The following is a 57,671-nucleotide window of genomic DNA, read 5'->3' on the forward strand; positions in this document are numbered from 1 at the left end:
ATCGCACGGCGGTTTCGCCACGCCAGATTGTGAACGTGGCGGGTTGGTCGAGGACCTTGCTGAAATCGACAGCGGGATCGGTACTCGATAGCTCAACGGTCAGATTGAAGGGACTGCTGATGCCCTCATCCAGCTGAAAGCTAATTACGTCGAAATCCAGGCCATTGCTTGTTTGAAACGTAAATCGTACTTCGCTCTGATATGGCATAGGCATTTCCCTTTCGGCTATTTTTTAGGAAAACGAATTTACATAAAGACACATGGCTACTGGAAAAAATAATCCGGTAGCGATGATAAAACTCCACCAAATTTGCATACTGATGCGCATCAAAGAAGACATCGAAATCAGGGCACGGGACGTGAGAAAAATCCGTAGAAGAGAAAGCGAATACCTCGCACCGACGCCTCTCGATGATCAAGTGGACCGGTAATCCCGATAGCGCTCGGTGAGAACAACTTGAGCCTTCAGTATCACAGGTCAAACACGCCTATCAGCACGCGTCGATATAACAACTGGCTGGCGTACGCAGATATCCAGCGTGCACCACGCCACACCCCATGCCACCACCAGCAACGTTGCGGACACAACCAGCGACTGCGCCAGTCCATGCATAAACAGCGCTGTTTGCGGATGCCGCACGAAAAAGCCAAACAAGGCCACGCCCATCACGCCGCCCACCTGACGCGCGGCATTCAAAAGCCCCGACGCGATGCCCGCCTGCTCGCGCCTCACCGCCGCCAGCATCGCATTGGTGATCGTGGGCACCGCCAGCGCGATGCCGCCGCCTGCCAGCAACATCGGTGCGATCAGCCCGGCATAGGATTGCGCGGCCAGCGCGGGCAACATCGACAGATAACCAACCACGGCAATCGATAAACCCGCCAGCGTCAGCCGCCGCGCCCCGATGCGATTCACAAGCCGTCCCGCGGCAATATTCATCACGACCAGCACCGCCATCATCGGCAGGAACGCCAGACCCGTGCGCTCAGGCGTGAAATGCCAGATCGACTGGAACAACAGACTGAACGTGAAAACAACACCATAAAACACGAGATTCGCGATCAGGCCGATCAACGTCGTGCCGCTCACCGTGCGATTCGCAAACAAGTCGAGCGGCAGCATGCCGCAAGGATGGCGCGCTTCGATACGCACAAACACCGCGCCCGACACCACGCTCAGCGCAAACGCACCCCAGATCAGCGGGCTTTGCCACGACAGGCTACTGGCCTGCGTCAACGCGAACGCGAGTGAGGCGAGCGCCAGCGCACCGCTCACCTGTCCGAGCGGATCGAGACTGCGCCCGGCATGTCCACGCGTAGGCGGCGCATGACGCCACGTCATCCAGACGCCGATCAAACCCACCGGCACATTGACGAGAAAAATGCTGCGCCAGCCGAACGCGGCAATCAGCAGCCCGCCGATCACCGGGCCGGCCGCGAGCGCCGTGCCACCGCCCGCCGCCCACCAACCGACCGCGCGGCTGCGCGCCCCGGCGTCGTGAAATGCCTCGCGCAGCACCGAAAGCGAATTAGGCACGAGCAGCGCCGCCCCCAACCCCTGCACAAGCCGCCAGCCGATCAGCGCCGCCAGCGAATGCGCCAGCCCGCAACCCACCGAAGCACAAGTAAACAGCACATAACCCGCCGCGAACACGCGCTTCGCACCGCAGCGGTCGCCCAACGCGCCCGCCAGCAGCAACGCCGATGCGAACACGAGCGCATACGCATTGACGACCCATTGCAGCCCGGTGACATCGGCGTGGAAGGCATCGCGTAACGTGTCGAGCGCCACGTTCACCACGCTCACGTCGATCGACACCACGACAAACCCTAGGCACGCCGCAACTTGCACAAAGCCAGCACGCGACGGCGCCGACGCTGGACGAATAGATGACATCGCTCTTTCCCCAAATCGTAAAACGTCAGCCTAAGCCACCGCGTTCTGTGCGAATATTCCCCAAACCTGCACAGTCAATGAGAGAAACTGCACCGATGTTCGACTGGGAAAATCTCCGCTATTTCGTGGCCGTCGCGCAGACCGGCAGTCTTTCGGCGGCCGCGCGTCGCCTGAAGGTCGATCACGCCACCGTCGGCCGCCGCCTGAGCGCGCTGGAAGCGGAACTGGAGATTCGTCTGGTCGACCGCCTGCCGCGCGCGTGCCAGTTGACCTCGGCAGGCCGCCAGATCGCCGAACTCGCGCAGCGCATGGAAACCGAAGCGTTCGCCATCGAGCGCCTTGCGCGGGCGGATCAATCGCCGATGCACGGCAAGGTCACGATCAGCGTGCCGCCGGTGCTGGCGAGCAACTTCTTCGCCACCACGCTGGGCGCGTTTGCGCAGCGGCATCCGGGCATCCAGTTGTCGCTGGCCAGCGAGGCGCAGCGCGTGTCGCTCGGGCGGCGCGAAGCGGATATCGCCGTGCGTCTCGCGCGCCCGGACGAGCCGCGCAACGTCACGCGCAAGCTCGGCACCATGGTCTTCGCGCTCTATGCGAGCCGCGCTTACGCGCAGGCCGCGCAGCCCGCCGACTGGGCCTTTATCGCCTACGAGGCGCGTCTGGCCGACATGCCGCACGAGCAATGGCTGCGCGCCGTGGCAGGCGGGCGCCCGATCGTCTGCGAAGTCAGCGACATCACCACGCAGCAGGCGGCGGCGCGCACCGGCATTGGCGTTGCGGGTCTGCCCGTGTTCATGGGCGATGCCGACCCGGCGCTGCAGCGCCTGCCCGATGCGGGCGAAGCGTTCTCGCGCGATATCTGGCTGGTCGTGCACGACGATCTGCGCCACGCTCCGCCGATTCGCGCGGTGATCGATTTCATCGCCGAGGTGGTGGGCAAGACATTCAAGGCGCAAAAAACTTAAGTACGGCATTCATTTAATACGCATTCCGAAGCATTATTTTTACGCCGCATCGACTTCTTACCGACCATGACGAGATTGTCGTCCACACGACAATCTCGCCGTCAATCCACGCGCCCGTTAATAATTAGAGTGTCGCCCCCACGTTTCCCCCAGGGTGACGTTTACGTACGACCGTACAAAAATAATCCCCGTCTGACAGACATTCCGGACAATCTTGCGAGCCCTACCTGGTGTGTGGAGAGGCAATCGGTGAACGAGCAACAGCCTGAACTTGCGATCCGAATCCGTTCTGCGGCGCGCCGCCGTTTCCCTTGCGCGCCCGCCTGGCCTCACCGGCAAGACGTCCTTCCCGTGTTACCGCAGCAATCCCCGTAACGACGTCCGCATGACGCGTCGACGCCGGCCTCGCGCAGTATCACAAGGCCGGCACCCCGCACGGAAGGCGCAAACGCGCCGCTTCCGCGCCCCCTGACGCGCCGCGACAAGAGAAGTGCACGAATCCAATTACATTCAAGCCATTCCAGTCGATCAGGATTCCAAAATGTCAAAACGCAATACGCTACGCAAGAAACTGCTTGCCACCGGGGTCGCAGCGACGGGGCTGATGGGCATGGCGAGTACCGCGCATGCGCAAAGCAGCGTGACGCTGTACGGTATCGTCGATGCCTCGCTGCTCTATACCAGCCACACGATGAACACCACGACCGGCCAGAACGCAGGCCATCAGTTCTCGTTCACGGACAGCGGCATGACGGGTTCGAGCTTCGGCCTGCGCGGCGCCGAAGATCTGGGCGGCGGCCTGCGCGCGATCTTCACACTGGAAAGCGGGATCAGCGTCGCCAGCGGCGCCTTCAACAACTCGAACGGCAATATGTTCGGACGCCAGGCCTGGGTGGGTATCGACAGCCCATACGGCACGATGAAGGCCGGTCTGCAATATTCGCCGTTCTTCCTCTCGCTCTACGACACCGACCCGCGCGGCATGTCGTATTTCGGCAGCGGCCTTGTGAGCTACGTGAATAACGTCTATGTCACGGGGCTTTTCAACAGCAATTCGTTGACCTATACCTCGCCGGAAATCGCCGGCATCCAGGCATCGGCGATGATGGCGCTCGGTGGATCGGCGGGCGACTTCCAGGCCGGCCGCCAGTACTCCGCGAGCCTGCGCTATCACCTGGGCGGCCTCACGCTGACCGGCGCGCTCTACAACGGCAATTCGGGCGGCAGCGCGGCCAGCACGCCGGTGCCGAGCACGGTCGAACTCGTCGGCCGCACGCTGGGCGCGACGTATCGCTTCGAAAACAGCCTGACGGTCTCCGCTTCCTACGCGCTCTACAAGGTCGCGGGTTCGTTCGACAACAGCGTCTATTCGGGCGGCCTGAGCTACTTCGTCACGCCGTACCTCAACGTGAACGCGGGCGCGTGGTACACACGCGACGGCAACAACGGCGCGAATCACTCGATCATGACCTCGGCGGGCGTGCAATTCTTCCTCTCGAAGCGCACGACGCTTTACGGGCAGGTGGGCTACGTGAACAACCACGGCCGCATGGACACGGGTCTGTCGATCAACAACGCGCTCTATGAAGTCAATGGCTCGACCGTGGGCGCAAGCCTCGGTATCCGCCATATGTTCTGATCGCGGCTCAGGCAACGCACGGCCCGAGTAACAACGGGCCGCGGTGTTGCCTGGGCGTTGCCTGCGTGTTGCCAGGGTGTTATCGATTCGTTGCGCTCACACCTTCATGCCGGGCAGGTTGAGCGAGGCAGTGTTGCCGCCGTCCACGGGCAGCGCCTGACCGGTGATATAGCTGGCGTCGTCGCTGGCGAGAAACGCGATGGCTGCGGCCACCTCTTCCGCGCGGCCAGGGCGGCGCAATTCGCAGCGATAACCGAGCCGGTCGGTCTTGTTCAGTTCGCGCGCGCGTTCGAATACGGGCGCCGTCATGCCGGTTTCGATCAGACCGGGACACACGGCATTCACGCGAATCTGCGCAGTCGCGAGATCGCAGGCGCTCGTCATCGTCAGATTGATGACGGCCGCCTTTGACGCGCTGTACGCATTGCCGCCCGCGCCCGAGCGCACGCCCGCCACGGAGGCCACGTTGACGATCGCTCCTTGTCCGCGCGCGATCATCGCCTGCGCGGCCCATTTGGTGAAGTGCACGACGCCCATCAGATTGACCGCGAGGATCTGCTGCCAGACCGCCGTATCCGTTTCCGCGACGATCGAGTAGTCGCCGCCCGCAATGCCCGCGACATTGCACAGCACGTCGATCTCGCCAAAGCGCGCGCGCACGTCGGCGACGCAGCGCGCCACGTCGTCCTCGCGCGAAACATCGACTGCACCGTGCCAGACGCGTGCGGCGTCGAAGCCCGCGGCCACATCGGCGAGCGCACCGGCTTGCCGGTCCACCAGCGCGAGCGTCGCGCCCTCGTCATAGAGCCGCCGCGCCGTCGCGCGGCCGATACCGCTGGCCGCGCCCGTCACGATGGCGACCTTGTTGGTGAAACGCATCGTCCCTGCCCTCCGATTCGAGTTCATGATGAAAGCACGAATTCCGATTAGCAGAATCTTTGTCTGCATTGCAGAATCTATCGACGTGAATTGAACCCGTCAAGGCGATACAGCGCCCCCGAAAATTGCTCGCTGCACTGCGCAAATCATGTGTTGTGGGTAAAAAATCACGTCATGCCAGATTTGCGAACGATCGTTTGGTATTTTCCCCAGGCTGACTGCACTGCAGAATTCATTGCCCAATTGACCCTGGCCGCACTTCGATGTTTCAGGCCCGTTCCAGCAGCAACCGCATGATCGAAACGCCTGCCGCTACACCGGAATCCCGTCATCACCCGGGCGCGCGGCAGTTCAATCTCCGGCCTTGCCATCGGATGTCACGCAAGGCCCGTGTTCGGGAGGTCACGGTGGATCTGTTTTTGCAGCAGGTGCTCAACGGCTTGACGCTCGGAGGCATTTACAGCCTCGTGGCGCTCGGCCTCACGCTCGTCTACGGCATCATGGCCGTGCCGAATTTCGCGCACGGCGCGTTCTACATGGTCGGCGCATTCGCCGCGTTCTATCTCACTTCGCGCTTTGGCCTCGGCTACTGGACGGGGATGGCCGCCGCCGCCGTGTGCGTGGCCGTACTCGCCATGCTGGCCGAGCGCCTCGTGTTCCACCCGCTGCGCAACGCCCCCGAACTCGCGCCGATGATCGCCGCCATCGGCCTGATGCTGTTTCTCGAAGCCGCCGCGCAGGCGCTCTGGGGCACCGACTTTCATCGCATGTCGCCGCCGTGGAGCGGCGTGCTCGAATGGAACGGCGTGATTGCGCCGATCCAGCGGCTGCTGATCATCGCCGGTGCATTCGGGCTCGTGCTGGCGCTGCAACTGTTCCTGCATCACACCGTTGCGGGCTCCACCATCCTCGCAGTCGCACAGAATCGCGAAGGCGCAGCGCTCATGGGCATCGATCCGCGCAAGGTCGGCATGGCCACATTCGCGCTCTCGGGCGTGCTGGCCGCCGTCGCCGCAGCGCTCTATGCGCCGATCAATCTCGTCTATCCCGCCATGGGTCAGTTAGTGATCCTGAAGGCCTTCGTCATCATCATTCTGGGCGGCATGGGCAGCGTGCCCGGCGCGGTGGTGGGTGGTCTCATCATCGGTCTGGCGGAAAGCTTCGGCGCTTTCTATGTCTCGCCCGATTACCAGGACCTGATTGCCTTCGTGCTGCTCGTGGCGATCCTGTCGCTGCGTCCGCAAGGGCTCTTTTCGCGGGAGATGCGCGCATCATGACGAACACGCCCAACCCTTCCATGACGCGCCATCTCGGCTGGATTGCGCTCTTTGCCGCCGGTCTGGTGCTGCCCTTTCTCGTGCGCAACGATTATTCGCTGACGGTCATGTCCACGGCGTATATCTTCGCGCTCGCGACCATCGGCCTGAATCTGCTGACGGGCTACACCGGGCAGTTCAATCTCGCGCACGGCGGTTTTATGGCCGTTGGCGCCTATACCGTGGGGATCCTCACCGTCGATTATCAGGTGCCGTTCTGGCTGGCCTTTGCACTTGCAGGCGCGCTGAGCGTGGTGCTGGGCTTCTTCGTCGGCATCGTGTCCTTAAGGCTCAAAGGCAATTACTTCGCGATCTTCACGCTCTGCGTGGGCTACATCATCTTTCTCGTGATCGAGAAGTGGGACAGTGTCACGCATGGCGTGGTGGGCATTATCGGCATTGCCGCGCCGCCCGATATCGGACCGATCTCGTTCGAAAGCCCGCGTGCGCTGTATTACCTCACCTTCGCGTTTCTCGCCGCGGGCCTGTGGATCATGCATCGCATCGTGCATTCGCTGCTCGGCCATACCTTCGTGGCGATCCGCAACAGCGAGCATCTCGCGCAGGCGCTGGGCATCGATCTCATGCGCAACAAGATGCTGGCGTTTCTGATCTCCACGTTCTACGCCGGCATCGCAGGCGGTCTATATGCGGGCTTCGTGCGCTTTCTCGGCCCCGATCTCGCCAATATCAGCCATACCTTCGACATGACGATGTATGCGGTCGTGGGCGGCATCGGCACGCTCGCCGGCCCGCTGCTCGGCGCGATTGCCTTGCCCTGGCTCACGCAGTCGCTGCAATTCATGCAGGACTATCGCTTCCTCGTGTTCGGTCCTTTGCTGATCGTGCTGCTGATCTTCCTGCCGCGCGGCCTTGTGGGTCTGTATCAGAGCGCACGCAGCCGCTTCGCGCTGCGCGACGTGGCCGCGCCCACCGCGCGCCGTGCGACTTCCAGCGGAGACGGCCATGCTTGAAATCACCGCCCTGTCAAAACAGTTCGGAGGCCTTAAGGCCGTCACGAACGTCACTACGCGAATCGACGAAGGACGCGTGAACGCCATCATCGGGCCCAATGGCGCGGGCAAGACGACGTTTTTCAATCTGATCAGCGGCATGTACCGGCCAAGCGCGGGGTCGATCCGTCTGCGCGACAAGGACGTGAGCGGTCTGCGTGCCGACCAGATGGCGCGGCTCGGCGTGGCGCGCACGTTCCAGGCGACGGCGTTGTTCGAAACGGCATCGGTGCTGGAGAACCTGATCGTCGGGCATCGACTGCGCACGCGCTCGAATCTCTGGGACGCGCTGCTGCGCACCGCGCGCTGCAAAAACGAGGAGCGCATCTGTCGCGACAAGGCGCGCGAAGCGCTCGATTTCGTCGGCCTCGCGCATCTGGAGGCGAAGCCCGCAGGCGGCATCACGCAGGAGGAACGCAAGCGCGTGGCCATTGCGCTCGCGCTCGCCACCGATCCCACCCTGCTGCTGCTCGACGAACCCGCCGGCGGCGTGAATCCCGAGGAAACCGATGGCCTTGCCGCCTTGATCCGCAAGATCGCGCGGCGCGGCATGACGGTGTGCCTCGTCGAACACAAGATGAGCATGATCATGAATCTCGCCGACAAGATCATGGTGCTCGACCACGGCGAAAAAATCGCCGAGGGCACGCCCGATGAAATCCGTAAAAACCAGGCGGTGATCGACGCCTATCTCGGGAGCGAACATGCTGACATTTAATGACGTAAGCCTCGATTACGGCAGCTTCCGCGCCCTGCACGGCATCAATCTGCGCGCCGACGAAGGCGAGCTGGTGGTGCTGCTCGGCGCGAATGGTGCGGGCAAAAGCTCGATCTTTCGCGCGGCCAGTGCGCTTGGCAAAGCGAGCACGGGTCGCATCCGCCTGAAGGATGTCGATCTGGTCGGCAAACGTCCCGCCGATGTCGTGCGCGCCGGCGTGATTCATTGCCCCGAAGGCCGCAAGCTGTTTCCTGCAATGTCGGTGCTCAAGAACCTGATGCTGGGGGCGTATCCGCATCGCCGCGATCGTGCGGGCAACCGTCAGCGCCTGGACGAAGTGCTCGCCCTCTTTCCCGATCTGGTGAGCCGCAAGGACGATCCCGCCGGCTCGCTCAGCGGCGGCCAGCAGCAGATGGTCGCGATTGGCCGCGCACTCATGAGCCGCCCGCGTGTACTGCTGCTCGACGAACCTTCACTTGGGCTTGCGCCGCTCGTCGTCAAGCAGACTTTCGAGGTGATCCAGCGCATCAATCGCGCGGGCACGACGGTGCTGCTCGCCGAACAGAACGCGCACGCCGCGCTCAAGATCGCGCATCGTGCGTATGTCGTGGAATCGGGCCGCATCGTGCTGGAAGGCACTTACGAAACGCTCGCCGGTAACGAAGCCGTGCGGCGCGCCTATGTGGGCGGCTGACGCCCCTCATTTCTCCATTTCGATTCAGCGGTACTTCATCGTCACTCCTTCGAGGATACGTTCATGATCGTCAGGAAGCTGTCTCTCGCGCTCGCTGGTACATTCGCCGTTTCGCTGATGCTTGCCGCGCCGACCATGGCGCAGGAAACCGCAGTCCATATCGGCTTCTCCGGGCCGCTGAGCGGCGGCGCCGCGAAATACGGCCAGGAAGTGCTCGAAGGCATGCAGATGGCTGTGGCTGAAATCAATCAGGCCGGTCTCGTTGTGGGCGGCAAGAAGATCAAGCTCGATGTGGTCGCGCTCGACGACCAGTACAACCCGAGCGAAACGGCCATCAATGCGCGCCGTCTTTCTCAGGAATACAACGCCAGCGTGCTACTGGTGCCGCACTCGGGCGGATGCTACGCAGTCCAGACTATCAATCAGCAGCAGAAATTATTACTGCTCGCCTACACCAGCGTGCCGCAACTGGCCGCGCGCAACAATCCGCTCACTATCCGCATTCCGCCTGAATTCACCTCGTATACACCTGCCTTTGTGAAGTACGAGATGGACAAGTTCGGCAAGGACGCCGCGATTGCGAACACCGATACCGATTACGGCAAGGCCTGGACGGCCGCATTCAAACCGGCATGGCAGGCAGCGGGCGGCACCATCGTCGCGGACAATCCCATGTCGTATAACCGCGCAACCGACTTCTATAGCGGTGTGAGCCGCGTGCTGGCCAGCAAGCCCAAGGTCATCTTCGTGGGCGGACCTTCGGAGCCCACCGGCCTCATCATCCGCCAGGCGCGCGAACTGGGCTTCAAGGGCGGCTTCGTGGTGATGGACCAGGCCAAGCTCGACGAAGTCGCGAAGATCGCGGGCGGCTATGGTGCGCTCGACGGATCGATCGGCGTGATGCCGATTGGCGACGATCCCTCGCCCGACGCGAAGTCCTTCGTCGCGCGCTTCACGAAGACGCATGGCGGGCGCATGCCGACCCAGGAAGCCTCGCTCAACTACACGGCCGTGTGGGCGACGGTGCAGGCGATGAAAGTTGCAGGCACAACCACCGACGCCACCGCCATCCGCAAGGCCTACGATCAGGCGCTGAAGTCGCTCTCCGCGCAGAACAATCCGCATGGTCTTTCGGGCGTGGATGCGCGTGGCGGCATCACCATGGGCCGCGCGGTCGTGGCCGTGGTGGAAGGCGGCAATATCAAGGCATTGCCCGATACGGCGCTGGCCGCCGCGAAGTAAGCGTTTCGATCCTGTTCATGTTTGTGAGGTTTGCGGGCCGCCCAAGCCGCCCGCGTTGCACTTGCGAGGTCACATGACGACATCTGCCGCTACGCTCGACGACTTTGTCGTCGGACTGTGCTTTCCCGAAGCGCCGCGCTGGCATGCCGGCCAACTCTGGTTCTCCGACTTCTATCGCCACGAAATTCTGTGCGCCGACGCGCAAGGCCAGCTCACGACCATCGCACATGTCAATGCATGCCCAAGCGGTCTGGGCTGGCGACCCGACGGCACGATGCTGGCCGTTTCCATGCACGATTGCCGCCTGCTGAACGTGTCGAACGGCGAAACCCACACGCTCGCCGATCTATCGGCTTACGTGCCTGGCCCCTGCAACGACATGCTGGTCGACGAAGCGGGCCGCGCCTATATCGGCAATTTCGGCTTCAATCTCTATGCGGGGGAAACGCCGCGCGGCACCGATCTGCTTTGCGTTTCGCCCGATGGCAAGGTGCACGTGGCTGCGCGCGATCTGGCATTTCCCAATGGCATGGCGCTCACGCCCGATGGCCGCACGCTGATCGTCGCGGAAACGTTCGGTCAACGGCTGAGCGCATTCGACGTCGCGCACGACGGTACGCTGTCGCGCCGCCGCGTCTTTGCAGACCTCGAAGGCAGTTATCCCGATGGCCTGTGCCTCGACGCCGAAGGTGCGATCTGGGTGGCGGATGCGCGCGGCAATCGCGTGCTGCGCGTGATGGAAGGCCGCGGAATCATCGAGTCGATTTCGATCGAAGACCAGCAATGTTACGCATGCATGCTGGGCGGCGGCGATGGCCGCACGCTTTTCCTCTGCACCGCGCCTGGGACGGGGCCTGAAAATGGCGCGCGTCGTGAAGGCCGAATTCGCACGGCGCGTGTGGATGTGCCGCGCGCGGGTTTGCCTTGATTCGATAAACGAGGCGCGCCATGCGTTTGAACAAGCAGGCGCGCGTCTCAATCCGCGTTTCTATCAATACGCGCGGGACGGTTTGAAGCTCTCGCGCAATTCCCGCTTGAGCACTTTGCCGATGGCGCTACGCGGCAAGGAATCGGCGATAACCACTTCAGCCAGACGCTGCATCTTGCCCAGCCGCTCGTTTGCCCAACCTGCCAGTTCCGAGGCGTCCACCGTCGCTTCGGCATGCAAGGTCACAAACGCCACCGGCGTTTCCCCCCAACGCTCCGACGTCACGCCCACCACGGCAGCTTCAGCAATCTGCGGATGTTGCAGCAGCACCTGCTCGAGATCGCTCGGATAAACATTGAAACCACCCGAGATGATCATGTCCTTCTTGCGGTCCATCAGCACGAGAAAACCGTCTTCGTCGAAACGGCCAATATCGCCGGTTCGAATAAAACGCTGGCCGTCGCGGTCGTACCATTCGGCTTCGGCGGTCTTTTCGGGCTGGCGATAATAGCCAGTCATCATCGTCGGCGAACGGCCCACGATTTCGCCGATGCTGTCGCGCGGCAACTCATTGCCCGCCGGGTCGATCAATCGCATTTCGTGACCCGTCATCACACGGCCCACCGTATGAAGCTTGTCAGGGTGTAGTTCCACGCAGAGCTCGCACGACGCGCCGCCTTCGGTCATGCCGTAAAACTCGGTGAGACTGCCCGGCCAGCGGCGCACTACGTCGGCTTTCACGCGCGCGCTGAACGGCGCACTCGTGCAGGACTTCGAAACAAAATTCGACAGATCATAGCGATCGAAATCCGGCTCGGCCATCAGGCGTTGATACTGTACCGGCACGAGCATCGTATGCGTCGCGCGATATTGCTGCGCGAGCGCCAGATAACCCTTCGTGTCGAATTTCGGCATCAGCACGACCGTGCCGCCCAGCGCGAGCGTGGGAAAGAAACTCACGAGCGTGGTGTTCGAGTAAAGCGGCGTCGAGATCAGCGTCACGGCTTGCGGACCGTAGCCACGATCCACGCTGCGCTGCGCATAGGCAAAGCGCATCGCATGCGATTGCACGATGCCTTTGGGCAATCCCGTCGTGCCCGACGAATAGATGATATTGAACGCCCATTCGGGCCGCACATCGACATGACGTGGCACCGCGCCGCGCGGCGCAAGCCAGGCGTCGATGCCGGTGGTGTCTTCGGCGTCGCCTTGTGCATCCAGTCTCACGCTGCGCACGGTGGGCGGTTTTTCGGCGCGTTTCAGCGCCGTACGCACATCGGCGTCGAGAAACAGCACGCGCGCGCCGGCGTTTTCGATCATGCCCGCGAGGCTGTCCGGGTGCGAAGACGGGGCAAGCGGCGCCACGGCCGCGCCCGCACGCAGCGCGCCCAGAAACACCGCGACATACCAGGGCGATGCCTCGGCGCAAATCGCCACCACGTCTTCAGGCGCGATGCCATCGCGTTGCAGCGCGCTCGCGCATCGATCGATCATTGCGTCGAGATCGGCGTAGCAATAAGTCTTGCCTTCGCAGATCAGCGCCGCATGCTCGCCCTGCTCCACGGCCAGCCGCCGGATCTGGTCGCCGATGCTCGCAAACGCAACATCGGCGGAATTGGAAATCGCGGTCATAGGTTCGCGCTCCGCGGCTTAAAGATAAGCCGCCAGTTCCATCTTGGCGATGGCATTGCGATGGACTTCATCAGGGCCGTCCGCGAGGCGGATCGTGCGTGCGTTCGCATAGGCACGCGCGAGGCCGAAGTCGTCGCTCACGCCCCCGCCGCCATGCGCCTGAATCGCCCAGTCGATCACCTGGCAGGCCATCGCGGGCGCGGCCACCTTGATCATGGCGATTTCCTTGCGCGCCGCCTTGTTGCCGACCGAATCCATTTTCCAGGCCGCGTGCAGCACGAGGAAACGCGCCTGATCGATCAGGATGCGCGCATTGGCGATGCGTTCGCGCGTCACGCCTTGATCGGCAATCGCGCGGCCGAATGCGGTACGCGTGGTCGTGCGTTTGCACATCGCTTCCAGTGCGCGTTCTGCGCGGCCAATCAAACGCATGCAATGATGAATACGGCCCGGTCCAAGACGCCCTTGCGCGATTTCAAAACCACGGCCCTCGCCCAGCAGCACATTCGTTACGGGCACACGCACGTTTTCGAACAGGACTTCGGCATGACCGTGCGGCGCGTCGTCGTAGCCGAACACCGGCAGATGGCGCAGCACCGTGACGCCTGGCGTGTCGCGCGGCACCAGCACCATCGACTGGCGTTGATGTCGATTCGCGCCCTCGGGATCGGTTTTACCCATGAAAATAAGGATCTTGCAGCGCGGATCATTCGCGCCCGAAGTCCACCATTTACGCGCGTTGATGATGTAGTGATCGCCGTCGCGCTCGATACGCGCTTCGATATTCGTTGCATCCGACGATGCCACGGCCGGTTCCGTCATCGCGAACGCCGAACGGATCGTGCCATCCAGCAGCGGTGCGAGCCATTCGCGCTTCTGCGCTTCGTTGCCATAGCGCAGCAGCGTTTCCATATTGCCCGTGTCCGGCGCCGAACAATTGAACGGCTCCGCGCCAATGGCGGAGCGTCCCATGATTTCGCACAGCGGCGCGTATTCCAGATTCGTCAGGCCATCCTGCCCATCGTGAGGCGGCAAAAACAGATTCCACAGACCCGCGGAGCGCGCCTTGTCCTTCAAACTTTCCATCACCGGCGCGAGCTGCCAGGGATTGCCCGCGCGCCGTGCTGCGTCCATTTCGGCGGCGAATGCCTGCTCTGCCGGATACACATGTTGATCCATGAATGCCGTGAGACGCGCCTGCAATTCCTTGACCTTGTCCGAGTGTTCGAAGTTCATAAGCCTTTTCCGCGTGAATTGTCAGCCTGAATAAATACGGGAATGCGCGCGCCTTACTAGCGCATGGCATCGACCGCGCGTGCGAGTGCCCACGCCTGTTCCGCGAGCGGGCGCGTGCGCCGCCCGGTTTCGAGCGCGAGCGCATTCGATGCGTTGCCTTGCAGTGCGCGCGCCATCACGCCCTGCAGAATGCCCACCAGTCTGAACATGTTGAAAACGAGGTAGTAGCCCCAGTCCGCTTCCGGGACGGCAGCATTCGATGCGCGCGCAACGGTTGCCAGATAGCGCTGCAAATAGGTCTCTTCGTCGGGAATGCCGAGCGCAACGAGATCGAGGCCGACGAGCCCGCGCCGCGCACCGGCCTGCATATGCCAGATCATGCAGTGATAGGCGAAGTCGACCAGCGGATTGCCGATCGTCGATAACTCCCAGTCGAGCACGGCAAGAACGCGCGGTTCGCGCGCATGAAAGATGACGTTATCGAGCCGGTAATCGCCGTGCACGATGCGGCGCTCGTCGCCTGCGGGAACGTGTTTGGGCAGCCAGTCGATCAGGCGATCGGCGGCATCGATACGCTCGGTTTCCGAAGCGCGATACTGGCGCGTCCAGCGCGCCACCTGCCGCTCGATATAGTTGCCCGCGCGGCCGTAGTCGCTCAGCCCCACTGCGTCGGGATCGACGGAATGCAGCGCGGCAATCACGCGATTCATCTCGCCAAAGATCGCGCCGCGCGCTTCGCGCGTCATATCGGGCAGCGCCGCGTCCCAAAAGATGCGGCCCTCTACATACTCCATCAGATAGAACGGCGTGCCGATCACCGCGGCGTCCTCGCAAAGCGCATAGGCTTTGGCGACGGGCACCTCAGTGTGTTCGAGCGCGCGAATCACGCGATATTCACGCTCCACAGCATGCGCGGAAGGCAGCAGCGTACCGGGCGGCTTGCGTCGCAACACATAGCGCGCGCCCGTCGCTTCGAGCAGAAAGGTGGGATTGGACTGACCGCCTTTGAACTGCTCGACGCGGATTTCGCCGCTAAAACCGTCAACGTGTTCGCGCATCCATTGCCCCAGACGCGCGACGTCGAAAGCGTGCGCGGGCGCGACAGGACGCGTCCCGCTAAAGCTCGACTGAAGATCGATACTCATGAAATCGACAGGCCTCCGTGGACGGTTCAGCCGCTGATTCGCGGTATTGCGCCGTCGTTAGATGATTCTGCAAAGCGATCATGAATTCTGCACTGCAGAAATGCTAACGCGGAGGCCAAGGTGCTGTAAAGCACCGATGTGGCTTGAAAGATTGGGAAAAACCCCACTGGCAGCGATGCGAAATGAGCGCCAGTGTTCTCGGATGAAGCGGTGTTGCGCGACTCATCGCGCATGCGACATAGCCTGCGAATTCCGCCATGCGGAAATCACGTATGTTTAGGCACCACGCTGCTTTAGTCGCAAGTACACCGCATTTAATACGGATGACTAATCATATTGAGCAAAAAAAGCGCGAGCATGCAGCCCGCGCCCTCTACGCTTATTGACCCGCGATGGCCGCCTCAAGCCGGGCGATCATCTGCAACAGACGCGGTTTCACTTCGTCGAGCAGGAATTGTTGTGTAAGCGAAAAGGAAGGTCCGCCCACGTTGATTGCCATCACCGGCAGGCCGCCGCCCGGTTCGAACGCACGCGCAATGCCATTGACATCCTTCTGCCATTCGCCGAACGAACAGGTCACGCCCAGTTCCGCGTGATCGCTCACGCCCTGCTCGATGCCGCGGCGCACGGCCGGCCACGCCACATCGTCGAGTTCGCGAATCTGCTCCATCACGTCCTCGCGTTCACGCGCGGGCACGGCGGCGAGCCACGCGCGCCCAATCGCCGAAGTCGCCAGCGGAATGCGCGAACCCACGTCGAGCGTCAGCGCCAGCGCCGCCGTGCTGCGGCAGCTCTCGATATACAGCATCGAAAGGCGGTCGCGCACGCCCAGCGAAACGGTGCCGCCCGAGAACTCCGAAAGCTCCTGCATCATGGGCCGCGCCAGCTTGCGCACGTCCAGGCGCGCGAGCATCGAACTACCGAGCGCAAGACAGGCCGTGCCCAGACGATAGCGCCCGGTGTCGTCCAGATGAATCAGATAGCCCAGTTTCGTGAGCGTCATCGTCAGCCGCGAGACGGTGGATCGGGGCAGCTTGCAGCGCTGGGCGATTTCCTGGTTGGTCAGCGCCGTATCGCCGCCACGAAAACAGGCGAGGACGTCGAGCCCGCGTGCAAGTGCGGTGACGAAGTGGCGATCTTCCTTGTGAGCGCTTGCTCGGGCCGGCTTCTGCGCGGTGTCGGACATTGCAATAGTGGGAAATAATGGTCGCGGTGGGATCGCGAAATTATATTCTGTATCGCAAAATCGACTGGCGGCGTCAATGGGTGGGCCACCCTAATCGCGGGCTCACCCCTAGAACAATTGCCGCAAGCCGATACGCGCCACTACTTGCCGCCCATTCGCCGACAACGCCCCATTCGACACATCGCCCAGCGATGCGGTCGCCGCCACCGGATTGCCCCACGCGTCGAGCGTGGCGCCGCTCGCCAGTTGATAGCCCGCGAGCGCATAGAGCCAGGTGCGCTTGCTCAGCGCATAGAACGCCGAGAGATTGAACTCGTGATACTGCGCGCGCCCGGCTGCGCCCACCGAACTGCGATGCGTATAACCATAGCCGCCCGCCACGCGTAGCGCCGCCGTAGCCTGCCAGCTCAACGTTGCCTGTGCGGTGTCGAAGATCGCGCTGCCGGCGAATAGCGAACCCGCGCCACCGTTGTAGCGCGCATTGCTCCAGTTGAGTCCGGCCGTCAACGCCTCATAGCGATACGACGCTGCGGCGGCGAACACATCGAGCCGCGCCGCGGACGCAAACCCTTCGTTGATCGACGAAGAATAGAAGCCGTCATAGCTCCCATTCCACGTGCCTTGTGACGGATCGCTACTGGCATGCAAATACGCTGCGCCAAGATTGAACGGACCATTGCGATACGCCAGCCCGACGCTCCACGCATTGCGCGCTGCAATGCTGCCCGCTTCGCCGCCAAAACCGTAGACCGCTTCGAATTGCAGGCCGTATCGGCGCGGGCTCGCGTATTTGATCGAGCTGTTGATGCGCGCGTTGTTATCGACATTGTCGATATCGCCGGGATGCGCAGCCATGCCAGTCAGAAAACTGGTTGGCCCGATCGCGCCGACCATATCGACGATTGCATCGTATTGGCGGCCCAGCGTGATCGTGCCGAGACGTTCGCCAGCGATTCCCATGTAGGACTGCCGACCAAATAGCCTGCCACTCTGTCCCGCTGCGCCCGTGCCCAGATTGAAGCCGTTTTCGAAGTAGAACAGCGCCTTGCGGCCCGCGCCCAGGTCTTCGAAACCGATCAGGCGCCAGCGGTCGCCGTTCCACGTCCCGCTCTGGAAACCATAGACCGGACGGCCGGCGTACGCGACCGGCGCCCCCGCCGCGCCCGCCGTCTGCGCCACGCGCACATTGCTGCTATAGCCGAAGCCGCCATCGACGATACCCGAAAGCGTGATGCTGCCCTGTGCGGCTGCAGCGCCCGAAAACGCTGCCGCGCCACCACACATCGCGAACATCGCCAGCCTGCGCGTGCCCGTTTCGAACACCGTCATACCTTCTCGACCTGCGATGCTTCAGCCGATGCAGTGACACGGCGTCGCCCACGCCGCACGACGCTGATCAGCAGGCCGATCACCAGCAACGCCACGAGAATGCCGCCCGGCACCATCACCGGTTGCAGGCGCGCGAGCAGCGGACGCGGGCCGCCGTTGCGCGCGATCGCCACGTCTTCGACCGACACGTGCACATCGGCGTTGCCGTATTGTGCGAGCACGTAATTGGCAATCGATGCAATCTGTTCGTCGGTCAGCGGCTGCACGTACGACTCTTCGCCGAAGTTCGGCATCAGCACATGCTGGCCGCCGGTTTCCCGGTCCACGCCGTAAAGCATCGTCGCCACCAGATTCGACGGATTGAGCGAGCCCGTAGCCGTATTGGCAGACAGCGACGGATACGCCTGGCTCGGGCTGCCCTTGCCGTCCACGCGATGGCAACTCGCGCAATAGCCGCTAAAGAGTGCAGCGCCCGTCGTGAGCGTGCCGTTGGCGTTATACGGCTGCATGCCGCGCAAGCCGGTTTCGACGCTCGCCGACGCGCCATGGGCGAACGCCGGCTTCGTCTCGTGCGGATCGCGAATTGGCGTGGTGCTGCGCAGATACACGACGATGGCGGCAAGATCGTCATCGGAGAGATATTGCAGGCTGTTCTGCACCGCCTCCGCCATCGGCCCCGCTGCTTGATTCTTGCCCGGCGCGCGACCGGTTTTCAGGTAGCTCACGAGTTCCGCGTCGCTCCATGCGCCGATCCCGCTCACCACATCCGAGGTGATGTTCGGCGCGTACCATGCGCCCAGTTGTGCACCGCCCAGATCCTGCTTCGCGTCCTCGGCCATCATGAAGTTGCGCGGCGTGTGGCAGGCACTGCAATGCGCCAGCACGTTGGCGAGATACGCGCCGTGGTTCCATTGCGCGTCGTGCTGCGGGTCCGGCGCGAAGCGTCGATCGTGCAGATACAGCGTATTCCACGCCGCCATGGAAGCCCGCACGCTGAACGGGAACGGCAGTTTCGTTTGCGGCGCGGCTTGATCCACAGGCTCGACGCCATGCATGAAGTAGGCGTAAAGCGCGTGCACATCGTCATCGGTCAGCCCCGTGTACGACGTATAGGGCATGGCCGGATAGAGATGCGCGCCGTCCGCGCGCACGCCTTCGCGCAAGGCCCGTGCAAACTGCACTTCCGTATAGCGGCCGATTCCCGCCGTTTTCGACGGCGTGATATTGCTCGAATAGATCGTGCCCATTGGCGATGCAATACCGTAACCGCCCGCGAACGGCTTGCCGCCATTCACCGAGGTATGGCACGCCATACAGTCCGCCGCGACCGCAAGCTGATGACCTTTCGCGATCAACGCGGGATCGGCGTCGTTGGTATCGGGCGTTTGCGCGCTGGCGAATTGCATCGCGCCCATCAATCCCGCTGCTGCGAGCACGACTACAGCGGCGCGCTTCACGCGCGCGCCAATTTGATCAGCAATCCTCATGGCTTACCCCTTCAAGCTGGCCGAGATCGAATCGGCCGCCTTGATGGCGAGTGCGGCCATCGAGAGCGTCGTATTTACGACCGAAGCGGAAGGCATGGCGCCGCCGCCCGGCAGCCAGAGATTGTCGTGATCGTGCGCGCGGCAGTTGCCATCGACGACCGAATCCTTCGCGCTCGCACCCATGATGGTGCCGCCCATGATGTGATTGTTCGCGTTGAGCGCGGTCGTGATATTGAATTCCACGGCATTAAACAGGCTGCCGATATGCTCGAGCTGCTTGTGCGCCGCTTCCGCGCCCTTGCGTACGTAATCGCCCACATCGTAGTGAATATCCGGGCAGGCGAGGCCGAGCGGGTCCACGCGCGTCTTGCTCAATGTGAGGCGGTTGTCCGGATCGGGCAGCGGTTCCAGGCTGATCGAAAGATCGACGCCATAGATCGCGCGGCGGCGAATCTCATCGTCGAGTTCCTTGCCGACCAGGCCGAGCTTGAGCGCCTGTTGCGTCGCCGGACCGACGCGCGAGATGTTATTCAGAATCATCTTGTTCGCCGAATACTGCCCGCGGAAATCGCCATCGCGCGGCCCGACGATACAACTGCTCTGCGCAGGACCACGGCCAAGCCACATCGGCTCGTTCGCGAGGAACGTGCAGTGAAAACCCGAGTGATCCATCATGTTGCGGCCCACATGATCCGACGAATTCGCAATGCCGTTCGGATTGCGCTCGTTGGCGGCGAGCAGCAGCAGACGCGGCGTTTCGATACCGTTGCAGGCGAGCACGAAACGCTTGCCGCTGGCCTTGTGCGATTTACGCGCCTTGTCGTACCAATGCACGGCGGTGATGCGGTTATTGGCATCGGTGTCGATGCGATACACCACCGATTCGGCGAGCACATGCGCGCCCTTGTGCTCCGCGCGCTGCACATGATGAATGCCGTTATACATCGCGCCGATCGGGCAGATCGGCTGGCAATTGTTGTTGCCGCAACAAGTTGGGCGACCGTTCCACGGTCGCGTGCTGCGCGCCTGCGGAATGGGAATCGAGTGATAGCCGTGCGCGTTGACGATCTCCGCGAAACGCTTGTCGCCGTGGCCCCAGGGCACCATGTCCATCGGATACGGGCGGCTGCGCTCGGTGGGCGACTGCATCGCGGGATCGTTGGGACCGGCCACGCCCAGTTGCTCTTCGGCGCGGCAGTAGTACGGCTCCAGTTCGTCGTACGGAATCGGCCAGTCGCGGCCCACGCCGTAAGTCGACTGCATGCGGAAGTCCACCGGCAGATGGCGCCAGCACGAAGCGGCCCAGTGCCAGGTCGTGCCGCCCACGGTGCGCAGATAACCCTGCTGGAAGCTCTTGCCGTCCGGGCCGCTCAGGCCCACGTAATCGTTCTTCGGGAAGTACAGCGGCGCGGGCGCGTGTTCGGCCTGCGGATAAAGGCCCTGAAAATCGGAGCCAACGCGATTGTCGAACGGCATGTTGCGCCAGTTCTCCACGGCCTGCGCGCGTTCGATGCGCAGACCGGCTTCGAGCATCAGCACGGAATGGCCTTCGCTGACGAGTTGATCGGCGATCAGGGCGCCGACCACGCCGGAACCGACGATCACGATATCGGCCGTGACATCGCCATTCGCTTCAAATACGGGTGTTTGCATGGGGTATGCGGGTTGGGTGCGCGAAGGCTTAGGCGGATCGGTGGGCGGTGGCGTGCTGGGCCGCCTGGGCGCGGCGCGCGGCGGCAACCGCAGGCGGCGCGACATCGGCGGGCGGCGGCGCGGCGGTCCACCAGAGCGGGCCGTTTGCGCAGTACGTGGGCGGGCTCATGCCGTCACCGACCGTGCCGTACATCAGCGCATTCGCGTAAGTCACCATCACGGCTTTCGTGCCGTGGCCGACCGTGCCCGTGTACCAGGCCGTGACGATGGCGAGCGCCGTGTCGCGCAGATGCGCTTCGTCGGCGCTGTCGAGCAGTTGCTGCGGCGTCTGACCGGCGTGCATGCGCTGCGCGAGCGCGGCGGCGCGCGCGGCGAAACCGCGGTCGGCATCGCTTAGTGCGGTAAAGAGTCGTGCGCCGATGTCCGCGTCCAGATTCCGGTGACCGGTGAGCGCCTGCGAAACGGCGACGAAATCCGCAGCGGCAAACGGCGCGCCCGCGAAGGCGCGCGGCGCGACGGCGAGAAAGCCTGCGTGCGTCAGCGCGGCCACGAGGGTCTTGAGCACGGTGCGGCGGCGAGCGTTATGACGCGCGCCTGGCGTGACGTCACCGGCAAACGACGAGGTGATCTTTTGCATTTTCCTGAATGGTTACGCGGCGCTGCCCGCACGACCCGACGCCGCGCGGCACTGCCCCAACGATGCCCGCGACCGCGCGTAAAACTGCGCCACCCGCCTGTTGCGAGCGCGCAGGGGTGCGACGATCTGAAGCGGCGCGAATTATGGAACCGGTTCCATAACTTCGTCAAGCAGAGAACCGTTGCGAAATTTGCAATAAATCTCCACGTGAAGATTTTTTAGGGGATCGATCGCAGGGAGAAACGCAGGAAGTCGCACACAGAACCGGCTGCGGCAAAAGCAAAACGGCGGCCAATCTGGCCGCCGTTTTCGCGTATGCAAATCAGGAAAAGGTGATCAGGCGTCGTTCAAATCGTCGAGATTGCGGCCGCGCGTTTCGGGAATATGGAAGGTCGTCAGCACGCCGATCAAGCTCAGGACTGCGACATAACTGGCGAGCGGAATCCACGCGAGCACCGTGCCGTGCCCCGCGCCCCAATGCGTCGTGGCCCACGCGATGATCGACGCGCCCACCAGCGGCGCAATACCGCCCGCCACCACCGCCGATAATTCGCGCCCCACCGCCACGCCCGCATAGCGATGCTGCGCGCCGAACAATTCGGGCAGCAGCGCGCCTTGCGTCGCGAACATGCCCCAGACGCCCGCGAGCGACACACAAAGCATGGCGATGCTGGCCGTGGCGTTGCCCAGACTCAGCACCCACCAGGTCGGAAACGCCAGAACAAGCTGATAAACCGCGAAGATACGGTAGCTTCGCACGCGCCCGATACGATCGCTAAGGAGTCCTGCCAGCGGAATCACGATAGCGCCGGACGCCCCCGCCAACAGCAGCGCAAGCGGCCCGATCTGCCCTTTCAGGCCGGTTGCCGTAGCGATATAGCTGATCGCCAGCGATTGATAAATCGACGATCCGCCGTTCTCGGCCATGCGCAGGCCGATCACCTTGAGCACGGTGGGCTTCGAATTGCGCATCAAGTGGCGCAGCGGGCTCTCCTTTACCTGCTGGCGCGCTTCGAGCCGCGCGAACGAGGGCGATTCACGTAGACGCAGCCGAATCCACACCGCCACGGCAATGATCACCGCGCTCAGCAGGAACGGCACGCGCCAGAGCGGCGTTTGCGAAATATCCTCGACACGCACCAGCGCGAAATAGATCGCCGCCGCCATGACCGTGCCGAGCAGCACGCCCATGAACGGCAGCGCCGCGAAGTAACCACGCCGTTGCGGCGGCGCGAATTCGGCCATCAGCACGGCGGCACCCGCCTGCTCCGCGCCCGCACCCAGACCTTGCAGCAAACGGCAGCCCACCAGCAGAACCGGCGCCCAGATGCCCACGCTCGCATAAGTGGGCAACACGCCGATCAGCGTGCTCGCCACGCCCATCAGCAGGATCGTCGCCATCAGCACGAACTTGCGCCCGTAGCGGTCGCCCAGCGCGCCGAACAGGATGCCGCCCACCGGCCGGATCGCAAAGCCGATGAAATAGGCGCCGAAGCTGGCAATCAATCCGAGCGCAGGGTCGCTCGACGGAAAGAACAGCGGACCGAAAATCAGCGCGGATGCGAGGTTATAAAGCGCGAAGTCGTAATACTCGAGCGCGCTGCCGATCGACGCCGCCCAGGCCGCGCGATAAAGATCGGCCGAGCTGACCTGGGTCTGCGTTGCGCGGTCCTGCGTTGCGCGCTCATTCGTGTGCGGATTCACACGCGCCCCTGTGCCGTCGATGGCAATCGATTGATGCTTCATATTGTCTCCTTCCATGTCCACTCCTGTACATGCAGGTGGAGCCGTTTGCGGCTTCCCTCCGGCGCCCGTCTGACGCGGGCTGCCGGACGCATTGCCTCGTCAGGCGGCGGCGCGTTCGGCCTGCGCAACACGCTCGACTCGCTCGATTTCATCGAGCAGCGCCGTGCGCATCGCCTCGAACGGCGCGGGCCGGTCCGTGTAAAGCTCGATTTGTCCGCAGAATTGATGCAGCAACATGCGTGTGCCGTCGACCGTCGCGCAACCCGCCGCGGCCGCATCGCGGATCAGACGCGTTTGCACCGGCAGGAACGCCGCGTCCATCACAAAGAGATGCGAAGCCAGTTGCCGCGCCGCCAGCGGGCTGGCATCCGGCGCACGAAAGCCAGCCGCCGTGGCATTGACTACGCCATCGAAAGCATGCGGATCGAAGTCCTCTAGCGCGCCGCCAAAACGCAGACCGAAGGCCTCGGCCAGTGCCTGACCGCGCTGCGCCGTGCGATTGAACACGGTCAGGTTCGCACCGGCGCGCTTCGCACCCCACGCAATCGCGCGCGCCGCGCCGCCTGCGCCCAGCAGCGCGATACGCTTGCCCGGCAAGCTGGTGACCTCTTCAAGCGCACGCACAGCGCCGACGCAATCGGTGTTGTAACCAGTTAGCTGTCCCGATCGATTGTCGATGGTGTTCACCGCGCCGATCTCGCGCGCCGTTTCATCGAGCGCATCCAGATACGGAATGACCGCCTGCTTATGCGGCATCGTCACGTTCATGCCACGAATACCGAGCGTGCGAATGGCCTGGATGGCGAGCGGCGCGTCGTCCACACCAAAGCTCACAAAAGTGTAATCGAGCCCAAGCGTGCGATAAGCGGCGTTATGCACTTTCACGTTGAAGGTAAACGGCTGGCCTGCTAGCGAGCCGCAAAGTACCGGTATCGAATGTGGCATGGTCGAAAGTAGAAAAGTCGGAATGGCTATAAGTGAGTCAGCTTTATTGTTTTATCTCTTCGCGGGACGCTTTTAGCGCGGTGTCGTGCGCAATGACGAAGGACCGCCCTTGATCTCGATCCGCTTGCCGGTATCGCGCAAGTGGCCGTTATTCACGGCATAAAGCGCCAGTTGATGCTCGACGTTGAACTGCACGATCAGATACTTGCTGTCCGCCGTGAAGACGATGCCTTGCGCGGCCTCGCCGCCCGGCGCTTCGGCAACCTGATGCGCCACGCCATTGCGGATCTCGAACAGCACCACCTTGCCGCGCGCGTGACGGCCCGGGTTATCCGCTGTGAGGTTCGAGCCGTCCATCGCCTGCACACCGATCCAGCGGCCATCGGGCGAGATCGCCACGCCTTCGGGCAGCGACGGCACCGTGAGATGCTGCACGGCGCGGAACGGCTCGTGCGAAACGTCGATGAGCGTGATCGCATCCGCATCGCCTGCGAGTTTGCCTGCGTAGCCGGGCAGGCCGGCCAGACCCACGTCGCTCACCACGGCCCACTTGCCGTCACTCGACACATCGATGGTGTACGGCGCCACGCCCGACGAAAGACGCACGCCAGAATCAGTCACATGACCGTCGTTCACGTCGAGCACGGCCACGCCCTGTTCGTCGCGCAGCGACACCAGCGCATGACGGCCATCGTGCGTAAAACTCACACCGGCAAGACGCTTTTCGCCAAGCTTGAGCCAGTCTGCGATCTTCACGTTCGTGCCGTTGATCTGCACCACGGCGACGCGACCATCCACGCCGGTCACGAGTGCGAGATGTCCGCTACGGTCGATGGCGATGCCTTGCGGATGCATGCCCAGATCGATGCGCGTAACCGAAGGCGGCGTGGCATGCAAATCGACCACCTGAAGGAATGAGTCCATCAGCAGTTTCTTTGCGGCTTCGTCGTAACGCGTGGGTGCGGCTACGAGCGCAAGCGCGCCATCGGGCGTCACAGCCACAGCTTGCGGCGGACCCTGAATGCCGTTTTCGACCTCCACCGTGGCCTTGACCTGCGGCGGAAAATGGCTCGCATCGAGCAGCGTAAGCGTATCGGGCGGCGAATTCGCCAGCCAGGTATCGCGCCCTTCCACGCGTTGATACTTGCCGTCGTTACCCGATACGATCCAGTCGGCGGCCAGCGTGGCATGCGCCGCCGTGCCGAGCGTCAGCGCGAGAGCGAGGCTCGCGAGCGTGCGCCGCGGCTTCGTTTTCGGCGTATTCGTGCGTTGGGTGGAAGAGATCGACTTCATTGTTTCATCCTTGCGTGTTTCAAGCTGTGTTCGCAGTGCTTCCGGTATTTCCCGTGTTTCGTCACACCACGCTCGTGAGCCCGCCATCGACGAACAGCGTCTGCCCGTTCACGAAATCCGACGCATTGGACGCGAGAAATACAGCAGCGCCGCATAGTTCCTCGACACGGCCCCAACGGCCCGCAGGTGTGCGCTTGCACAGCCACGCGCTGAATTCAGGGTCGTCCACGAGTGCGCGATTGAGATCGGTTGCGAAGTAGCCCGGCGCCAGCGCGTTGACCTGAATGCCACGCCCGGCCCAATCGGCACACATGCCTTGCGTGAGCATGCGCAGTGCGCCTTTGGACGCCGCATAAGGCGCGATCGTGGGCCGCGCCAGCGCGCTCTGCACCGAACTGATATTGATGATCTTGCCGCGCCCGCGCGCGAGCATATGGCGCGCAACGGCCTGCGAAACGTGGAAAACGCCGTCCAGATTCACGCGCATCAACTCATTCCAGTCGCTTGCGGCGAACTGGTCGAGCGGCGCGCGGCGCTGGATGCCGGCGTTATTGATGAGAATGTCGATGGGGCCCAGATTCGCCTCGACGGCATCGACGGCGCGCGCGACGGCTTGCGGGTCGGCCACGTCGAATACGGCGATATCGGCTTCGAAGCCTTCGTCGCGCAAACGTGCGGCTGCCTCGGCGGCCTGAGCCTGATTGCGTCCGTTGATGACCAGCGCTGCGCCCGCGCGGGCCAGGCCGCCAGCCAGCGCAAGGCCAATGCCTCGTCCCGAACCCGTCACCAGGGCGCGGCGGCCTTGCAGGCCAAACAGGCGGAGTGTCTCGTTCGTCATTGTGGTTTGCGTCGCGCGGCTTTTAAGGCGATGAACGCCCGCACCGCGCGTTGCGCATGGCTTTGGTGTATTCCTCGTGAGTTGACCGCATTCTGCGCGCCCGAGCCAATAGTCTTTCATGACCTTGTTATCATGAAGCGTGATAACCACGCCCGAGCAATGCGGAAATCGCCATGGAACTGAAACATCTGCGCGCCTTTGTAGCGCTTGCCGAAGAACTGCATTTCGGCCGCGCGGCCGAGCGTCTTTGCATCGTGCAGCCCGCCTTGAGCATGCAGATCAAGGCGCTGGAAGAAGAGCTCGAGGTGCGCCTGTTCGACCGCGATCGTCATCGCGTGACGCTCACTGAAACCGGCGCGGCCTTCCTGCCCGAAGCGCGCGCGACGCTCCATCAGGCGGCACGCGCGGAGCAAACGGCGCGGCTTTCCGCGCGCGGCGAAATCGGCACGCTGCGGGTGGCGTTCGTCTCTTCGGTGCTGCCGCGTCTGCTGCCCGCGCTGATGCGGCGCATGCACGAGCGTTACCCGATGATCACGCTCGAACTCAAGGATATGCCCACGCCCGTGCAGATCGCGGCGCTGCACGACGGCAAGCTCGACTTCGGCTTGATCCGCCTGCCGGTAAGCGGCGCGGGCGTGGAGATTCGCCTGGTCATGGAAGAGTCGTTCGTGGTGGCCGTGCCCGAGGATCACGAACTCGCCCGCAAGACGCAGATTCGGCCCGCCGATCTGCGCGGGCGCGCCGCCTTCGTGCTCGCGCGCCGCTACGCGCCGGGGCTTTACGACGAAATGCTGGTGGCGTTTCGCCAGCAGCGCGTGTCGCTGGAGATTGCGGCGGAACTCGGCGAATACACCACCATGCTCGCGCTGATTTCAGCGGGGCTGGGGATCGGCGTGATTCCTCAGCATGCGGCCATGGCGCTGCCGCCGAAGGTAATCGCGCGGCCGCTGGATCTGCGCGATCATCGCACCGGTATTGGCCTTGCGTGGCGCGATCTGGACACGCCCGCCAAGCGCATTTTGATGGAGGTCATGGAGGAATGTGCGCGGGAGGCACGCGAAACGGTCACGCCGTAGCGCGTGGCGTAAGATGACCGGCCGTGGTCATTCGCGCCACGTTATCACGCTCAATGGAGACCGTTTTGTCCCAGCCGAAACTCGAACTCTACGCCGACGCGCAATACGCCAGCCCCTATGCGATGTCGGTATTCGTGGCGCTGCATGAGAAGTCGCTGCCCTTTACGCTGCATACCGTCGATCTCGGCAAGGCGGCGAATCGCGCGCCCGGTTTCGCTGCAACCTCGCTCACGCAGCGCGTGCCCACGCTGATTCACGACGGCTTCGCGCTTTCGGAATCATCCGCAATCACCGAGTATCTGGACGAGGTCTTTCCCGAACCCGCGATCTATCCCGAAGACCGCCGCGACCGCGCGCGCTCGCGTCAGGTGCAGGCCTGGCTGCGCAGCGATCTGATGCCGATCCGCTCGGAGCGCTCGACCGAAGTGGTGTTTTACCGGCCGGTCGAAGCCCCGCTTTCCCCCGCCGCGCAGGATGCCGCGCGCAAACTCTTTGCGGCCAGCGAAGCACTGCTTTCGCACGGCCAGCCGAACCTGTTCGGCGAATGGTGCATCGCCGATGTCGATCTCGCGCTGATGCTCAATCGGCTCGTGCTGAACGGCGATGCCGTGCCAGAAAAGCTCGCCGATTACGCGCGCCACCAATGGCAGCGTCCCACCGTGCAACGCTGGCTGGCGCTGGAGCGTCCGCCGCTCTGATTACCTTGCGCTAGCGCGTTGAAGCGTCAAACGAACGCCACCTGCTGCGCTTCAACCCACGCCCCCTCGCCCGCCCGCGTTTCGCGCGCTTTCGCCGAAGCGCTTTCCGGGCGCAAGCGGAACGTTGCCACCGCTTCGGCCATCTGGCTCGCCTGCTGTTCGAGCGAGCCCGCGGCCGCAGCGGCCTCTTCCACTAGCGCCGCATTCTGCTGCGTGACCTGATCCATCTGCGTCACGGCCTGTTCGACCTGCTCGATACCGGCGCTCTGCTCGACCGTGGCCGATGCGATTTCCTTCATCAAGCCCGAAACCTTTTCGATCGACTCGACGATTTCGGCCATCGTCTCGCCCGCTTCGGTGACGCGTGCGCGACCGCCGCGCACATCCTTCACCGAAGCGTCGATCAACGACTTGATCTCGCGCGCCGCCGCCGCGCTGCGTTGCGCAAGCATGCGCACTTCGCCCGCCACCACCGCGAAGCCGCGCCCCTGCTCGCCCGCGCGCGCGGCCTCGACCGACGCGTTGAGCGCGAGAATATTGGTCTGAAACGCAATGCCGTCGATGATGCCGGTGATATCGGCGATCTTGCCCGAGCTGCGCGTGATCGCCTCCATCGTTTCCACCGCTTCCTCAACCACGCGTCCGCCGCGCTGCGCGACGTCGGCGGCGCCTGCGGCCAGCGCGCTCGCCTGGTTGGCGTGATCGGCGTTCTGGCGCACCGTGGCCGTCAGCTGCTCGGTGCTCGCCGCCGTCTGTTCGAGCGAGGCCGATTGCTGCTCGGTGCGGCTCGACAGATCGAGATTGCCCGCGGCGATTTCGCGCGCGCCAGTGTTGATCGCGTCGCAGCACGCGCGCACGTTGCGCACGGTCAGCGAAAGGCCGTCCTGCATGCGGCGCATGGCGTCGAGCAACTGGCCGATTTCATTGCGCCCGCCAGGCGCGATGGCCACCGCAAGATCGTTGGCGGCGATCTGGTTGAGCGCATCGACGGCCACCGCAAGCGGCGCGGTCACGAGACGGCGCAGCGCCAGATGCGTGACGACGACGAGCGCGAGTGCGCCCGCAAGGCCGATCGCCACCATCGCCATGACCCAGTCGTGTTCGCGCGCGCCTTGCGCAAGCGTCGCGCGAACCGTTGCGTCCGCATCGGTATGGAAAGCGACGATCTCGGCGTTGAGTTGGGCGGCCGTGTGTGCGATGTCGCCGCCAGCGAGCGTGGCGTAGGCCGATGTATCGCCGTGTGCGAGCGCGTCGGCGGCGTTGCCTTGCAGGGCCGCGAGTGTTGTCTGCGTGCCGGTCAAGGCCGTCGCCGTGCGCGCGTTCGCGCCCGAGCGCAATGCGTCGCCTTGATGCGATGCCTGGGCGATGAGACTGCGCGCTTCGGCGAGCGCACCGTCGCGCGCAGAAGTATCGTTCTGCTCTTTCAGCGCCGCGTAGCCGCGCGCGAGCGCCGCCTGCGCCTGCGCGGCGTCGCGGCCCAATGCGTCGGCGAGCGCGGATGCACGTGCCGCTTCATGCACGCGGCGCGCAGCGTCGTCGGCGCGGCCGATCATCAGCACGCCCACCGCGGCGCCTACGACGAGCATTGCCGCGAAGGTGCAGAGCACCGCGAGCAGACCGCTTCGAATCGTCAGATTGCGCATGACGTCTCCCGTTTCAGCGTGGCGCAGCAGCGTTGCTGCCCAGCCGGTTCAACAGCACATTGCTTTGTTCGAGCAGCGTCGCGCGATAGTCGCCGGGCAGCACGTTCTTGTCGGTATCGTCGGCTACCGCGAGCGCGTCGCCGATCAGCGCGCGAAACGCCTCGACCGTACGCTCGATTTGCGGCGCCGAAAGTTGCGGCAGCACCGCTTCGGCAAACTTGCTCATCACGACCACGCTCGCGCCGAAACGCGAAATGGCCTTGCCATGCGAGCTGACGAGCGCCGTCATCGAGCGCAGCAGCATCTCATCGTGAGTGGTCACGTCTTCACTCTCCAGATCAACAGGATTACGAACTACTTATATTTGAACCGTATCGCGTGCAGCGTCGAAAACAGGCATGACACGCGGCATGCTTGCTGCGGGTGCGGGACGCGCGAGCAAGAATCCCTGCGCGCGATTGCAGCCGATATCGCGCAGAAACTGGAATTGCTGCGGCGTTTCCACGCCTTCCGCCACCACGGAAACTTCCAGCGACTTTGCCATCGCCACGATGGCGCGCACGATGGAACCATCGCCGCTCGCAGAGTCCCCGATCTGCGCGAGAAACGAGCGATCGACCTTGAGCGTATCCACCGGCAATTTCTGCAGATAGCGGAACGACGAATAGCCCGTGCCGAAATCGTCGATGGCCAGGCTGATGCCACGCGCCGCCAGTTCCTGCAACAGCGCCTCGATGCCGCCGTTCGCCGATGTCATCGCCATGCTCTCGACCAGTTCGAGTTGCAACCGGTTTGCGGGCAAACCGGTTTCGGCGAGGATATTGGCGAGTTGCGTGAGGAAACCGTCATGCAGACACTGGCGCGCAGAGAGATTCACGCAGATGCGGCCAAAGTCGAAACCTTCGTCGAGCCACGCGCGCGCCTGGCGGCACGCCTCGCGCAACACCCACGCGCCTATCGGCACGATCAGCGCGGACTCTTCCGCGATCGGAATGAATTGATCGGGCGGCACGAGCCCGCGCTGCGGATGCTGCCAGCGCACCAGCGCTTCCACATTCGAAAATCGCCCGCTTTCGACGTCGAATTCAGGCTGATAGTGCAGCAGCAATTCATTCGCGTGGATCGCGCGGTGCAATTCGGTTTCGAGTTGAATGCGCTCCATGGCGCACGACGTCATGGGCGCGGCGAAGAACTGGAAGTTGTTCTTGCCCGCGTCCTTGGCTTCGTACATCGCGCGATCGGCTTGCATCAGCAGTTGCTTCGCGCTTTGCGCGTCGTCCGGAAACATGCTGATGCCGATGCTCGGCGTGACGAAAAGTGTCTGCTCTCCTGCACGGATGGGCGCGGCCACGGTCGTGAGCAGCGTCTCCGCAATGCGGCCGACATGGCGAATATCGTCGATATCTTCGATCAGCAGCGTGAATTCGTCGCCACCCAGCCGCGCGACCGTATCGGTTTCGCGCACCGAATCGCGCAGACGCCGCGCGATCACCGTGAGCGCTTCGTCGCCCACGCCGTGACCCATGGTGTCGTTGATGAGCTTGAAGCGGTCGAGGTCGAGAAACATGACCGCCACGCGCTTGCCCGAGCGGCGGGCGCGAGCGAGCGACAAAGCGATGCGCTCGGTAAACAAGGTGCGATTCGCCAGACCCGTGAGCGCATCGTGGGTGGCGAGATAACTGAGGCGCTCCTCAGTTTCGCGGCGCTGCGTGATATCCGCGAAGATCGCCGCGTAATGGGTGCAGCGGCCGTGCGCATCGCGGATGCTGGAAATCGTGAGGTATTCGAGGAAGATCGTGCCGTCCTTGCGGCGATTCCAGATCTCGCCTTTCCAGTGACCGGTGGTTTCGATGCTTTGCCAGAGCGTCGCGTAGAACGCCGGCCCCTGGCGCCCCGAAGCCAGCAAACGCGCGTTGCGGCCGATCGCCTCGCGTTCCGTGTAGCCGGTCAGGCGCGTGAAGGCCGGATTGATGCGCTCGATGGTGCCGGAAAGGTCGGTGATCATCACGCCGTCGAGCGTCGATTGCACGACCTGATCGGCCAGACGCAGACTCGCGCGCGAGGCGAGCAGCGCGTCATCGCGCTCGCGCAGCGCGTCCTGCAGTTCGCGCACATATTCGTGTTCGAGGTCGCGCAGGATATCGGCGAGACCGAGCAGGCCGATCAGTTCGCCCGCGTCGTCCAGCACGCCCACGTGACGCATGCGATGTTCGAGCAGGTATTGCCGCGCCGAATAGAGGCTGCGCGAATGCGTGAGCGAGCGCAGCGGGCGGCTGGCGTAATGGCCCACTTCGGGGCCGGTTTCCGCATGCTCGTCGGGCTGTTCGAGCGCGCCTTGCGCCACTGCTTGCACCACGTCGCGCTCGGTGAGAATGCCGAGGCCGCCATCCGCGTCGCGCACGACGATCGCGCTCAGGCGGCGCTCGCGCATCTGCGCCATGGCTTCGGCAAACGGCGTGTGCGCGTCGATGCAGTGCGGGCGCGGCGGCTTCGCGCAGGCCAGCGTGCGCAGACGCAGGAAGCACTCGGGCCCCTGACTCATGACGAGATCGGTCTGCGTGACGAGGCCGAGCGGATTGCCCGCCTCATCGACCGCCAGGCAATGGCGGATGCCTTCGCGCGCGAACAATGCGGCGGCTTCGCGCGCGCTGGTCTGGGCCGGCAGCGAACGCACCGGCTGACTCATGGCGGTGGAGATCGGCAAGGTGGCGGCTGCGGTCTGGCTGCCTAGCGCCAGCGCGTCGCGTTCGGTCCAGATGCCGACGGCGCGCTGCGCCTCGGTGACGACGATCGCGCTGCAGCGCTGCGCGGCCATCAGGCGCGCGGCTTCGCGGATCGTTACGTCGGGTCCGCAGGCGAGCAGCGGCCCGGTTAGAAGGCGCCCGATTTCGACGTCCAGCGTGTGGTGTTGCATGTCGCGCCCCGTACCGCATGTGTTTGTCTTTTTGAGATGCGATGAACTTAGCAGGCGAGGGGCAGTGATTGGATGATCTAGATCAAAGTTCTTAGGATTGAGGGAGCGAAATTGAAAGGCCGGACCGGAAGGCGCTTGGGCGCTTCGGGTCCGGCCGGGGTGCTTCGGGGTGCTCGTGCGCTAACGCGTCAGGGCGTCAGTGCTTGTGCGAGCCCGGTGTTTGCGTGGACGTGCCGCCGCCCAGCCCGCCGGTAAGACCGCCGAGCAGGTTCGTCACTGGCGAGAGCAACGAAGTGGCGCCGCTGGTTCCGCCGCTGCTGCTACCACCGCTGCCATTTCCACCGCTGCTGGTTCCGCCCGTCGCGCCGCCGAGTGCGCCGGTCAGCGTGCTGACGATGTTCGTCAACGGCGCCGCCGGGTTCGAGGACGAAGGCGTCGACGACGAACCACCGCTCTTGCCGCCTTGCGCGCCGCCGCCGCTCGATACGCCGCCCAAGGCGCCGGTCAAGGCGCCGGTCAACGTGCCGACGATGTTCGTCAACGGCGCTGCCGGGTTGGACGCAGAGCCACCACTCGACGAGCCGCCGCCGCTCACCGGCACCACCGACACGCCGCCAAGCAAGGCCGTGACCGGCGCAAGCAGGCCGCCCGAGCTATGGCCGGTCGATCCGCTGGAACCCGTCGAGCCCGATCCCGCCGATGTGCCATTGGCGACGCCATTGCCATTGCCGCTGCCGCTGTTGTTGCCGAGCGTGATCGGCACAATCGGTACGCTCACGGCGCCGACGTTGACGATGAGGTTCGCGATCGGGCTCAGCAGGCCGCTGCTGCTCTGATTGCCATTGCCGGAGCCACCGACGCCCGTGGTGTTGCCGGGCGTGCCGGAGTTGCCGCCTGTGTGGCCGCCAGTGCCGCCTGAGCCTCCCATACCGCCGGAGCCGCCAGTGCCGCCATTTCCGCCCGAACCACCGTGGCCGCCGTTGCCTGAACCGCCTGAGCCTCCTGAGCCTCCGCTTCCGCCAGAACCACCGTGGCCGCCGTCACCGGAACCACCGCCGCCCCAACCGCCGTGACCACCGTCGCCAGAACCACCGCTACCGCCGGATCCGCCACTACCTCCGGAACCGCCACTGCCGCCCGAGCCGCCGCTACCTCCCGAACCGCCATGACCGCCGTCGCCGGAGCCACCGCTACCGTTGGATCCGCCACTGCCGCCCGAGCCACCGCTACCTCCCGAACCACCGCTGCCACCTGAACTGCCACCACCCGATCCGCCGTGGCCGCCGTCGCCGGAACCACCGCTACCGCCGGAGCCACCGCTACCACCCGAGCCGCCATGACCGCCGTCGCCGGATCCACCGCTACCGCCGGATCCGCCACTACCTCCGGAACCGCCGCTACCGCCCGAACCGCCGCTGCCCCCCGATCCGCCATGGCCGCCGTCGCCGGAGCTTCCTCCGCCCCAACCACCATGACCGCCATCTCCAGAACCACCACTACCGCCCGAACCGCCGCTACCGCCCGATCCACCACTGCCACCCGATCCACCGCCTCCTGAGCCATCCCCCCAACCGCCGTGACCGCTGTCGCCCGATCCGCCATCGCCACCACCGCCATACCCCCCATCCCCAGAGCCGCCGGACCCCGATCCACCCGAGCCCGAGCCCGAACCCGAACTCGCCCCCGAACCGCCCGAAAATCCCCATCCGTTACCCGGAAGCGAGCCTTCCGCCCACGCGTAGCCCGGCCCGGACCCGCCTGCGATCGGCCAGCCGCCGCTTTGAATCGTCGATGTGGTCGGCGTCGTGGACGTGGTGTCGCCTGCCTGCGCAGTGGACGCAAGCGACCACCAAAGAAGTGCGCTCGCCGATGCAACAAGAGTGTGTTTGAAGGGAGCCATGATTAGTCCTTTCGCGATGAAATCGCGACCTGATTGGTCAAAGGTGTAATCAGTGCCCCCGGGAAACCGCTGATCGTTCTTGCTCTATACGGTTACTGGATACCCGACATCGCGTGGTCGCGCGTCGCCTTGATTTGTGTGCCGGGCCGAACGCTGTAGCGCCGTGCTCGTATATGGCTGGATCGGGCGCTCGATAATCGCAAGTTCCAGGCCAATAAAAAAGCGCAAATCGAATTTCGATTCGCGCCTTTAAAGACAGTAGAAAGAAGTGAAAGAAAGCGCTCAATGTCTTGATGGCATTGGCGCTTTAAATCGTTTGCAAATGACTATTCCAATGAATCGACAATGCGTGTTACGCCACAGACGTAACGTTTTTAATGCCGATCGAACGTAACCTCTCGATTGGGGGTTGTGTGCCTGAGTGAGGCAGGATTAGGTCTGAGGAATAGTTGAGTTTCAGCCTATGCTGGCTCGAAAACGCGCGGTGTCAGCGGACATCCAGTGACTCTTTCTCAGCTGCCTACGTGGCAGCGAACGCTGAGTTTGGCTATGACCCATCCACTGTGCAGTTTCTCAGCTGCCTACGCGGCAGCGAACCGCTCGCCTCTTGCCCTGCGCTTCCCGCGACGTTTCTCAGCTGCCTACGCGGCAGCGAACCGACCAGTTCTTCGCCTTTCTGAACCTTCGACGTTTCTCAGCTGCCTACGCGGCAGCGAACGGGTCCGCTTCCACGTCGGCCGACTTCGACATTTTCTCAGCTGCCTACGCGGCAGCGAACAATATGCCGGGTATCTGCTGCGCTTCCATATCTTTCTCAGCTGCCTACGCGGCAGCGAACCGACCGGCGCCAAGCTGTTCAACGCAGGTATGTTTCTCAGCTGCCTACGCGGCAGCGAACGCGTGCTCGGTGCGTTCGGCGCGGTGCTGGCCTTTCTCAGCTGCCTACGCGGCAGCGAACGGCGCCAAGGCCGACGCGAAGGCCGGTGCGAATTTCTCAGCTGCCTACGCGGCAGCGAACAAGGCGAAGGCAGCGCGTACCGCTGAGTCGCTTTTCTCAGCTGCCTACGCGGCAGCGAACGTCTTCAGTTGCGCGAAGCGCTCGCGCTCTTTTTTCTCAGCTGCCTACGCGGCAGCGAACAAGGGGAATTCATCCGACTGGTCGCCGGTTATTTTCTCAGCTGCCTACGCGGCAGCGAACCACATCACCCAGGCGCGCGCCTACCTCAACCATTTCTCAGCTGCCTACGCGGCAGCGAACTAGCCCAAAAAGCCCACAAACCCATGATTTAAAACGAAAACCTGCACTTCCACCACAAACCACCCAAATTCCCCAACGCCCCCTAACCCCTTGATTCTTATAGCCCCTCAAAACACGCCCAGAAAAAAGGTCAAAACCACGGCACGGCCCCTCCTGCGCTCAGCCCATAAGAATTAAACCCACCCTTCCCCTCAACCTCCCCTTCAATCACCTGCTCGATAAACAAACAAAATGGCTGCCCCGTGCTCGCGCTACGCACATGCACATACGGCAGATCCGGCTTCCGCTCGACCGACTCCGGAATCGCAGCCGCAGCCTGCGCCACAGTCTCCCCCTTTCTCCGCATCCGCCTGCGCCGCAGCCGCTCAACATTGGTCTTAAACTGCCGCCTGCGCACAACACACCGCGTGGCGTTCGCAGGCGCCGTCAGCACATCCGTCAACTCAACGTGATCGCGCATACCCTGCAACCAGGTAAGTGCCAACAACTCTCGCAACGCACTCTGCGCACCATGCAGACGCAGCACGCGCCCCGGCGAGCGCGGACACAGGCTATAACCAGGAAAGCTGACACCGATCCCATCCGAGCGAAGCTGCACCAATGCACGATGAAGCTTCGCGACCAGCGCGCCGAGCAAATGCGCGTCAGCGAATTCGGGATCGGGCAAAAGCGTAATGTCGATATAGTGCGTCGTCATGACCTTAGCCCGCATCGCCGAACACGCCACCGCGAATCAGTATGGCCATCACAAAATGCTGCTGCTCCACAGGCGGCACTTTGTCCTTGAGTACCCAGGCATCGAGCAACGAGTAAAAATCCTTTTCAGATCGAGGTTGCCGATACGCCCTGCCTTCCGTTGTCACCGACCCATATGGCTCCGCTGCAATCGGCCCGCGCTCATCTGCCCCGTCATACCAGGTATCGATCGTTCGAATTGCGTTACCAATCTTTTGCGAATGAATCGCTGCAATGTCCTGTACCTTGTAGAGCGTCTTGCTTTTCTTGCTGCTGCCTTTGTCGAGTATCAGTTCCTGCGACGGAAACACTTCTTGCCCGCAGCCAAGGCGCACATACGCACTCACTTGCAGCAACACATGCTGATGTCCAGCCAGCCCATCGGCGATCAAAGCCCCGAGCTTTCTCAGATGAGAATCGCCGGTGGTCAGATCGCGCGAATTCAGCGCAAGGGCATCGAATGAGAACTGACTGGCCTGCTCGCCTTTACAGAGCCGAATCACATCGATATGTACATTTTCCGCTCCAATCCGGTTCCGCCACAAAAAGCGGCCATTCGCCAGATTCGCGGCATAGCGATTGGCCAATTCAACAAATTTTTCGCGCGCAACATAGTCATCAACGACACGTTGCAGCCGATCCCGATAAGGCGCGCTATTACAGGCCGACGGCACGCCAGTTCCTGAAAGTACCCGCAGCGTGAATTGCACGCGAAGCGTGTCCGCATTAGCAGGCAACGCCGCCACATCAACCGTTTGAAGATTGGGATTTTCGATAGCGGCATCGAGCTTTGCCGGATCAACCTTGCTGGAATCGTCACCTTTAGATTTCACTTTGAGCCGATTGGAAATCGTCCCGCGTACCGATTTTTCCGCAATTCCAATGGATTCCCATGCGTTCGCGTTCCCGATATCCTCCCAGCGACCCGCGTGAAAAAGCGCATCGGAAGGGTCCAGCTTACGTTCGAAAGCCAGCACAGTCGCAGTTTTCAGTTTTTCAACCATGATATATCCCTGCTAAAGATAAGTGAGTCGCCAGGCGAAGCGATTGCACGTATGCTTCGCAATTTAAAAAAGTCATTCGAATTCCGGTAAGGCTTCATCGGAGTCGAGAAGATGCAAATCTGATTTCGTATAGCTGCCACGACATCGATATACGCCTTTCTCCAGATCGACTTCCGGTCGCCAGAACAGATCATCCAGATCATTCAAACGATGTGGGCTGATCCATTCACCAAACGAGTAGATCGATTCAACCAGCACGAAAGGCACGTCTGGATCACGCGTATTGGCCACACTTCCCGCCGCCAATGGCGGCTGAAGCGCGGCATAACCAACAGGAATCGGCACGGTCCAGCCGGCACCTTTTTGTCTCTGCGGATCGGACCATCGGTGTCTTGTTTCGGAAGCGGCTTGTGTCGGGATGTTTGCGCCCGGCTCTTCCGTCGATTCATAATTGAAGCGCGCCGCGTGTAGCCACGCATCAACCAACGTCACGTCGGGATTGGTAAGACGCAGAAACTCGTGGCGCGTTGCAAGCAGATCGTCGCGGCTAACGAGTGCGTAGCCCGGCAGCCATTGGCGTCGCCACCTCGCAAAGAGGCGGCGCTTTTCGTCCATGTCCTCCGGCAGCACTTCCATCCATGGCCGGGTTAATTTCCCTGCGAGCCGACGCACAGGCAACAGCGTGCCACCCGCGATACGCATCCGCTGAACTATCTCGCCTATCCGCGCAGCCCACTCATTTAATCGAGCTTCGTTACCTCGTGTGAGTTGCGGAATTGCTTCTGGTGAAACGTGTTGCGTCACCTCGAACAGCAAGGTGATCTCCAGATGAATGCGGCCAGCTTCGACGATTGCCGCGACACCGCCGTCCTTCTCGAGTGGATTGCGCGTCAAGCGAAAAGTCTTCACGTAACCATCTTCGACCTGCTCTTCATGACGATGGCAGATCACACCGACTCGATGCAGATTCAGCGGAATATTGGCCAGCCGGAGTTGCCGTTGCAGCGCCCACATTGTTCCGTTCAATGCAGTGATAGACGGAAAGCCGTGCGTCAGCGGGCTTGAAATAGCGTTGGCATTCTGTACGCGTAGATACGGCAAGACGATCAGCGCTTTTGCATGAGAAGAGTTAGTACGCTCACTCATGTCGCTTCTCTTCGTTCAAAAATATCGTCGTGCTTACTTCTGAATGAAATATAGGCATACGCCTGCACTTTCCGGCTCTGCTCGCGCAGATCCTGCACCCATGAACTCAATTCATTCAGCAAGATACGACGCCATTCGTGCGAGTGTTCGTAACCCATACCGATGAGATCTTTCGTCAACCGCGCCGTTAGCCATTTGCCGAAATGCTCTCCAATCTGCATCGGCCAGTCCATCGACATCCATCGATCGGCGAATTCGCTTTCATCTGGAAGCTCCACGCGCAGCGGGTCCAACCAGAGCTTTTCTTCATCGCTGAGTTCGTCAAATACCGATGCACGCGACCAACCGGCTGGGTGATGTGAAAGTTCGCCAGCGTATAGGGTCATTTCGTCAACCAGCCGATTGACGTAGGCTCTAACCGTGTCTCGTGTATCCCGATTCGCCACTGGGTTCGTCTGTAGAAACTTCACGAGTTGCATCACGTTCGCACGGACTTCGCGCCGAGCGCCAAAGATGTACTCGAAAACCGAACGAGTCCTCGCGGGAAGCGATGGTTTCTGATCGCGCCAGGCCGGTGGCAAAGAAGCAAGCAGATAGTTGATACCACCACGTTCGCTATTGAGCTGCGAAATATTCTGTGGCTTGGTTCCACCCAGTCTCTGAACAGCGAGTTGGCGATATTCCCGATAGACGCCATCAAACGACTGACCGTTCCTGCGCGCACTTCGGGCGAGCTTATTCGATTCGCCAAAGCGCGCATCGTGAACGTCGTCGAACACAGCCTGCGCCAGCGATGTGGCATACAGAGGGGAAAGGAGATGATATTGGGTGTTATCCGCTGCATCGTCACCGATAAGCCAATACACTTGCTTGGCCCACGTGTGCGATTCAATACTTCCTTCACGGACTGCAGTCAGGCTTATGAACGCATCGCGCAATACGCGTGCTTCAGCGGGATTGTCGCTCAGTGCTGCGATGGCATCGCTTGCATTCGACTGGAGAGCATCGAGAAGCGTACGTCCTCCGGATTCAAGCTTAAGCAGCTTGTAGACGTCCAGCGCCGCGGCGTTTCCTGTGACATCGACTGCGAAACGCTCGCCAACTGCATGCGTGCCGAGCTCTTCGAGCGTTGGCAGATCAGCGGGTTTTACGTAAAGATTTGTGCCGCGTGCCTCTGGATGAACCGGCTTCAGGGAATGCGTGACGGCTTGAATCTGCTTTACACGCCTTGCAGCATTGTGAAGCCATGTATCGCGATGGAATTCGGCTACCAGGTTCGCACGCCGTGGATCGCTTGATGAAAACGCCTCGATCTTTGCTGCCAGGCGATCACTAATGAAACGACTGATTCGATCCTTAAAATTAGCATTTTGGCAAAATTCAGGCGAATCAAACATTCTCAATTCCTCCAATAATAAAATGCTCATTCTCCCGGTTGGCATCAACCAACCGGGTATGAATAGCGATTACCTGAAGTCAAGATCTTCTGTATTTGTGGTAGTTAGCCACTTGGCACCTCCTCATAGAGTGCGGGCTGAGTAAAGAGTAGGCCTCTTATAGGCCTATATCCTGGGCAAAACAACTACCCTTCCAACAAGATATCGAGCTTCTGGACTGAAGACTCCTGGATAACTCTGAATTGATAGCCAATCACCGAATTGGCTTTTTAAGAGCCGATTGGATACGATCACGCCTCTCGCCACGTGCTCCAAAGGATGTGATAACGTTGGGAGACTGCGGAAAACGTAGCTCAGAAGAACCAGCGAATAGGCTTATGATTTCACTGCCGCACAGGCAGCTTCTCCCCCTCACCTCTTCTTGAACCCCAGATCCGAGTGATAAAACCATCCGTACTCCGACTCAGGCAAGCTCACTTTGGTGAGCTTCGTCGCGCTCTCCCATACGCTTTCATCGTGAACATCTGCCCATTCTCGCAACAACGCGATTAAATCAATCCGACACCAAGGCGCAATCCCAGCGCCAATCAACTCTTCGTCGCGTACCTCAAGAAATTGATCGCTTCGATCCGTATAGCGGGTTTCGCGTGGAAATCTGCCTGTCTCGATTCGATGCAAACGCAACGATTCTTCATCCTCATCCGGTAGAAGAACCCCTTCCACTCTATTCGTGGGATCTCGCCGGAATGGCTGCGCCTGTGGCAGCAAGCCTGTGAGCCACAACCGCTCATTGCTATGCCAATGCTGCGTGGCATCGCGCTTGACCAGCGTGTAGTACCGGCCACCAATCTCTCGCGGCAACATCGTGTCACGCATACGCCCGTGTTCAAGCTCGATTAGACTGCGTCGAGGGTTCAATTCTTCAGGCTGCCGAATACGAGGCTGCGCATCGATTGCCCAATCACCCGTATCCACGTCGGCATGAAGCAGGCGACTTATATGATGAGACTTCAGATGAAAGAAGAATGAAGAATCATGCGGGTGAGGTTCATTGGTCTTCGTCGGATCGATCTTCATACGCAACTCAAAGCCCGGCATGCAGAACACCGGATCTGCCTGATTTTCGCGTTCGAAGTAGCGCAAATTCGTGTCGAAGACGACGATATTTGTACGCGCTATCGCTCCCTCTCGATGCCGCCTGACTCGCCCTGCCAATTGAATCAACGACCGCATGGAAGAAGGCTCGGTAATCGCCCAGTCCGCATCCCAGTCCCTCCCGACCTCGCAGACCGGTGATGCCAATACAATAAAAATGTGATGCGGCTCGTCATATGCGTCCAGTAATGCGCGAATAGTCGGTCGAGACAAAGCCGGATCGACGCCACCCCGCCCACGCCGATCGAATGCCGTGTCTAGCTGGTACTCAATATGTGAGCGTGACAGCAGCGGAAATTGAGAGTGGTAAACACACAAATGAATCCGCGCGTTTTTTACGGGTGTGCCAAGTTGGTACATCGCACGTGCGACGTCATAGAGCGGATCGATATTGGCCATGCGAACCAGGCCGAAGCTCACGCATTTTCCCGAGTGCGGATCGATAGTGTGATTCTGCGCATCACGATGCAATCGCCATGCCGTTTGCAGTGCCAATGCCGCAAACGCCGTGCGTCGTTCGGTCTTTGACATACGCTCCCAACCTTCGAGCACTACAATTTCGCCCCGGCGCCGCACCTCGGCGCGAGCCAATTGCGTGCAGCGCTTTGCAACGAAAGCGTCATGCGCTTGCTTGAAAGCTGTATCGTCGGCGCACTCGGCGTGCGTCTGCGCGAACTCATCAACCCATAAGCAGGGAACGCGTAAAGCTTCATCAGGGCGCGCGCCACGGTTGCACTGAAAATGACGTCGTCCCTCCAGATACGCTAAAAACAGCCCGCGCACCATTGCCGGCGGCAGCGTCGCCGACGACAGGAGCACTCGCGAACCCAGCACGCCAGCCCAATGCACGAGCCGGGTCAACGCAGGCAAGTCATCCATATCGAAATCGTCTGGTTCGTCGAGTACCAGATCGCCGCCAAGCAACCTCAGCATCGGTGCGATCTGATGACCGCCGCGCAAGCTCTCGGTTGCGGGCATCAGGTGGTCAATCGTACATACCAGTAACGGCGCACCGATTAATGCACGAACCCGCGAGTCGTTACTCAAGCGCTCAAGTAAAGGATGCCGATCGTCGACGTAACCTTCGTCATCGAGCAACCCTTGCGTTGATGCCGATCCGCTCGCCTCCGCGTCCAACTCTGCTTTCGTCTCGCCGTACTCAAACAGCGCCCGGCTCGCCCCACCGCCGACCATGATTGCGAGCGTATCGCTGTTCAAGTTCAGATCGCGCTGAAAACTGCGACCAGTCTGCAGTGTGAGCGTACGCAGACCGATGGCGAACGCGCATCGCAAACCGCGTTGCGGGTCGGCCAGTGCATTCATGATGCGCGCGTTCGCCAACGTCTTACCACACCCGGTCGATGCCATGTTGACGATGAAAGCGCCTTGTTGTGCCGTACGTTCGCGCAGAACACTGGCCAGATCCATCGCTTTGTCCTGCCACTGAAATCTGGGGTTCGCATTGCGCTTGCGTAGTCCGCGATGATTGCGCAAACCATTCAGGCCGCGAGCGAGCGTCGGCAACGAGCGGACAAGCTGCGATGCATGGGCCTGCACGCCAAGCAGATGTTCATCAAGCGTTTGATTGAAAGCCGGTCCTGCGCCTTTGGGTTTAAATTCAGCGTCGTTCAAGGGGCGACGCGAATTCGCATACAGCGGATAGCTCATATTGCGAAACGCCTTTCGACGCGCCTCGTCTTCGATGCTCGAATAATGGTGATCGGCCAGCATCAGACATAGCCTGGAAATGTGCATGATGAACGCATCGTCCATTACATTGACATGCTCTTGCGCACCCAACCCGCTGAGCAACTGGCGAGCAAATCTCGCCGCCTGCTTGCGCCAGGCTGGCGTTGAGACAGGCAAGCCGAAAGGAAACGTCCAATACGTTGAAACAACGGATTCACTCACCTCCTCTCGCGGAGCGTTCCAGTCGGCGCCGATTCTTCTTATTGGTTCGATTAGATCGTCGCGATTGATCGTTCCCGGGAAAGCACCGAAGTAATTCCATCTACGATGCGTTGATTCGCCATCATCGGCGCTCCTTCGTTGGGAGACGGGTGCACATGGCAATCTATGGTGCGTCAGCACTAACCAGGCAACAGCGCTCGCCAGCGGAGGCATCGATGCAAACGGAAAGTCATTCGACGCGCGAGGTTCGTCGACGCCATCCCGACATAGGCGTCCCGATTGATAGTCCAGCCAACAGGCCTCGAATGCAGCTACATCCGAGGCTTCATCTGCGCTCGATGCCAGCCTGGACAACCACTCAGCATCGTCTTTCGCCTTCCCTACGAATGCCTGGAACAACCTCACGGAAACCCACTCATGGCGATAGTGATTGGACTCGGCCTTTCGGGGGTTACGTAATCGGTCCTGAAACGCTTGTGTCGCCTTGCCCAGATCGTGCATCAATGCCGCGAGGGCACACAACGCAGTCATAGTCGCCAGGTTGTGCCAATTGTTTTCGTCGTTGGCGCGCAGAATATCGTTTGTTGTCGTGTTTGTAGGCGTTGCCCCTTCTTCGTTAAACTGCCGCGTATCGCCGACCACCCAGAGCAATTCACTGTGATCGATCCCGCGTATCCAGTGGCACGCAACGGCCGTGTTCTTTCGCGCCGTCTCACGTAAGAGCTTGTGGACCGTATCGAGTCCCGCCCGCGTGATGGCCGTCTGCCAACTGCGATCGCCGCGGCGCTCGGCGAACTGGTCGAGGATGCGCCGCGTTTCGGTGAGCGCACGCTTCGTGCATTGCGATACGAAAATGACATTCATGACGACGCCTTCTGAGTAGCGATTCGCGATGCTGTACCGATTGCAATCGCCTTTAGCGTATCGATCATGAAATCGAGCGATTCGTCGCGAGTGAATGCCTCAATGCAGCGGCGACGGAATTGCTGTTCGTCCTCGCCTCGCATGGCAGACAGAAATGCATGAGGCAGAATAACCGAATCCTTTACCAGATCGGCTGCATCGAATACCAACCCACCGCGGCGTGTCTTCCCGTGTAGTACGGCTAAGCCGTGTGGCAGGCCCAGTACCCACGTCGCGGTGGCGCCAAGTCCGTAGGCCAGATAGTTGCCGTGATCGAGAAATCGATTGGCCAGATCTGTGCCGCTGCCGCGTTTTGCCCGCGTGAAATCACCGTAATTCACAGCATCGACTGCCAGTTTGAATAGGGTTTTAGTCAGGCGCGCTTCGTCGGTGAGCAGGGTGCCGATATCGGATGCGCTGGCAATCTTTGGTGTGAACTGTTGAATGAGTTTGTCGAGACGTTCGACGTTGATTGCGAATCCCGCTTCGTGAAGCGTGCGTGCTCGCCATGACTGTTGAATGCGTTGCAGTCGATGTGTCTGCAATTGTTTTGCAGCTTGCAATCGTAGTAGATCGTCGAACCAGAAGCGCACCCATGCCTGCAGATATTCGGTTGGCCGATATTCGCTTTGCGGCGACATCCAGACGAAATCGATATCGATATCGGTGGCGGTGAAAAGTGGTGTGCCGGTCCCGAGCAGGATGCTGGTGGTATTGGCGATAGGGATGTTCCAGTAGAGAGACTTTTTCCCGGCGTCGGTCACATATTCGACGCGGCCGCCGTTGACGAGTACACGACAATGTTCGAGGTAGTAGAGGTTGGCGCGTTTTGAATGGAGGATCGTTTTGAGGTCCGATGCGGCGATGGGTTTCATGGGCGTCGGGATTGAGGGCGGGTGTTGGTGGGGGTTGGTGGGAGTTGCGGCGTGAAACGGGTCGCGCTCGATGGGTGGCGAGGCAATGGGCATCGATGAAAGCACGGATCGAGCGTGGGGGACTTGGGGACGCGCAAGATGTTTGCGATATCGCGGGCGCGATATTTGTTTGCGACGCGGATTCTTGAATTTTTGTATTATTTTTCGGAATTTTGGGAGTGGGGGTTGTGAGGGGATTGGTCGGTTGGTGGTGTGGCGCGTGATCAGTGTGGCGTTATCTCGGTAACCCTTTTTTCTGCGGGCGGGAACGGCCCATTTGAATCAAGGGCTTAGGTACAGAGGGAATATTTGGGTGGCGGCAATTGGGAAGCCACTTTGGCTTTGTAAAACAAAGCGTTATGATTCGAAGCCACTTGTTCGCTGCCGCGTAGGTAGCTTAGAAAGCCGCCTTTCCACGGCTCGAGGCCGCGATGAGGTTCGCTGCCGCGTAGGTAGCTTAGAAAGGTGACGCCTGCTGATTTTGTTGCCGCTGCGCGTTCGCTGCCGCGTAGGTAGCTTAGAAACAAACATCCATATCCTCATCTGCGCAGACGATGTTCGCTGCCGCGTAGGTAGCTTAGAAAATGTACGCACAGCGCCGGAATCGACAACCCCCGTTCGCTGCCGCGTAGGTAGCTTAGAAAAATCAAACGATCGCGCCTTCGCTGTGTCTTCGCGTTCGCTGCCGCGTAGGTAGCTTAGAAAGAATTCATGCAGGGACTCCAAGCTCGATACGAGTTCGCTGCCGCGTAGGTAGCTTAGAAAAGATCTCGCGCGTAGCGTCGCGGATAGATTGGGTTCGCTGCCGCGTAGGTAGCTTAGAAATCCGGCCACGTCTTGAAATTCTCCGCGATTACGTTCGCTGCCTCGTAGGTAGCTTAGAAACCTGAGCATTAACGAGCATTCTTACCTCATAAGTTCGCTGCCGCGTAGGTAGCTTAGAAATCACCCGCGCCCGCTGCTGCGCCGTCGGCGTTCGCTGCCGCGTAGGTAGCTTAGAAAATGCGTTGCAGCCGCCCGCGCGCTTACCTGATGTTCGCTGCCGCGTAGGTAGCTTAGAAAAGATCGACGCATAGCTAACAATAAATAGAACAGTTCGCTGCCGCGTAGGTAGCTTAGAAATGAAAGAGAAACGTGCTCAGCGGGCGAGGCACGTTCGCTGCCGCGTAGGTAGCTTAGAAAGCGATCGCGCGGGCCAGAATCGCGGCCTTTCGGTTCGCTGCCGCGTAGGTAGCTTAGAAACAGCGCAGTAACGTTGCGTGAAACGCGCCGTGGTTCGCTGCCGCGTAGGTAGCTTAGAAATTCCAGACGCAGCTCGCTCAGTCCTCAGCGCAGTTCGCTGCCGCGTAGGTAGCTTAGAAATGGGCGGCGTGGCCACGTGCGGCTCGGGCTGGGTTCGCTGCCGCGTAGGTAGCTTAGAAACGGGGCTAACGCAATCCCTCGCGTGGTGACAACGTTCGCTGCCGCGTAGGTAGCTTAGAAAATCGATACGGTATCGAACGGCGTCCGTTCCGTGTTCGCTGCCGCGTAGGTAGCTTAGAAAGTTAGCGCACGTGAATCCCGCTTCGACAAGCGGTTCGCTGCCGCGTAGGTAGCTTAGAAACGAACGGCGGAATGCCGCCCGCTGCGGGCAGCGTTCGCTGCCGCGTAGGTAGCTTAGAAAACGCCCAGCACTGCGCTCGATCCGGTATCACTGTTCGCTGCCGCGTAGGTAGCTTAGAAAATGGATACGGTGTCGAACGGCGTCCGTTCCGGGTTCGCTGCCGCGTAGGTAGCTTAGAAACGCCGCCGCAGAGCCGTTGCGACGCGAGGCGCGTTCGCTGCCGCGTAGGTAGCTTAGAAAGTGCCAGCTTCGTAATTGCGGACGCCACAGACGTTCGCTGCCGCGTAGGTAGCTTAGAAATTCGAAGCATTCCAAGTGGAGAATCAAAGTGACGTTCGCTGCCGCGTAGGTAGCTTAGAAACAGAGCTGGCCGTAATCGTCGGCGGCGCGGTAGTTCGCTGCCGCGTAGGTAGCTTAGAAATTCGGAACCGGCGCCGTCGTTCGGGTAGCCGTGTTCGCTGCCGCGTAGGTAGCTTAGAAAGTTGACAGGTTCTTCCACGCGGGCGGCGCCCAGTTCGCTGCCGCGTAGGTAGCTTAGAAAACTCCCGTCTGAAAATATGGGTCACGTCCACAGTTCGCTGCCGCGTAGGTAGCTTAGAAAGTCGAGCGCCGACCAGATGCCCATATCGCCTTGTTCGCTGCCGCGTAGGTAGCTTAGAAAAATCCAGATGCGCACGGTCCAGATCGAAACCGGGTTCGCTGCCGCGTAGGTAGCTTAGAAAGGCGCTTGCGCTGCATCGGAAGGAGCGAGGGCGTTCGCTGCCGGGTAGGTAGCTTAGAAATCGCTGCTCGTGCGCGAGGCACTTCTCGATCCGTTCGCTGCCGCGTAGGCAGCTTAGGAAATACCGACCAGCGTATCGATCTTGCGTGCCGCGTTCGCTGCCGCGTAGGCAGCCTAGAAACGATGGCCTGTTCGAAGAGTCGGGCGACGCATGTCCGCTGCCGCGTAGGTAGCTTAGAAAATATCGGGCCTATCGGCATCGTGGATGATGCACTTCACCGCCGCATAGATAACTCAGCAATCGCCAGCAACAGAACATTGCGCGATAACCGTGCTCACTTCCGCCTACGCGGCCCAGCAACGCATAACCCGCTCCTGAAAAATCGAAACACTAATCCCTGCCGCACAGGCAGCGCCCCTCACACCGCCCCACCGCCAACCCTCGCCCTACGCACAAAAATCTGCCGCACCACCGCCTGCCCGTTGACGATCAACAACCCCGCCAGCACCAGCGCCGACCCCGCCAGAAACGCCGCATCGACATGCTCATGCAGCAACACCACACCCAGCGTCACCCCAAACATCGGCGTCATGAACGACAGCACGCCCAGACGCGCGGCAAAGTATTTGCGCAGCAGCCAGAACCACGCCAGATAGCTCACGAACGTCACCACCACCGTCTGAAACGCCAGACTCGCCAGCGCAAAACTGGTCGGATGAAAACCCGTCTGCCCGGTGATAAACGCAAACGGCACCAACAGCACAAACGCGCACGCCAGCTGACAAAACAGCGTCTGCGTCGCCGGCGCGTCGCTCAGCCGGCTGGTGCGCACGACCACCGTCGTCATGCCCCATGCCACACCGCCGCACAAACCCATGAAATCGCCGAGCATCCAGTCCGGGCCCGGCACCGTGCCGCCGCCCATCAGCGCCGGCCCAAGGAACGCTATCGCGATGCCGCTGAACGCCAGCGCAATCCCGCCCCATTGCACACGCGCCAGACGCTCGTCGGGCAGTTTCACGTGCAGGCCAATCGCCGCGAACATCGGCGCCGTATACAACAGCACGGCGATATGCGAAGCATGGGTCCGTCGCAGCCCTTCGGCGACAAAGAGAAACTCCAGCGCGAACAACACGCCCACCACCAGACCGGAACGCAGCCCGATGCCCGGCAGCCAGCGCTCGCGCAACACGAAACGATTGAGCAGCCATACCAGCGCCGCCGCGCCGCCCGAGCGCAACGCCACCTGCAGCATCGGCGTGATGTCGCCGGCCACCGCCTTGATCGCCACTTGCTGCGTGGCCCAGATGAGACACAAGGTCACCATGATCGCGACGGCCGCGCCGTCTACCTGCTTTCTCATACCTGTCTCGCCGACATTATTTTCTGATCGGCGTAGTATGGGTTCGGCGGAATCAAGTCATATAGCTCAAAACTGACAACCGATAGCGACGGACTGCCAGGATCAGTCGATGCGCGTATTCTGCTTTTTGTCCCGACTCGTCCGCGCGCGAGGACCATCGTGATCCAGCTTCCCTATTTCGCAGCCGTGCTGGGCTTTTTCGGCCTGGCGATCCTGATCGGCGGTCCGATTCTTCTGCTCGGCTGGCTGCAAGGCCGCTTGATCTATCCGCACGAGCGCTTGCGCCGCAGCATCGCCAGAACGAACAAGGGCAGCCGCATCGGCACGATCCGCGTACGCACCGCAGACGGCGTCGAACTGACCTGCGACTACGCGCCGCCAGCCAATCCTGCACTCGCGACGATCGTGCTTTTCCACGGTAACGGCGACGATCTGGATCAGCGCGCGCACATCGGCCACGCGCTGATCGACGCGGGCTATGGCGTGCTGCTGGCGGCCTATCGCGGCTACGGCGCGCCGGGCCGGCCGAGCGAAGCGGGCCTTTACGCCGATGGCCGCGCCGCGCTGGCTTTCGCGGCCCGTCATGCGCGCGAAGTTGTCGTGCATGGGTTTTCGCTGGGCTCGGGCGTCGCCGTGCAACTGGCGAGCGAAACGCCGCTTGCCGCGCTGGTGCTCGAAGCGCCCTTTACCAGCATCGCCGATGTCGCGGCCGCGCGCATCCGCTGGCTGCCCACGCGCGCGTTCGTGCGCGATCGCTATGACAATCTCGCGAAGATCGGCGCAGTGCAGGCGCCCACGCTCATCTACGGCGGCGACGCCGATCGTGTGATTCCGCCCGCGCAGTTCACGCGGCTTTACGAAGCCGTGAACGCGCCCAAACGTCTCGAAGTCGTTGCGGGCGCAACGCATGCCGATGCCTGGGAACGCGGCGGCAACGCACACGTGCTGCATTTTCTCGCCGATGTCCTCGGCCAGAAGACGGCTAAATGAACGCCTCTTGCGCGCGTTCTTCGTTAAACTGCGGCTTTCTCCTTACCCGATCTCTTCGCGACCTCGCGACTGAATCCGGCATGCCGTGATGCAGTCGGGCGCAAATTCGCCGGATCAATCACATAATGAAGAAAGCCACGCTCACGCTCGCTATTGCAGTTTTTGCCACCGCCGCACAGGCCCAGTCGTGTCCGCACGGCGCGCCGGTCCGGGTTATCGGCGACGTCCCGGGCGCCATCAGCTACGACGTATTCAGTCACCTCTACCCGCTCAACGCCGATGTGCTCGCGCGCATGAGCGCCGCGCAACAGATCACGATGATCCCCGACGGCACGATCGCCTGCACGATCACCGACGACGGCGTGCCCAACCCCGGCGCGGTCCTGATCGCCGGTCCGCATGGCAACATGAACTACTGGCTTTCCAGCGCTTCGGTGAAACCGCTGAAATAAAAAAGCCACACAGCGTCATCAAAACGCTGTGTGGCTCTCATGGTCATGGCGATCGACTGGCAAATCAGTCGATCCCATCCGCCCAGATCAGAAGTCGATCTTCGCGTTCAGGCTGATCGTGCGCGGGTCGCCCGGCGCGATATAGCTGTCGTACTGGAACATCCAGTAGCGGCGGTTCGTGATGTTGTCGATGGCCGCGCGCAGCGTCACATCATGCCCGCCGATGCGCGTCATGTAATTCGCGCCCACGTTCACGAGCATATAGCCGCCCGTCTCCAGATCGCCAGCCGGACGCACGCTGGTGTTGCCCGTGTACTTCGCGTCGGCGCCCAGTTGCAGGCCCGGCACCATCGGCACGTCATAGGTCACACGCGCGGCGGCAGTGAATTGCGGCGCACCGGCCACGCGCTTGCCGTTATACGTCTGCCCCTTCGCGTACCACGTGTCGAGCAGCATGATGTCGCCCGCCACCTGCCAGCTACGGCCCAGGCGCACGCTGCCGCCCGCCTCGATACCTTCGTAGATCGAATCGCCGTCCTGCATCAGCACGTTCTGGTCGTTGGCATACGACGCGCCGCGCTCGATGCGGAACAGCGCCGCATTCGCGCTCCAGCGTTCGTGCTCGGTCTTGATACCCACTTCATACTGACGCGAGCGCAGCGGATTTAGCACCGACCCACCATTTGCGTAGATGTCCGAAACAACCTGACCCGCTTCCAGCGACTCGACATAACTGCCGTAAATCGTCGTAAGCGGATCGAGCTTGTACATCAGCGCGACGGTCGGCGTAACGACGCCGTTCTTGCCGTAAGCAGCCGTCGTCGCGCCCGATTCCGCGAAGGTTTCCTGATCGTAGTTCGTGTAACGCAGACCCGCGAGCAGCGACCAGCGGCTCGTGATCTGCATCGTGTCGCTCAGGAACAGCGACTTCTGGTTGATCTCGCTCGCGCGGTACTTCTCCAGGCCGCTGCCCGAGTAGAAGAAGTACGGGTTCTGCACATACAGATTGCCCGAGCCGAGCGTGCCGCCCGCCGTGGTGGCGACGTTGTTGTAATCGTTGGTCTGATGCTGGATCGACGCGCCCGCCACGATCTGATGCGTGAACGGCCCCGTCTTCACCTTGCCTTCGAAGGTGCCTTGCCAGTAGATGTCCTGATGGCCTTCGTCGCCGTTCCAGCGGTAATCGGAGTAATCGCCCGACTGGTTGGCGAGCGTGAGCGTGCTCTCGTTACGGTCGCGCGCCGACTTGCTATAGCTCGCCGACGTATTGAAGCTCCAGTCCGGCGTGATCTGATATTTCACACCGGCCGTGTAGAGCTGCAGATTCGTGTTCAGATGCTGCCCGGCGCTGTTGAGCAGATTCGAGCCGCCGCTGATGGTTGCGGGCAGGCTGGTGCCCACATAGCTGCCGGGAATGTAGATCGCCGGCGTCTGGCCGCTCGAACGGCTGGTCTGATAGATCGCGTTGAAATACACGTCGAGATCGCGCGTGAGCTGACCGTCGAGCGCGAGCGCCACCGAATTGCGGTTGATATCGCCCGCGTTATAGGTTTTGCCCTGTTCGTGCGTGTAGTTGATACGCGCGCCGAACATGCCGTCCGGGCCGAAGCGGCGGCTCAGATCGGCGTGCTCGCTGATCACGCCGTCCATGCGATAGCCGATATCGAAACTCGTCACCGGGTCCTTGCCCGGCTTTTTGGTCACGTAGTTGACCACGCCGCCCGGCTGCGCGAAACCGTACATGAAGCCGCCCGCGCCCTTGAGCAGTTCGACGCGTTCGAGGTTTTCATAAGGCATCGTGATGCCGTACGAAATGAACGGATTGCCGTCGATCTTGAAGCCGTTCTGCCAGTCGATCGGCAGGCCGCGCACGGTGATGTAGGTCGCCCACGCGCTGTATGCGTTGCTGTTGTCGGTCACCGAGGCATCGCCCGCGAACACATCGCCGAGCTTGTTGGCCTGGCGGTCGGCCAGATCCGTGCCCGTCACCACCGTCGTCGAGAACGGCGTGTCGATCTGCGAACGCGTGCCGAGCGCGCCGTTCGAAACCGGTGTGTTCAGGTGCAGCGGCGTGTCGTCCACGTTCTGGGCGCTCACCTTGACGGCGGGCAACGACTGTTCCTTGCCGCTCGTGGCCGAAGCGCCGCTCGCGGAAAGCGCGGGCGCGGCAGCGCTGTTTGCAGACGCGTCAGCGGCGGCGGATTGGGCGAAAGCGGATTGTGCGGCGGCGGCAAAGGCCAGCCAGACAGCGATCTGCAAAGGGCGGGCGAGCGTGCGCTCCGTGCGGCGTGCGAGTTGTTGATTGTTCATATCGGCCAGGGATCGGGGCGCCTCCCGCCCCAGAATGACAATGAGAAGTATTCTCATTCCATACGGGCCGCATGGTAGCAAAGCGCATTATTTTTTGAAAGGTTTCTGTCGGCGAAGGTTGGAGTGTTGTACGAATGACACGCGTCGCCGCCACGACGGATCAACAGCGAATCAGGCGCGACGCGGCGCCGGTTTTCGTGGACAATCGCCCTCCTTTCAACCTACCCACGTCTGGCCGCTGCCCTCATGAAGTCCGTCCTGCCCGCTCTCGCTCTGGCCTTCTGCGCCGTTGCCTACGCCGCCCCCGCCACGGAGAGCGCCCGGGTGATTCCGGTGAACAACGGCATCACCGCGCTCAAGCTGCAAGGCCAGCGGGCGATGGCCGTGCGGGCATGGCGCGAGAACTTCAACGCGCACGGCTTCGACGTGGTGACGCTGTACATGCAGGATGGCGGCGCGAAGCCCGGCGCGTGGAACATCGTCCCGGTGTTCGATCACGATTCCGCGAGGCCCGAGCATCTGGAGATCGTCGTGAGCGGCGGTGCCGATTGTCTGCTGCGCGACTTCCGCCTCGTCAGCACGGCCGACGGCAAATCGACCTCGCTCGTCACCGCCACGCGCGAAATGGGCGAGAGTTACGCCGATCCGGCCAAGGTACGCTTCGACTACTACGTGCTCACCAGCAACGACGAAGGCAGCGCGGGCCGTCCGCGCATGTATTTCGAGTGGAAGAAGTCGCGCATCGCGAGCCGCCCTTATTGCGACGTCAACGAAGCTTTCCGGGATGAACTGCATCTGGGCCCGAGCAGCGGCCAGGGCGGCGCGGGCACGGATTGAGTCCGCATCCGGCATCGATGGAGCGATTTTCCGATCGACGCGGCGATTTCTGAGACGCACGGTCAATCGTCTGCAGAAAAACCGGCTATCGTGGCTCGCGCCTGGTGACGGAGAGACGCCAGGCTTGAAGACGGGGGACACTCTGGCGCGCGCTGACTCACGCGCCGGTGACCAGCCGGGAGCCTGACGCTGCGCGCGCTCACAGGGGAGCCGCCCGGCGCGCAACCGGCCGGCCACCGCGCAGACCTGCGCCGGGCTGGCGGCTACACGTCACGACAACACCACCGAGGGCCACCGCCGGCGGCAGCCTGCGATCGAGCGCAATCGATCCTCCAGCCCGACCGGCACACGCGTGGCCGCTGCCCTGCGCCCAGGTTGCCTGCGCAGCGCGCGAGGACTGGACGTGCGTGCCGGAGTGTCCCGCGGATTTCTCTTAAAGCGGCGTGGCATGCGCCGGCCATGCGCACGCCTTGACCTCTACGATCTCGAGAATTCCGAAATCACACGCCCGCCTGCCGGCACAAGCCAGCGCGCTTGCGGCCGCCTTGCGCCAGTTGTTCGTCTTCGGCTTCACGCCACCAGCGCTCGCCGCGCTGCGGATCGGCCAGATCGAGACGCGCGCCGATACGCGGCGTCGCCAGCGTCACGCCACGCGCCACCGCCAGCCCCGTCACGCGCTCGAACGGCTCCTGCCAGCGATGCATCGCCAGATCGAACGTGCCGTTGTGAATCGGCAGCAGCCAGCGGCCGCGCACATCGACATGCGCCTGCACCGTTTCCTCGGGCTGCATATGCACATACGGCCACTGCGGGTCATACGCGCCAGTTTCCATCAGCGTCACGTCGAACGGCCCCAGACGCTCGCCGATCTCGCGAAAATGCGGCGAATAGCCGGTATCGCCGCTGAAGAAGATACGCAGATCGTCGTCGGCGATCGCCCACGAGGCCCACAGCGTACGGTTGCCATCGAACAGGCTGCGCCCCGAGAAATGCTGCGCGGGCGCGGCCGTCAGCGTGATGCCGTCGATCTGCGCGCTCTGCCACCAGTCGAGCTGGCGCACCTTCTTCGCGTCGATACCCCATTCGATCAGGCGGTCGCCCACACCCAGCGGCGTGAGGAACACTTCGGTGGTGGCGGCCAGCGCGAGCACCGTTTCGCGGTCGAGGTGATCGTAGTGATCGTGCGAGAGGATCACGCCGCGCAAGGGCGGCAGATCGGCCAGTGCGATCGGCGGCGCGTGAAAACGCTTCGGGCCGAGCCGCTTGAACGGCGAGGCACGCTCGCCGAACACCGGGTCGGTGATCCAGTAGCCGCCGCGCAGTTTGAGCAGCGTGGTGGAGTGGCCGAGCCGGTAGAGGCTGCGGTCGGGCGCGGCGTCCAGATCGGCGCGGCTGAGCGCCTGAATCGGCAGTGCGCCCGACGGCACGGTGCCGGACGGCTTGCGGAACAGCACATTCCAGATGATGCCGAGGCTCTTCTTCAGCCCTTCCTGCGGACGCGGCTGCACGTTGCGAAAGCGCTCGCCGTCATGTTGAGGCGAGCCGCCCGACAAGGCGCGCGAGCGGTTCGCAGCGCTCAGACCGAGGGCGTGGCGGAGAAAATCAGGGATCGATACCATGGAAGGCTTCCGTCAGAAAGTAGACTATTCAGTGTAGTTTATCCCATAAGAAAGTAAACTGCTGGGTGTAAATAGTGGGGGCGATGGCGCTGCGGCTACTGGCTTGCGGCGCCCGACGCGGCTTTCTGTTCTTTCAGTTCTTTCTGTTGCGCCTTCTGAATGTTCTGCGGGTAATCCAGATCGCGTCCGCCACCGGCGATGTAGCCCGCCCCTTTGAGCTTGTTCAGTTCGGCGACGTTTTTCGCGCGCGCCGCCTTACGCGCCGCCTTGCGTTGCGCGCGGGCCTGCTTTCTTTGTTCGGCTTTGGTCGGCGGCGTGGCATTCGACGCGATTTCCGCGTCTGCTGGCGTGCTCGCGCCGTCCTGCGCGCTAGCGCCGGCGGCCGCGCCGCACAGACTCGCGGCGAGCGTCAGCACGCATATCGGCTTGCGGATAGAAAAGCGCATGGGTCACCTCTCCTGTCGTTCTGGTTGTGTATGCAACGAGTTAAGTTTGAAGCGCGTCAATCCGGCATTCAGGTCAGCCGCCAGACGTCCACCACGACCTCGCCCACGGCCGGATAGCCGATCGTGCCTGCGAACACGGATCGATTGAGCCAGTCGCACTCACCGTCGGGAGCGTCGAAAACTGGCGTGCAGCGGCACCGGTACGCTTCGGGCGGCAACGGCCAGACGTCCGGTCCTGCCGAACGCTCGATCACGAGCAAACCGCGATTACACACGTTGATCAGCGTACCTTCGCGTGTCTGCAGCGTGTAACGCGCGTCGAGCACGCCCACGCCATCGGCGCGTTCCAGATAAAAGTCGGAACCGCTGGGCAGCACCACGCCCGACATCGACGCGCCTTCGAATCTGCCCGATACGATCGGGAAATTGATGCGCTGACCACCCGGCGTCCTGCCCAGCATCTGCGGCTCACCGCATTGCACGTCGATGCGCATGCACCATTCGCTTTGCAGCGTTCGTCCTGCTGTCATGATTGCCTCGCGTAGCTTCGTGTCGATAGCATCAAGCCGCACCGGCAAGGCGCCGGTTGGCCAGCAGCATGCAGAGGAACGAGATTGCGCACAGCACCGCCGCGCCGCCGCACAACGCGCCGTAGCTCACGCCACGGTCGAGCAGCACGCCTGCTACGAGCGGCCCCACCGCCAGCGCCACGCCCGTGATGAAACCCACCGCCGAAGTCAGCCGCCCGCTCGCGTCCTCTTTCGCCGCGACGGCGAACACGAATGGAATCACGAACGTCCACGCGAACTTGAAGGCGAACACGGACACGGCGTAACCGGCCAGATGCGGTCCTGTACACAGCCCCACCAGCGCAGCGATCAGCAGGCCGTAACCCAGGCCCAGAATCAGCCGGCGACTGCCGCGCCCGCCGATCACCGAAGCGGTCATCGCGCCGGCAATCCCCATCAGCGTCGCAATCGAAAGGATCTTTCCCGAGAGAATCGGATCGAGTCCCGCACCCGCCGCCGCACGCGAGGAGAACGACCAGACCGCGCCAATCGCGAGGTAGAACACGCACACCGCGCTCACTACCAGCAGAGCAAAGCGGCCATCGCGTCCCGGCGCACCCGCTTGTCGTACGCGACCCGCACCGCGCGGGCGTCGCACCGGTTTCGTCAAGCGGCTGCTGAACGCGCCGCATAGCGGCAACGCCAGCGTGGTCAGCGCCGCCACACACAGAAACAGGCTTTTAAGGCCGAATACAGCAAACAGCTGCGGCAGAAAATACAAACCGATTGCGCCCGCAACCAGTTGCCCGACAATCCATAAACCAAATGCGCGATCCGGATTCGGACTCATGCCCGCGCTCGTCATGCACAGCAAACCGAGCGTGCCGCCTGCGAGTCCCGCCACGAAGCGCAGCGCCAGCAACTCGCCCAGATGAAACGGCATGCCCGCCGTAACGCAATTGGCCACCACGAACACCACCGCCGCCACCCGCGCCACGCGCCGTTCGTCGAAACGCCCCATCCAGAACTGCGCGGGCAAGGCGGCCGAACTGAACGCCATCAACTCGATAAAAAAGTACGCGCCGATCTGCGAAGCGCTCAGTCCCAACTGCTGCGCGAGTTGTACGGCCAGCGCTGGGGCAATCAACCCAGGCAGCGAAATGACCGCGCCGAGGATGATGATGGACATCAGCGTCCAGCCCGAATAGCGCGTGGCGTCGAGCGCCGCGCCTTCGTGCGGTTCGAGCGTCGTTTTCATTTCCAAAATACTCTCCTTAGTTATCCATATGATTCACGACATCGAATCAGAAGTCATGGTGAATACCGACCGAATACAACATGGCGCGGCCGCCAGCGGGCGTATACGCGCCGTTCAGAATCATCGAGAGCGGGTTGTAATTGGCCTGCTTCTGGTTGTCGAGATACGAAATCGCCGTATAGACCTGCGTGCGCTTCGAGAGGTTGTAGCCATATCCCAGCGCAAATTGCTGCGCGCCCGAATCCGGTCTGCCCGACTCCGACCACGCCTTGATATACGACGCGCGAAACACATGCGGCCCCACGAATCGCAGATAACCGAGCAGCATCGACCAGTGATTGAGACTTTCGTTGTGGTTCTGTTCGTAACTCATCCGCTCGACAATTGCCGAAAGCTGATTCGAGCCAAAGCGATACCCCATGCCGATACGATGATCGGTATCGGTCGAACTCGTAGCGGGCGTGGTGAACCCCACGCCTTCGCCCAGCAG

The 57,671-nt window shown here is 62.0% G+C and carries 44 protein-coding genes, 1 pseudogene and 2 CRISPR repeat arrays (1 of these 47 running past the window's edge); of the genes and pseudogenes, 13 read left to right on the forward strand and 32 right to left on the reverse strand.

Annotation, left to right across the window (positions count from 1 at the left end; all coding sequences use genetic code 11):
• A pseudogene (locus G3N59_RS31455) lies at positions 1 to 208 on the reverse strand (type VI secretion system tip protein VgrG); the annotation flags it as partial.
• Between the two features lie 270 nt (positions 209 to 478).
• Positions 479 to 1,897: an MFS transporter gene (locus tag G3N59_RS31460; protein WP_205986754.1), complete on the reverse strand. Its 1,419-nt coding sequence runs from the start codon at positions 1,895 to 1,897 to the stop codon at positions 479 to 481.
• A gap of 77 nt (positions 1,898 to 1,974) precedes the next feature.
• Here G3N59_RS31460 and G3N59_RS31465 point away from each other — a divergent pair, with 77 nt between their 5' ends.
• Both G3N59_RS31465 and G3N59_RS31470 read left to right on the forward strand, forming a co-directional pair.
• A complete protein-coding gene (locus G3N59_RS31465; protein WP_346777970.1) occupies positions 1,975 to 2,862 on the forward strand; it encodes a LysR family transcriptional regulator in 888 nt (295 codons plus the stop codon).
• Positions 2,863 to 3,403: 541 nt separating this feature from the next.
• Positions 3,404 to 4,501, forward strand: a complete 1,098-nt coding sequence (locus G3N59_RS31470; RefSeq protein WP_205986755.1) for a porin — start codon at positions 3,404 to 3,406, stop codon at positions 4,499 to 4,501.
• A gap of 96 nt (positions 4,502 to 4,597) precedes the next feature.
• Here G3N59_RS31470 and G3N59_RS31475 read toward each other — a convergent pair whose 3' ends face one another.
• On the reverse strand, positions 4,598 to 5,380 hold the full coding sequence (locus G3N59_RS31475; RefSeq protein ID WP_205986756.1) for an SDR family oxidoreductase: 783 nt from the start codon (positions 5,378 to 5,380) through the stop codon (positions 4,598 to 4,600).
• Between the two features lie 407 nt (positions 5,381 to 5,787).
• On the opposite strand from G3N59_RS31475, the gene G3N59_RS31480 reads away from it, so the two are divergent.
• The 6 genes from G3N59_RS31480 to G3N59_RS31505 all read left to right on the forward strand — a co-directional run bounded on the left by G3N59_RS31480 (position 5,788) and on the right by G3N59_RS31505 (position 11,291).
• Positions 5,788 to 6,657, forward strand: coding sequence for a branched-chain amino acid ABC transporter permease (locus G3N59_RS31480; protein WP_205986757.1), 870 nt, complete (start codon positions 5,788 to 5,790; stop codon positions 6,655 to 6,657).
• Positions 6,654 to 7,670, forward strand: a complete 1,017-nt coding sequence (locus G3N59_RS31485; protein ID WP_241024526.1) for a branched-chain amino acid ABC transporter permease — start codon at positions 6,654 to 6,656, stop codon at positions 7,668 to 7,670. Before G3N59_RS31480 ends, G3N59_RS31485 begins: the two co-directional genes overlap by 4 nt.
• Entirely contained in the window at positions 7,663 to 8,427 is a 765-nt protein-coding gene (locus tag G3N59_RS31490; RefSeq protein WP_205986758.1) for an ABC transporter ATP-binding protein, read from the forward strand. Before G3N59_RS31485 ends, G3N59_RS31490 begins: the two co-directional genes overlap by 8 nt.
• The gene (locus G3N59_RS31495) at positions 8,414 to 9,121 is read left to right on the forward strand and encodes an ABC transporter ATP-binding protein (RefSeq protein WP_205986759.1); all 708 of its coding nucleotides are present in this window, start codon (positions 8,414 to 8,416) and stop codon (positions 9,119 to 9,121) included. The genes G3N59_RS31490 and G3N59_RS31495 overlap by 14 nt, the downstream gene beginning before the upstream one ends.
• 63 nt (positions 9,122 to 9,184) lie before the next feature.
• Positions 9,185 to 10,363, forward strand: a complete 1,179-nt coding sequence (locus G3N59_RS31500) for an ABC transporter substrate-binding protein (protein WP_205986760.1) — start codon at positions 9,185 to 9,187, stop codon at positions 10,361 to 10,363.
• Between the two features lie 73 nt (positions 10,364 to 10,436).
• Positions 10,437 to 11,291: an SMP-30/gluconolactonase/LRE family protein gene (locus G3N59_RS31505; protein WP_205986761.1), complete on the forward strand. Its 855-nt coding sequence runs from the start codon at positions 10,437 to 10,439 to the stop codon at positions 11,289 to 11,291.
• A gap of 63 nt (positions 11,292 to 11,354) precedes the next feature.
• Here the strand turns inward: G3N59_RS31505 and G3N59_RS31510 are convergent, their stop codons facing one another.
• The 12 genes from G3N59_RS31510 to G3N59_RS31565 form a co-directional block, all read right to left on the reverse strand.
• A complete protein-coding gene (locus G3N59_RS31510; protein ID WP_205986762.1) occupies positions 11,355 to 12,923 on the reverse strand; it encodes a class I adenylate-forming enzyme family protein in 1,569 nt (522 codons plus the stop codon).
• Between the two features lie 18 nt (positions 12,924 to 12,941).
• Positions 12,942 to 14,159 (reverse strand): acyl-CoA dehydrogenase family protein, encoded by a 1,218-nt coding sequence (locus G3N59_RS31515; protein ID WP_205986763.1) that lies wholly within the window; start codon positions 14,157 to 14,159, stop codon positions 12,942 to 12,944.
• A gap of 56 nt (positions 14,160 to 14,215) precedes the next feature.
• Entirely contained in the window at positions 14,216 to 15,304 is a 1,089-nt protein-coding gene (locus tag G3N59_RS31520) for a phosphotransferase (protein WP_205986764.1), read from the reverse strand.
• A 379-nt stretch (positions 15,305 to 15,683) separates the two neighbouring features.
• Entirely contained in the window at positions 15,684 to 16,490 is an 807-nt protein-coding gene (locus G3N59_RS31525; RefSeq protein WP_205986765.1) for an IclR family transcriptional regulator, read from the reverse strand.
• Between the two features lie 108 nt (positions 16,491 to 16,598).
• Positions 16,599 to 17,783, reverse strand: a complete 1,185-nt coding sequence (locus G3N59_RS31530; RefSeq protein WP_205986811.1) for a porin — start codon at positions 17,781 to 17,783, stop codon at positions 16,599 to 16,601.
• 32 nt (positions 17,784 to 17,815) lie between these two features.
• Positions 17,816 to 19,306 (reverse strand): cytochrome c, encoded by a 1,491-nt coding sequence (locus tag G3N59_RS31535; protein ID WP_205986766.1) that lies wholly within the window; start codon positions 19,304 to 19,306, stop codon positions 17,816 to 17,818.
• Positions 19,307 to 19,309: 3 nt separating this feature from the next.
• Positions 19,310 to 20,959 (reverse strand): GMC family oxidoreductase, encoded by a 1,650-nt coding sequence (locus G3N59_RS31540; RefSeq protein ID WP_205986767.1) that lies wholly within the window; start codon positions 20,957 to 20,959, stop codon positions 19,310 to 19,312.
• Between the two features lie 28 nt (positions 20,960 to 20,987).
• Positions 20,988 to 21,596, reverse strand: a complete 609-nt coding sequence (locus G3N59_RS31545) for a sugar dehydrogenase complex small subunit (RefSeq protein ID WP_205986768.1) — start codon at positions 21,594 to 21,596, stop codon at positions 20,988 to 20,990.
• Positions 21,597 to 21,932: 336 nt separating this feature from the next.
• Positions 21,933 to 23,357 (reverse strand): MFS transporter, encoded by a 1,425-nt coding sequence (locus G3N59_RS31550; protein WP_241024528.1) that lies wholly within the window; start codon positions 23,355 to 23,357, stop codon positions 21,933 to 21,935.
• An 84-nt stretch (positions 23,358 to 23,441) separates the two neighbouring features.
• The gene (aroE, locus tag G3N59_RS31555; protein WP_205986769.1) at positions 23,442 to 24,287 is read right to left on the reverse strand and encodes a shikimate dehydrogenase; all 846 of its coding nucleotides are present in this window, start codon (positions 24,285 to 24,287) and stop codon (positions 23,442 to 23,444) included.
• A 72-nt stretch (positions 24,288 to 24,359) separates the two neighbouring features.
• Positions 24,360 to 25,580 (reverse strand): YncE family protein, encoded by a 1,221-nt coding sequence (locus G3N59_RS31560; RefSeq protein WP_241024530.1) that lies wholly within the window; start codon positions 25,578 to 25,580, stop codon positions 24,360 to 24,362.
• Positions 25,581 to 25,641: 61 nt separating this feature from the next.
• Positions 25,642 to 26,418 carry a glucose 1-dehydrogenase gene (locus G3N59_RS31565; protein WP_205986770.1) on the reverse strand — a complete coding sequence of 259 codons (777 nt, stop codon included), beginning with the start codon at positions 26,416 to 26,418 and terminating at the stop codon, positions 25,642 to 25,644.
• Positions 26,419 to 26,591: 173 nt separating this feature from the next.
• On the opposite strand from G3N59_RS31565, the gene G3N59_RS31570 reads away from it, so the two are divergent.
• Positions 26,592 to 27,494, forward strand: coding sequence for a LysR family transcriptional regulator (locus G3N59_RS31570; protein WP_205986771.1), 903 nt, complete (start codon positions 26,592 to 26,594; stop codon positions 27,492 to 27,494).
• Between the two features lie 65 nt (positions 27,495 to 27,559).
• Positions 27,560 to 28,192, forward strand: coding sequence for a glutathione transferase (gene yfcF, locus G3N59_RS31575; protein WP_241024537.1), 633 nt, complete (start codon positions 27,560 to 27,562; stop codon positions 28,190 to 28,192).
• 26 nt (positions 28,193 to 28,218) lie between these two features.
• On the opposite strand, the gene G3N59_RS31580 is transcribed toward yfcF, so the two are convergent.
• From G3N59_RS31580 to G3N59_RS31630, 11 genes are all read right to left on the reverse strand, one after another.
• Complete coding sequence (locus tag G3N59_RS31580; RefSeq protein WP_205986773.1) at positions 28,219 to 29,835, reverse strand: methyl-accepting chemotaxis protein; 1,617 nt, start codon at positions 29,833 to 29,835, stop codon at positions 28,219 to 28,221.
• A 13-nt stretch (positions 29,836 to 29,848) separates the two neighbouring features.
• A complete protein-coding gene (locus tag G3N59_RS31585) occupies positions 29,849 to 30,157 on the reverse strand; it encodes a hypothetical protein (protein WP_205986774.1) in 309 nt (102 codons plus the stop codon).
• Positions 30,158 to 30,193: 36 nt separating this feature from the next.
• Positions 30,194 to 32,749 (reverse strand): EAL domain-containing protein, encoded by a 2,556-nt coding sequence (locus tag G3N59_RS31590; protein ID WP_205986775.1) that lies wholly within the window; start codon positions 32,747 to 32,749, stop codon positions 30,194 to 30,196.
• A 196-nt stretch (positions 32,750 to 32,945) separates the two neighbouring features.
• Complete coding sequence (locus G3N59_RS31595; RefSeq protein WP_205986776.1) at positions 32,946 to 34,649, reverse strand: hypothetical protein; 1,704 nt, start codon at positions 34,647 to 34,649, stop codon at positions 32,946 to 32,948.
• A gap of 508 nt (positions 34,650 to 35,157) precedes the next feature.
• Positions 35,158 to 35,907: direct repeats of the CRISPR family, unit length 28 nt; unit sequence TTTCTCAGCTGCCTACGCGGCAGCGAAC.
• A gap of 130 nt (positions 35,908 to 36,037) precedes the next feature.
• A complete protein-coding gene (gene cas6f, locus G3N59_RS31600; protein ID WP_205986777.1) occupies positions 36,038 to 36,604 on the reverse strand; it encodes a type I-F CRISPR-associated endoribonuclease Cas6/Csy4 in 567 nt (188 codons plus the stop codon).
• 4 nt (positions 36,605 to 36,608) lie between these two features.
• Positions 36,609 to 37,646, reverse strand: a complete 1,038-nt coding sequence (gene csy3, locus G3N59_RS31605) for a type I-F CRISPR-associated protein Csy3 (protein WP_205986778.1) — start codon at positions 37,644 to 37,646, stop codon at positions 36,609 to 36,611.
• A gap of 72 nt (positions 37,647 to 37,718) precedes the next feature.
• Complete coding sequence (gene csy2 / locus G3N59_RS31610; RefSeq protein ID WP_205986779.1) at positions 37,719 to 38,792, reverse strand: type I-F CRISPR-associated protein Csy2; 1,074 nt, start codon at positions 38,790 to 38,792, stop codon at positions 37,719 to 37,721.
• Positions 38,789 to 40,189: a type I-F CRISPR-associated protein Csy1 gene (gene csy1 / locus G3N59_RS31615; RefSeq protein WP_205986780.1), complete on the reverse strand. Its 1,401-nt coding sequence runs from the start codon at positions 40,187 to 40,189 to the stop codon at positions 38,789 to 38,791. Before csy1 ends, csy2 begins: the two co-directional genes overlap by 4 nt.
• A 411-nt stretch (positions 40,190 to 40,600) precedes the next feature.
• Positions 40,601 to 44,119, reverse strand: a complete 3,519-nt coding sequence (gene cas3f / locus G3N59_RS31620) for a type I-F CRISPR-associated helicase Cas3f (RefSeq protein WP_205986781.1) — start codon at positions 44,117 to 44,119, stop codon at positions 40,601 to 40,603.
• Positions 44,116 to 45,033 carry a type I-F CRISPR-associated endonuclease Cas1f gene (gene cas1f, locus G3N59_RS31625; protein ID WP_205986782.1) on the reverse strand — a complete coding sequence of 306 codons (918 nt, stop codon included), beginning with the start codon at positions 45,031 to 45,033 and terminating at the stop codon, positions 44,116 to 44,118. Before cas1f ends, cas3f begins: the two co-directional genes overlap by 4 nt.
• 415 nt (positions 45,034 to 45,448) lie before the next feature.
• Positions 45,449 to 47,637: direct repeats of the CRISPR family, unit length 28 nt; unit sequence GTTCGCTGCCGCGTAGGTAGCTTAGAAA.
• 178 nt (positions 47,638 to 47,815) lie between these two features.
• The gene (locus G3N59_RS31630; protein WP_205986783.1) at positions 47,816 to 48,760 is read right to left on the reverse strand and encodes a DMT family transporter; all 945 of its coding nucleotides are present in this window, start codon (positions 48,758 to 48,760) and stop codon (positions 47,816 to 47,818) included.
• Positions 48,761 to 48,919: 159 nt separating this feature from the next.
• Between G3N59_RS31630 and G3N59_RS31635 the strand changes: the two genes are divergently transcribed.
• Both G3N59_RS31635 and G3N59_RS31640 read left to right on the forward strand, forming a co-directional pair.
• Entirely contained in the window at positions 48,920 to 49,750 is an 831-nt protein-coding gene (locus tag G3N59_RS31635; RefSeq protein ID WP_346777971.1) for an alpha/beta hydrolase, read from the forward strand.
• A 125-nt stretch (positions 49,751 to 49,875) separates the two neighbouring features.
• On the forward strand, positions 49,876 to 50,202 hold the full coding sequence (locus G3N59_RS31640) for a hypothetical protein (protein ID WP_205986784.1): 327 nt from the start codon (positions 49,876 to 49,878) through the stop codon (positions 50,200 to 50,202).
• Between the two features lie 87 nt (positions 50,203 to 50,289).
• Here G3N59_RS31640 and G3N59_RS31645 read toward each other — a convergent pair whose 3' ends face one another.
• Complete coding sequence (locus G3N59_RS31645) at positions 50,290 to 52,512, reverse strand: TonB-dependent receptor (protein WP_241024539.1); 2,223 nt, start codon at positions 52,510 to 52,512, stop codon at positions 50,290 to 50,292.
• Between the two features lie 246 nt (positions 52,513 to 52,758).
• On the opposite strand from G3N59_RS31645, the gene G3N59_RS31650 reads away from it, so the two are divergent.
• Positions 52,759 to 53,349 (forward strand): hypothetical protein, encoded by a 591-nt coding sequence (locus G3N59_RS31650; protein ID WP_205986785.1) that lies wholly within the window; start codon positions 52,759 to 52,761, stop codon positions 53,347 to 53,349.
• Positions 53,350 to 53,849: 500 nt separating this feature from the next.
• Here the strand turns inward: G3N59_RS31650 and G3N59_RS31655 are convergent, their stop codons facing one another.
• The 5 genes from G3N59_RS31655 to G3N59_RS31675 form a co-directional block, all read right to left on the reverse strand.
• Positions 53,850 to 54,968 carry an MBL fold metallo-hydrolase gene (locus G3N59_RS31655; protein ID WP_205986786.1) on the reverse strand — a complete coding sequence of 373 codons (1,119 nt, stop codon included), beginning with the start codon at positions 54,966 to 54,968 and terminating at the stop codon, positions 53,850 to 53,852.
• A gap of 95 nt (positions 54,969 to 55,063) precedes the next feature.
• Positions 55,064 to 55,414, reverse strand: a complete 351-nt coding sequence (locus G3N59_RS31660; RefSeq protein WP_205986787.1) for a DUF4148 domain-containing protein — start codon at positions 55,412 to 55,414, stop codon at positions 55,064 to 55,066.
• Positions 55,415 to 55,482: 68 nt separating this feature from the next.
• Positions 55,483 to 55,944: a DUF3237 domain-containing protein gene (locus G3N59_RS31665; RefSeq protein ID WP_205986788.1), complete on the reverse strand. Its 462-nt coding sequence runs from the start codon at positions 55,942 to 55,944 to the stop codon at positions 55,483 to 55,485.
• Between the two features lie 31 nt (positions 55,945 to 55,975).
• Positions 55,976 to 57,181 (reverse strand): MFS transporter, encoded by a 1,206-nt coding sequence (locus G3N59_RS31670; RefSeq protein ID WP_205986789.1) that lies wholly within the window; start codon positions 57,179 to 57,181, stop codon positions 55,976 to 55,978.
• A 46-nt stretch (positions 57,182 to 57,227) separates the two neighbouring features.
• On the reverse strand, positions 57,228 to 57,671 hold the end of the coding sequence (locus G3N59_RS31675; RefSeq protein ID WP_205986790.1) for a porin. Its footprint extends 630 nt past the window's final position; 444 of the gene's 1,074 nt are visible here — the last part of the coding sequence; its start codon lies beyond the right edge, outside the window; its stop codon occupies positions 57,228 to 57,230.

The organism is Paraburkholderia sp. Ac-20340 (genome assembly GCF_017104965.1).
In the GTDB taxonomy this organism is placed as follows: domain Bacteria; phylum Pseudomonadota; class Gammaproteobacteria; order Burkholderiales; family Burkholderiaceae; genus Paraburkholderia.

Coding starts and splice junctions, on each gene's coding strand:
- G3N59_RS31460 (WP_205986754.1), bottom strand. CDS start 1,897: ATGTCATCTATTCGTCCAGCGTCGGCGCCGTCGCGTGCTGGCTTTGTG.
- G3N59_RS31465 (WP_346777970.1), top strand. CDS start 1,975: ATGAGAGAAACTGCACCGATGTTCGACTGGGAAAATCTCCGCTATTTC.
- G3N59_RS31470 (WP_205986755.1), top strand. CDS start 3,404: ATGTCAAAACGCAATACGCTACGCAAGAAACTGCTTGCCACCGGGGTC.
- G3N59_RS31475 (WP_205986756.1), bottom strand. CDS start 5,380: ATGCGTTTCACCAACAAGGTCGCCATCGTGACGGGCGCGGCCAGCGGT.
- G3N59_RS31485 (WP_241024526.1), top strand. CDS start 6,654: ATGACGAACACGCCCAACCCTTCCATGACGCGCCATCTCGGCTGGATT.
- G3N59_RS31490 (WP_205986758.1), top strand. CDS start 7,663: ATGCTTGAAATCACCGCCCTGTCAAAACAGTTCGGAGGCCTTAAGGCC.
- G3N59_RS31495 (WP_205986759.1), top strand. CDS start 8,414: ATGCTGACATTTAATGACGTAAGCCTCGATTACGGCAGCTTCCGCGCC.
- G3N59_RS31500 (WP_205986760.1), top strand. CDS start 9,185: ATGATCGTCAGGAAGCTGTCTCTCGCGCTCGCTGGTACATTCGCCGTT.
- G3N59_RS31505 (WP_205986761.1), top strand. CDS start 10,437: ATGACGACATCTGCCGCTACGCTCGACGACTTTGTCGTCGGACTGTGC.
- G3N59_RS31510 (WP_205986762.1), bottom strand. CDS start 12,923: ATGACCGCGATTTCCAATTCCGCCGATGTTGCGTTTGCGAGCATCGGC.
- G3N59_RS31515 (WP_205986763.1), bottom strand. CDS start 14,159: ATGAACTTCGAACACTCGGACAAGGTCAAGGAATTGCAGGCGCGTCTC.
- G3N59_RS31520 (WP_205986764.1), bottom strand. CDS start 15,304: ATGAGTATCGATCTTCAGTCGAGCTTTAGCGGGACGCGTCCTGTCGCG.
- G3N59_RS31525 (WP_205986765.1), bottom strand. CDS start 16,490: ATGTCCGACACCGCGCAGAAGCCGGCCCGAGCAAGCGCTCACAAGGAA.
- G3N59_RS31530 (WP_205986811.1), bottom strand. CDS start 17,783: ATGTTCGCGATGTGTGGTGGCGCGGCAGCGTTTTCGGGCGCTGCAGCC.
- G3N59_RS31535 (WP_205986766.1), bottom strand. CDS start 19,306: ATGAGGATTGCTGATCAAATTGGCGCGCGCGTGAAGCGCGCCGCTGTA.
- G3N59_RS31540 (WP_205986767.1), bottom strand. CDS start 20,959: ATGCAAACACCCGTATTTGAAGCGAATGGCGATGTCACGGCCGATATC.
- G3N59_RS31545 (WP_205986768.1), bottom strand. CDS start 21,596: ATGCAAAAGATCACCTCGTCGTTTGCCGGTGACGTCACGCCAGGCGCG.
- G3N59_RS31550 (WP_241024528.1), bottom strand. CDS start 23,357: ATGGAAGGAGACAATATGAAGCATCAATCGATTGCCATCGACGGCACA.
- aroE (WP_205986769.1), bottom strand. CDS start 24,287: ATGCCACATTCGATACCGGTACTTTGCGGCTCGCTAGCAGGCCAGCCG.
- G3N59_RS31560 (WP_241024530.1), bottom strand. CDS start 25,580: ATGAAGTCGATCTCTTCCACCCAACGCACGAATACGCCGAAAACGAAG.
- G3N59_RS31565 (WP_205986770.1), bottom strand. CDS start 26,418: ATGACGAACGAGACACTCCGCCTGTTTGGCCTGCAAGGCCGCCGCGCC.
- G3N59_RS31570 (WP_205986771.1), top strand. CDS start 26,592: ATGGAACTGAAACATCTGCGCGCCTTTGTAGCGCTTGCCGAAGAACTG.
- G3N59_RS31580 (WP_205986773.1), bottom strand. CDS start 29,835: ATGCGCAATCTGACGATTCGAAGCGGTCTGCTCGCGGTGCTCTGCACC.
- G3N59_RS31590 (WP_205986775.1), bottom strand. CDS start 32,749: ATGCAACACCACACGCTGGACGTCGAAATCGGGCGCCTTCTAACCGGG.
- G3N59_RS31595 (WP_205986776.1), bottom strand. CDS start 34,649: ATGGCTCCCTTCAAACACACTCTTGTTGCATCGGCGAGCGCACTTCTT.
- cas6f (WP_205986777.1), bottom strand. CDS start 36,604: ATGACGACGCACTATATCGACATTACGCTTTTGCCCGATCCCGAATTC.
- csy3 (WP_205986778.1), bottom strand. CDS start 37,646: ATGGTTGAAAAACTGAAAACTGCGACTGTGCTGGCTTTCGAACGTAAG.
- csy2 (WP_205986779.1), bottom strand. CDS start 38,792: ATGAGTGAGCGTACTAACTCTTCTCATGCAAAAGCGCTGATCGTCTTG.
- csy1 (WP_205986780.1), bottom strand. CDS start 40,189: ATGTTTGATTCGCCTGAATTTTGCCAAAATGCTAATTTTAAGGATCGA.
- cas3f (WP_205986781.1), bottom strand. CDS start 44,119: ATGAATGTCATTTTCGTATCGCAATGCACGAAGCGTGCGCTCACCGAA.
- cas1f (WP_205986782.1), bottom strand. CDS start 45,033: ATGAAACCCATCGCCGCATCGGACCTCAAAACGATCCTCCATTCAAAA.
- G3N59_RS31630 (WP_205986783.1), bottom strand. CDS start 48,760: ATGAGAAAGCAGGTAGACGGCGCGGCCGTCGCGATCATGGTGACCTTG.
- G3N59_RS31640 (WP_205986784.1), top strand. CDS start 49,876: ATGAAGAAAGCCACGCTCACGCTCGCTATTGCAGTTTTTGCCACCGCC.
- G3N59_RS31645 (WP_241024539.1), bottom strand. CDS start 52,512: ATGAACAATCAACAACTCGCACGCCGCACGGAGCGCACGCTCGCCCGC.
- G3N59_RS31650 (WP_205986785.1), top strand. CDS start 52,759: ATGAAGTCCGTCCTGCCCGCTCTCGCTCTGGCCTTCTGCGCCGTTGCC.
- G3N59_RS31655 (WP_205986786.1), bottom strand. CDS start 54,968: ATGGTATCGATCCCTGATTTTCTCCGCCACGCCCTCGGTCTGAGCGCT.
- G3N59_RS31660 (WP_205986787.1), bottom strand. CDS start 55,414: ATGCGCTTTTCTATCCGCAAGCCGATATGCGTGCTGACGCTCGCCGCG.
- G3N59_RS31665 (WP_205986788.1), bottom strand. CDS start 55,944: ATGACAGCAGGACGAACGCTGCAAAGCGAATGGTGCATGCGCATCGAC.
- G3N59_RS31670 (WP_205986789.1), bottom strand. CDS start 57,181: ATGAAAACGACGCTCGAACCGCACGAAGGCGCGGCGCTCGACGCCACG.